Source organism: Brachybacterium sp. AOP42-C2-15 (assembly GCF_052377065.1).
GTDB lineage: Bacteria > Actinomycetota > Actinomycetes > Actinomycetales > Dermabacteraceae > Brachybacterium.
In genome coordinates this window covers 1-55,279 of record NZ_JBQSWK010000014.1, presented here as the reverse complement: position 1 = coordinate 55,279, position 55,279 = coordinate 1, and the positions used below count along the sequence as shown (strand labels likewise).

The window sequence follows — 55,279 nt, the reverse complement described above, 5'->3', positions numbered from 1 at the left end:
GTCGTGGGCACCGACGGTGGTGCGGGGCTGCGCGGTGGGCGCCTGGAACAGGAGCGAGGCGAAGTCCATCTGGACCTGCTCACGGCGACGGGCGCGGTCGTCATCCGCCGCCGCGGCGGAGTCGTCCTCACCGGCGCCACGGGCCGAGGCGAGGGCACGCAGATCGCCGAGGACAGGGCTGTCGTCCGTCGCCGCTGCGGGTGCTTCCGGTGCGGTTGCTTCCGGTGCAACGGCTTCTGGAACGACCGCTTCCGAAGCCTCCTCCTCGACCTGGGGCTCCACGGTCTGGGACGGCGCGGTCTGAGTCGGCGCGGCCTGGGGCTCCTCGACCGCATCCGCGGCCGGGATCACCGGGGCTCCGGCCGGGGCGCCAGCGCGCCGACGGGGGCGCTTCGTCCGCACCGGAGCGGGCTCAGCCGCGGCCGCCTCCTGCGCGGCCACCACGGTGCGCGGGGCGGAGGTCTCCGGCTGCGGGACCGCAGGCGGGGTGAAAGCAGGGGCTCCGACGGGGGCGCCGGCGCGCCGGCGACGACGAGCGGGAGCAGCGGGCTGCGTCTCGTCCGACGAATCGTTCTCGGGAATGTGGGTGCTGTCAGCCATGAGGCCGTCTCCTTCTGGAGGACCAGCGCACCCTGGTCCCTTCTGGTCATCGTCGCTGGGACGGAAGTCTCAAGCCCTCGCCGTCGCGCAGCTCCCCGATGGAAGCGCTGCGATGCCGACCGAGGGAACACAGCGGTCGCGGTCGTCCGCGTAGCCGGTGCTCCGACGTCACGACGCCGGGAGGTTCCCCCACCCGGTACGGAGCAGGAGAGTGCCTCGATCAGTATGGCACAGGGGTCGCTTCCGCCGGAGGCGACATGCTCGGACTGCCTCTGACCGTTCCCGCGGGTCTACGCTCGAGAGCGGGACCATCGTCCTTCGCCGCGCCGGTGACCGCCCCGTAGGTTTTATGACGGCGTGTCGTCCACTCGGGAGGAATCATGGAAGCCTTCGACCTGGCACGGTGGCAGTTCGGCATCACCACCGTGTACCACTTCATCTTCGTCCCGCTCACCATCGGACTGTCCCTGCTGGTCGCGATCATGCAGACCCGGGCGGTCTTCTCGAAGGATCCTGCGCGCAAGGATGCCTGGACGCGGATGACGAAGTTCTTCGGCTCGATGCTGATCGTGAACTTCGGCATCGGTATCGCCACCGGCATCGTCCAGGAGTTCCAGTTCGGCATGAACTGGTCCGAGTACGCACGCTATGTGGGCGACGTCTTCGGCGCACCGCTGGCGCTCGAGGGCCTGGCGGCCTTCTTCCTCGAATCCGTGTTCCTGGGACTGTGGATCTTCGGCTGGGGCAAGATGCCCGAGAAGATCCACCTGCTGACGATCTGGGCCGTGGCACTGGGCACCACCCTCTCGGCGTATTTCATCATCGCCGCGAACTCCTTCATGCAGCATCCTGTCGGCGCGATGCTGAACCCTGAGACCGGGCGTGCGGAGCTCGACCCCTCGCAGGGCTCGATCCTCGCGGTGCTCACGAACGTCACCGCGATGGCGGCCTTCCCGCATGTGGTCTCCGGGGCCTGGCTGGTGGCTGGAGCGTTCCTCACCGGGGTCGCCGTCTGGCACATGGTGCGCCACCACAACCGGGCGCGAGCATTCGGCCTGGACACCGAGGAGGGGCAGGAGCACCATCTCGCCGCCCGCGATCTGTTCCGGCCCACCGTGCGCTTCGGGGTGATCGCCATGGTGGTGTCCGCCGTGGTGCTCGTCATCTCCGGGGACTTCCAGGCCAAGCTCATGTTCGAGCAGCAGCCGATGAAGATGGCCTCGGCCGAGGCACTGTGCGAGACGCAGTCGGACGTACCGTTCTCGATCCTCACCGTCGGAGGGCCGGATGCCTTCAGCGAGGACTGCTCGGGGGTCACCCACATCATCGAGATCCCTTATGTGACGGGGATCCTCGCCACCAACGACCCGCACGCCACCCTGCAGGGCGTGGACGATCTCAACGCCCAGTACAAGGAGCAGTTCGGCGAGACCGCCCTGGACATCCGCGGCAACGAGGTCGCCGTCGACTACCGGCCGAACCTCTTCGTCACCTACTGGTCCTTCCGGCTGATGATGGGGCTCGCCGCCTTCAGCGGAATTCTCGCCCTCTGGGCCCTGTGGGTCACCCGCGGCAAGGGGGAGAACGCCCGCACCTCCGGATCGAAGCTCCTCCAGTGGTTCGCCGTGCTCGCGATCCCGATGCCCTTCTTCGCGAACTCCGCGGGCTGGGTCTTCACCGAGATCGGACGGCAGCCCTGGGTGGTCCACCCCAACCCCCTGGATCCGACGGTCCGGCTGATGACCATGCAGGGCGTCTCCGCGAACCCCGGCTGGATGGTGCTCACCTCGCTGGTCGCCTTCACCCTCGTCTACGGAGTCCTCGCCGTGCTCTGGTTCCAGATGATGCGCAAGGCAGCGCTCAAGGGCGTGCCGCTGGCCCGGCGCGACCCCGAGACCGACGAGCTCGACACCCCCACCCTGTCTTTCGACTACTGAGAAGGGACCAGATCAGATCATGGATGCCATGCTCGACCCCACGGTCCTCCAGACCCTGTGGTTCGCCCTCATCGCCTTCTTCTTCCTGGGCTACTTCGTGCTCGAGGGCTTCGACTTCGGGGTGCAGATGAACGTCGCCACCTTCTGGCGACGAGGCGTGCAGACTCGCGGCACGGTGCTGAAGACCATCGGGCCCGTCTGGGACGGCAACGAGGTCTGGCTGATCACCGGCGGCGCGCTGCTGTTCGCGGCCTTCCCGGAGTGGTATGCCACGCTGTTCTCCGGCTTCTATCTCGCCCTGCTGCTCCTGCTGCTGGTGCTGATCGTGCGGGTGTGCGCCTTCAAATGGCGTGACAAGGTGGACAGCGACCGCTGGAAGAACTCCTGGGACGTGGTCCATGTGATCGGCGGCTTCGCGCCCGCCCTCCTGTGGGGTGTGGCCTTCGGGAATATCGTCTCCGGAGTCTCCATTGATGAGAACCACTGGGTGACCACCTCCCTGCTGGGACTGCTGAACCCCTTCGCGCTGCTGGCCGGGGTGGTGTTCGTGCTGCTGTTCTGGCTGCACGGCACCCACTACCTCGCGCTCAAGGTCCAGGGCAGGCTGCGGGAGGACGCGAACCGGCTGGCCGGGATCCTGGTGTGGCCGACGTTCGTGTCCGGTGCCGCCTTCCTGCTCTGGTTCCAGTTCTCCCACTCGAACACCTGGCTCACCCTGATCCCGGTGGCCGTGGCCGCGGTGGCCCTGCTCGCGGCGGTCCCGCTGAACCGGAAGCGCCGGGAGGGCCTCGCCTTCGGTGCGACCTCGACCGCCATCGCCGCGGCTGCGATCACCCTGTTCGGGGGCCTGTTCCCCTATGTCATGCCGGCCAGCAACGATCCGGCGAACTCGCTGACGGTCGCGAACGCCTCCTCGACCGAGCACACGCTCACGGTGATGCTGGTGGCACTCGGCGTGCTGATGCCCATCGTGATCGCCTACACCGTCTGGACCTATCGGGTGTTCCGCCACCGGGTGGCCGATGAGGACTCCCCCGCCCCCGGCGCCGAGCTGCTCGAGAAGGCGAAGAAGGGCTACCGGGAAGCCTTCGAGCAGGGCTGACAGACTGATCCGATGACCACCGCGACCGCAGAGCCCACCAAGGCCGACCCCGCCGCCGAGCCGGCGCCGAGGCGGAGCCGGGCCCCGCTGGACCCCCGCCTGGTGCGGGAGGTCAGGGCCGCCCGGCACCACCTCGTCAGGAGCGTGGTGCTGGGGCTCGTGCAGTCCGCCTGCATCATCGTCACCGCCCTGGTCATCGCACGCCTCGGCGCGCATCTCCTGGTCCAGCGTGAGATCCCCCAGGAGGCGCCGACCCTGCTGCTGGTGCTTGTCACGGCGCTCGCGGTGCGTGCCGGCGCCGTGCTCGTCGAGGAGGCCACCGCCCACCGTGCGGCGACCGCCGCGATCAGCGAGCTGCGCGGCCGGATCGTCGGCCATGCGGCGGCGCTCGGCCCGCGTGCCGGTGCCGGTCGCGGCGCGGACCTGACGGCGCTGGCCACCACCGGCATCGAGAACCTGCGCCCCTATCTGGTGGGATACGTCCCGCAGCTGCTGCTCTCGCTCACGGTGACCCCGCTGTGCCTGCTGACCATCGGTGTGCTGGATCCGCTCAGCGCGGTGATCGCCCTCATCACTCTGCCGCTGATTCCAATCTTCATGGTGCTGGTCGGCAAGCTGACCGTGGGACGGTCCGAGAAGCTGATCGCGGACATGCGCTCCCTGTGGGCCCAGCTGCTGGACCTGGTGGACGGGCTGCCCACGCTGCGGGCGCTGGGCCGCGAGCGCGGGCCCGAGAGGACGGTGCGGGAGCTCGGCGACCGTCACCGCGCCTCGGCGATGGGCTCGCTGAGATTCGCCTTCCTCTCCTCGATGGTGCTCGAGCTGCTGGCCACGCTGTGCGTCGCACTGATCGCCGTGAGCATCGGGATGCGACTGGTCTACGGGGAGATGGAGCTGGCTCCCGCGCTCGCGGTGCTGGTGCTCGCCCCGGAGATCTACCAGCCGCTGCGCAACGTCGGTTCGCAGTACCACGCCTCCACCGACGGTCTGGCGGCGGTGGGCGCGGCCTTCGAGGTGCTCGATGAGCAGCCGTCGGCCGACGGCGCTCTGCCCGCCCCGGATCTGCGCACCTCCTCCCTCGCCCTGCACGGGGTCTCGGTGCGCTCCCGCGACGGCTGGGCACCGCGCAGCGCTGAGCTCACGGTGAGGCCCGGCCGGGTGCTCGCACTGACCGGGCCCTCGGGCGCCGGAAAGACGACCGCGGTCCAGGTGCTGCTGGGGCTGGTGGATCCCGACCGGGGCCATGCGGAGGTGATCGCCGCCGACGGCACCGCGACCGACGTCCGCGAGATCACGCGGCGCAGCCTGTGGGACCAGGTCGCCTGGCTGCCGCAGCGTCCTGTGCTGCCCCCGGGGACGATCCGTTCCGTGCTCGTCAGCTCCCAGCCCGGCGCCGACCAGGCCGAGCTGGAGGCGGCGGCCGCCGCGACCGGTCTCGACGCGGTCATCGCCGAGCGGGGCTGGGAGGCGGATCTCGGCCGCGCGGGGCATGGGATCTCGCTCGGTGAGCGGCAGCGTCTCGCTCTGGCCAGGGCGGTCCTCTCCCCCGCACCGCTGGTGGTCCTGGACGAGCCCACCGCGCATCTCGACGGCGCTGCCGAGCAGGTGGTGCTGGACCTGATCGCGGATCTCCGTGAGCGGGGACGGACCGTCGTGGTGATCGCCCACCGCTCACGGCTGGTGGACGTCGCCGATGACGTCGCACGCGTGGAGGCAGGCCGATGACCCCCGCCCCGACAGCCCTCAACGATCCCGCCCGCTCCGACCTGCGCCGGGCGGTGCGGGCGCTCGAGATCCCCCGCGCGCGGCTGCTCGCCGCGGTGCTCGCCGCCTGCGCGACCCTCGGCTCCGCCTTCGCCCTCGCCGCGGTGTCCGCATATCTGGTCACCCGTGCCTGGACGATGCCGCCGGTGCTGGACCTCACCGTCGCCGTGGTGATGGTCCGGGCGCTCGGCGTCTCGCGAGGGGTGTTCCGGTGGCTCGAGCGGATGCTCACCCACGATGTGGCGCTGCGCGGCGTGGTCTCCCTGCGCACGAACCTGTTCTCAGCGCTCGCAGCGCGCACCGACGACACCCTCACCCGGCTGCGGCGCGGGGACCTTCTGAGCCGACTGGGCGACGATGCGCAGGAGCTCGGCGACCATGTCATCACCGCGCTCGTGCCCGGGCTGGTCGCCGCTGTGATGGGGGTGGTCGTGCTCGCGACCTTCGCGCCGCTGTCCCCGGCGGCGACCGCAGCGATGCTCGCGGCACTGCTGCTGGCGAGCGTGCTCGCACCGCTGGCCTCCCACCGCGCCGCCCGCCTCTCCGAGCAGGCCGTGCTCACCACCCGGGCCGAGGTCAGCGCCCAGTCGCTCGAGATCCTCGATGACGCGACCTCGCTCCGGGTCGACGGTCGGCTCGAGGCGGCGCTGACGCAGCTGCATGCCCGGCAGGCCGCCCATGACGCCGCGATCGACCGCGCCGCCCTGCCTGCGGCGGTCGCTGCGGCAGCGGTGCCGTTGACGCTCATCCTCGCCGTGACCGGCTCGCTGCTCGCAGCCGGTGCGGTCTGGCTGGACGGCAGCGCGTCGGCCGGACAGGTCGGCATCCTGCTGCTGCTGCCGCTGTCCTCCTTCGAGGCCGCGACCGCGCTGCCTGCCGCCGCCGCCCAGCACGCGCGCTCCCAGGCCGCTGCGCAGCGCCTGGGACAGCTGGTGGGCCGGGCGCCCACCAGTCCGGCGCCCACCGACCCGGCACCCGTCGGCCCCACCCGCACCGACCCGGTACCGCAGCGCCCGCTGACCGCCGCCCTCCGCGTGGTGGGGCTCACGGCCGGGTGGACCGCTGAGGCGCCGCGGGTGCGGTCGCTGGACCTCGAGCTGCCTCCCGGTGCTCGGCTCGCGGTGGTCGGCCCCTCAGGCAGCGGGAAGTCCACGCTGCTGGCGACGCTCGCCGGGCTGCTCGACCCGCTCGCCGGCACGGTCGAGCTAGATGCCCAGGACGTCGCCGCCCTCGCCCCGCAGGACGTGCGCTCCCGGGTGACGATGTTCGCGGAGGACGGTCATGTCTTCGCCACCACGCTGCGGGAGAACCTGCGGGTGGTGCGGGGGGATCTCGAGGACTCCGAGGCGGAGGATGCGCTGCGGGCCGTCGGCCTCGACGACTGGATCGCGACCCTCCCCCACGGGCTCGACACGATGCTCGGTCCGGATGGGACCACCATCTCCGGCGGTGAACGGCGGCGGCTGCTGCTGGCGCGCGCGGTGGTGCGCCGCGGACCGGTGCTGCTGCTGGACGAGCCCACCGAGCATCTCGACACCGGACGGGGCGATGCGCTGCTGCGCGCGCTGCTCGATCCTCGCGAGAGCACCCTCGTCCCTGCGACCACCACCGTCGTGGTGGTCACCCACCGTGTCGAGGCGATTCCCTCCGGCACCCCGATCCTCCGTCTCGAGGAGCACCGATGAGCTCACACACCCCATCACCCACGCGCCCGCCATCGACCGCTCCCGCCCGTCCGGATCGTCCGCGCATCCAGGATCTCGCCGGCGCCATCCTCGCCGGGGGCGAGACCGAGGACCTGCTGGACCTGCTGCTCCACTCCGCCCGCACCGACCTCGCCGCCCGCAACGCCGCCCTCGTGATGCCGCTGGGCCCCTCCCGCTGGGGGATAGAGATGGTGGACGGCCCGGATGCCGCCTCGCTGCATGGTGCGGAGATCCCCGCGGACTCAGCCATCGGCGAGGCCCTGCTGTGCGCGGATCCCGATGTGCTCGAGGCCATCGACAGCCTCAACGTGGACACCGCCGGCACCGGGCAGGAGGACTGCCGGGCGCTGCTGGGCGTGATCGACGCGGCAGAGCACGGAACGGGGCTGCTCGCGGTGCTGCGCGCCGCGGATGCCGAGCCGTTCACGGCCGCGGATCGCGAGCGGCTGGACTCGCTCGCGGGTCTGATCGCCCTCACCCTGCGCTCCCCGTTCCTGCACTCGGACAGCGGGATCGACGACGAGCGCGGTCGCATCGCCCGCGACCTCCACGATCTCGCGATCCAGGAGCTCTTCGCCGTCGGGATGGAGCTCGAGAGCCTGGTGCAGTCCCTCGAGGCGCCGGGCATGACCCCGTCGAACGCCCGGATCCGCAGCTCCGTGGCCACTTCGGTGCAGGGAGTCGAGAACGCCGTCGCCCAGATCCGGCAGATCGTGCAGTCACTGCGACGCGAGCGCGCCGTGGCCAGCCTCTCCGAGCAGCTTCGGCACGAGGTGGGGCTGGCCACCGCCGGGCTGGGCTTCGTCCCCTCGATGCGGCTGCCCCCGCACCCCGCGGAGATGGATGCCGAGCTGCCACCGGAGATCGCCGAGGACGTGGTGGCGGTGGTGCGGGAGTGCCTGGCCAATGCGGCCCGGCACGCGCACGCGAGCGCGGTCGCGGTCTCGGTGAGCGTGTTCTCCGAGGGGGTCGACCGGGTGGTGCAGGTCAATGTCTCCGACAACGGCCGCGGGATCGATCCCTCGGTGCGCCGTCGCAGCGGGTTGGCGAACATGTCTGCCCGTGCGCGGCGTCATTCCGGCTGGGTGGACGCGATCAACCTCGAGCCGGGGACGATGATCTCCTGGCGGGTGACGCTGCCGAGCTGAGGCCTGCTCTGCCGGCGCTGCTACTGCTGCTTCCACCCGGCGCGACGGCGGGCGGCGACCAGCGCCGCCACCTGGGTGCGACGCTGCATCCCGAGCGCCTGCAGGATCACCGTGACCCGGTTCTTGACTGTCTTCTCGGCGATGCCGAGCGCTTCGGCGATCTCACGGTTGGAGTGTCCATCGCCGATCAGCTCCACGATCCGCTGATCGGACTGCGAGAGGTCCGGTCCTTCATCCCCGTGGTCGGCGGGCCAGATCGACTTCCCTGCATGCACCGCGATGATCGCCTCGACGATCTCCTGCGAGCGCGCGGACTTCAGCATCAGGCCGGCCGCCCCCACGGCTTTCGATTCACGCAGCGCGGCGTCGTCGTCGAAGCTGGTGAGCACCAGCATCAGCTGCTCGGGGTTCAGCTCCCGGGCCTTCTTCATGACGTCGATGCCGGTGCCGTCCGGAAGCTGGAGGTCCACGACCAGCACCTCGGGACGGATCGCGGGCAGGCGACGATTCGCCTCGAGCACGGAGGAGGCCTCTCCGATCACGCTCAGCTGCTCGCTCGCATCGATCACGGTGACGATGCCGCGACGGACCACCTCATGGTCATCGACCAGCATCACGCGGATCGGTGTGGGGGAAGAGCTCGACGTCACAGGAATTCTCACCTCGCGGATCATCTGCTCGCTGTGCTGTCCTCGAAAGTCGGCACAGTCACCCGGAGCAGGCTTCGGTTCCTCCGCCCTTCGTGACGGAGCCGGGCTCAATCTATCGCATCGGGCAGTCCCTGCCCTGGTCGGAAACGACGTCACCGAATGCGGGATCACTCTCGCGCAGCGCTCCGAGCCAGCAGGCCATGCATGGTCATCCAGCTGATGAAAGCCTCGAACCAGCCGGTGCTCGTCGTCTCCTTCGGATACATGCCGAAGCCGTGGCCGCCGCGTTCGTAGTAGTGGAACTCGACGGGGCGTCCGGCAGCGTGCCAGCTCTCGACGAGTCCGAATCCGCTGGAGGCGAACAGGGGGTCATCGGCGGCGAGCGCGATGAACAGCGGCGGCGCGTCCGCCGGGACGTCGAACGAGCTCATCGGGCCATAGACGCTACCGATGAAGGCGGGCTCGGCGTCCTCGCCCGCGAGGGCGGTGGCGAGTGTGAGCATAGCGCCGGCGGAGAAGCCGACCATGCCGACCCGGGCCGGATCCAGGCCCCACTGGGTCGCGTGGCTGCGCACCCATGCAAAGGCGGCGCGGGCGTCGGTGATCTGCGCATCAAGACCCGCGAACGATCCGACCGGGTCCTTCCGGTGGGCCGGGGGCGGTCCGGAGAGCATCTCGCGGATCTCCGTCGCGAAATCCTCGAGTTCAGGGGCGGTCTGTCGGAGGCGATACTTCACCACGAATGCGGCGACGCCGCGGTCGGCGAGCGCCCGCGCGACGTCCCAGCCCTCGTTCTCCATGGAGAGTGACCGGAAGCCACCGCCGGGAGCCACGATCACGGCGGTGCCCGTGGCATCGGCCGGATCGGGCAGCACGGGCGTGAGTGTGGCGACGGTGACGTTCCGGGCGAACACGCTCCCGTATTCGCGGTGCCAGGATTCCGGGGTCGTCGCCCCGGGCAGCACGCCGGTGCCCAGCTCCACGGTGCCCGGCTGCTCGGGCGTCACGATCGGCGTCATCCCCTCATCCACTGTGCTCGGGGCCATGTGTGTCTCCATTCGGGAGGTCAGCGGGAGAGCATGGCCTCAGTGCCACGCCCCGCACAGAGTCTATGCCCGGCCATACCTCCTGCCTATGACGTGATGTGTGCCCTCGGCCGCTGGCAGCGCGGGCAGAAGTGCGAGGAACGGTTCTGGATCATCTCGCGACGGATCGTCGCGCCGCAGCGGGGGCATGCCTGCCCGGTGCGCCCATAGGCGTTCAGCGAGCGGGCGAAATAGCCGCTGCGACCATCGACGTTCACGTACAGCGCGTCGAAGCTGGTGCCGCCCACTTCCAGTGCCCGCTCCATCACGTCCTGGGCGGCACGGAGGATCGCGAGCGCCCGGCGCTGGCTGAGCGCGATGCCGGGGGTGTCGAAGCGGGTCCGTGCCATCCACAGCGCCTCGTCGGCGTAGATGTTCCCGATCCCCGAGACCAGCTGCTGGTTGAGCAGCAGCGACTTCACACCGCTGCGTCGGGCGCGCAGGGCACGGGCGATCCCGGGGAGGTCGACTGCCGGGTCGAGCAGATCGCGGGCCACGTGGGCAGCGTCGGTCGGAAGCAGTCCATCCGGACTGCCCATCGCGGCGAGCGCGCCGTCGGCCGCCTCCACCAGCGGGCTGGTCCACAGGCCGCCGAAGAGACGCTGATCGATGAGGTCCACGCGGGTTCCGCCGTCGAGGTGCAGCGACAGGCGTCGGTGGCGCAGCGGATCCGAGGCGGGACCCTCCGAGGGTGCACGGGGCGCCAGTGCGGTCCCGTCGGCGGTCGCGATCCGCAGCTGCCCGCTCATTCCCAGGTGTCCCATCAGCGCCTCGCCGGTGTCGGCGCCGTCGGCGTCGGCGAGCCGCCACCACAGGAACTTGCCGCGCCGCACCACCGCCGTGAGGGTGGTGCCGAGGAGGGCGGCGCGCAGCCGGTCCACTCCCCCGGCCTGGCGGCGGATGATCCGGGCGTCGAGCAGCTCGACGGCCTCCACGGTGCGGCCGACGGTGCGGGGCTCGAGGCCGCGCCGGACGACCTCGACCTCGGGCAGCTCGGGCATGAGCTCAGCCTCCGTTCAGCCTCGCGGGATCAGGGTCTCGCCGCGCTCGGCGAGGATCCCTCGCACCGCGTTCTGGGCCGCGGCGAGCTCGGAGTCCTTCTTCGAGGCGCCGTCGCCGCGGGCGGTGACGATCCCTTCGACGGTGACCGTGGCGGTGAAGGTCTTCTGGTGCTCGAGACCGGATTCGATGATCTCGTAGGAGACGCTCTGCCCTTCGGCCGCGGCGATCTCCTGGAGACGGGACTTGAAGTCGTATCCGGTCTCGAGGAACTCGTCGGAGTCCAGCAGGGGGCGCAGCAGCTCGAGCACGAAGTGGCGGGAGACGTCCTGGCCGAGCGCCAGGTGGGCGGCCCCGATCACGGCCTCGGTGGTGTCCGCGAGGATCGATGCCTTGGCACGGCCGCCGGTGAGGTCCTCACCGCGCCCCAGCCGCACATACGCGCCGAGGTCGAGCTTCGAGGCGATCACGGCGAGCGCGCGCGTGCTCACGGTCGCCGCGCGGCGACGTGCCAGATCACCTTCGGGAAGCGTCGGGTGGGTGGCGTAGAGGTGCTCGGTCACGGCGAGCTGCAGCACCGCATCGCCGAGGAACTCGAGCCGTTCGTTGTGCGGCAGGCCGTCATTCTCGTACGAATAGGAGCGGTGGGTCAGCGCGAGCTCGAGGAGCCCGGACTCGCTGAGGTCGGCCGCCTGCCCGGCGTCCAACGGCAGTCGGTCCAGCAGGCCCTTCGGAGCGGCGGCCTCGGTGGCGCGGCGCCTGCGCGCCATCAGGCCTCCTCGTTCTTCGACTCGTCCTCGAATAGGCCCTGCAGAGCGGCGAAGCGATCGTCGATGACGTCGTGGTGGTGGTCCGGATCGTCCTCCATGCGGAAGCCGCACTGGCCGCACAGGCCGGGGCAGTCCTCACGGCACAGGGGGCGCTCATCGGCCGCCATCGCGAGCGCGTCACGCACCAGCGGGCCGAGGTTGACGGCCTCGTCCTCGAGGAGGGTCGAGTCCTCCTTCTCGTCCGCCTTCACCTTCTCGGGGAACATGAACAGCTCGTCGAGTCGGGCGGTGACGTCCTGCTCGACCGGGTCGAGGCAGCGGGAGCACTCCCCATCGAGGTGGGCGACCACGGTGCCGTGGACGTAGATCCCCTCGACCACGGACTCGAGCTCCGCCTCGACGGCGATGTCCTGCCCTTCGGGGACCTGCATCGCGATGCCGCCGGCCTCACGTGCCGGGGCGGGGACGGTGCGCTCCACGTGACGGTGCGATCCGGTGCGGCTGATGAGGTCGACCGCATCGAAGATCAGGGCGGTGTCCAGCGATGTGGTGGAGGCGTGGTCGGAAGACATCGGTGATGGTCCTGTTCGTGTCGTGGGGATCAATCAGGATACGGCGGCGGCGTCGCGCAGTGCGTCCATGGAGGGGGCGGGGAGCATGTCGGAGACATCACCTCCGAGCGCGTGGACCTCCCGCACGAGGGACGAGGAGATGTGGGAGAGAGTCGCATCGGTGAGCAGGAAGAGCGTGTCGACGCCCGCGAGGTGGTGGTTCATCCGCGCCATCGGCTCCTCATAGGCGAGGTCGAGCTGGGAGCGCAGTCCGCGCACCACGGCGCCGGCGCCGAGCTCCCGGCAGAAGTCGACCAGCAGTCCCATGGGGAGCGTGCGGACCTCGACGTCCCGGGAGAGGTCCGACTCCTCGAGCGTCTGCGTGATCGCGCTCTTGCGGGCCTCGAGGTCGAGCGTCCCCTGCTTCGAGGGGTTGTGGGAGACGGCGATGATCACGTGATGGCCGAGGGCGGCGGTCCGACGGGTGAGGTCCAGGTGTCCCAGGGTGAAGGGATCGAACGAGCCGGGCAGGACGACAGTGCTCATGTCGCCACTCTAATGCGGAACGTCGCTGGCGCTGATCATGCTGGCGCTGCTCAGTCGAGCTCGATGTTGACCTGGTGCACGCCCGCCTCATCGATCGCGCCGATCGTGAGCACGCCGGTGAGACCCGCGAGGTCACCGGTGCCGGAGCCGGGGGCGATGAGATATCGGAGGTCCGGGTCGCCTCCCGCCATGGTGCCGAGCTGCTGGAAGGTGAGGGTGCCCCGGCGGCCGTCGAGGGTGCCCTCGAAGAGCTCCGTGGCGATGTACGAGGCGCTGCCGCTCGCGGGGTCCCCAGCGGTGAGCATGACCCCGCGAGAGGTGCCTTCGAGGTCGCCGACCCAGGTCTTGGCCAGGTCGAAGCGGTCAGCGGCGCCGGGGAGGATCTCGGCGGGGGTCAGGTCGACGGTGAAGGTGGCGCTGAGGATGGTCATGGCTCAAGTATCTCCGTTGCGGGCGTAGGCCGACGGAGTCATCCCGGTGATGCTCCGGAAGTCCCGGACGAAGTGGGACTGGTCGTACCAGCCGAGGTCCTGGGCGAGGTCCGCGATCGGTCGGTGGTCTCCGCGGTCGATCGCGGAGACGGCGTCCATCACGCGTGAGCGCAGGATCATGCGTTTCGGGCCGACGCCGACGAAGCGGCGGAAGGTCCGCTGCAGGTTCCGGATGCCGAGGCCCGAGCGTCGCTCGAGCTCTGCAGTGCCGGTCACCGCGGGATCGGCGAGCAGCTCGAGGATGAAGCAGAAATCCGCATATCCGGGGGCGTCCTGCGGGCGTTGCGCGAGCAGCCAGGCGTCGAGAGCGGGCGCGGCGCCGGTCGCAGCGTTCGCCGTGCTCGCCGTGCTCGACGTGCTCGACGTGCTCGACGTATTGGGATGTGCTGCGGGTGGGACGTCGGTGTCGAACCACTCTGCGGCGGGGACCGTGCGGTCCCGCACCGAGGCCGGCGGGGCTGTGGTGAAGGCGGTGGTGCCGCCGAGACGGAAGCGCACCCCGATGACGCCCCCGGTGCCGGACTGGGTCACCTCGAAGCGTCCGCGGGTGATCGGGCCCGTGATCCAGGCGCCGGCGCGGGTGCCACCGGTGCCTGCACGCCGCACCCCGCCCCATTCGCGGGTCAGATGGATGGCGGGATCATCGAGGGTGGTCACCACATGCTGCTGTCCGGGTGGGAGCTGCCAGGTCACCGACCAATACCGATCCACCCAGCGGCGCAGAGGCGCAGCCGGCTGTGCGTGGTCGTAGTGGGCGTGAAGGAGGAACTCCGCAGGATTCAGCACATGCCCGAGCATGTGGCCAGGCGGCCCCTGGCCCGGTATCGGCTGTCCCGGTGCGGTCTGGCCCGGTGCGGCCTGGCCCGGTGGCAGGTGACCGGCGGGCGTCCCACGGAAGGACCGCGACCCTGTCGCGTTCGTCCAATCCTCCGCGCTGCGCATGGAGGCAGTCTGGCAGGCATGACAGATATCCCCGTCGCCCGCCTTGCCATGATCACGCTCGATGCCACCGATCCGGAGCCGCTCGCCCAGTTCTGGTCGGCTGTGCTGGGCTGGCCGATCACCGTTCTCACCGAGCAGTACGCGATGCTCTCCGGTCCCAGCCACGCGCTGGGCATCGGCGCGATCCCCGATCATCAGGCCCCGTCCTGGCCGGATGACGGGCGCAAACAGTTCCACTTCGATCTGGCCGTCGAGGATCTCGAGGCGGCGGCGGCTCGCTGTGTGGAGCTCGGTGCCGAGCGGGTGGAGCCCCAGCCCGGCGAGACCTGGGTGGTGCTGCGCGATCCTGCTGGCCACCCCTTCTGCCTGACCGACGCTGCGGCGTGGGGATGACAGGACGGGAGACCCGTCCCCGTCAGCCGTTTCGCTCGCTCGCCAGCAGCGCGTAGGACATCCCGTCCAGCCAGCGCCCGCTGCGGTGGAGGGACTCCTCGTGGAAGGTGCCCTCGAGCCGCAGTCCGATCTTCTCCATCACCCGCCGCGAGGCGAGGTTCTCCGCGAAGCACGACGCTTCGACGCGACGCACACCGAGGCCGTCGATCGCGAGGTCGAGCAGGGCCCCGGCGAACTCGGTACCGAACCCGCGGCCGTGGATCGCCGGGTCCAGGACCCAGCCGATCTCAGCCTGCTGCCCAGCGGCCTGGTCCTTCATGTCCGCCTGGGACCACGCGTCCTGCCGCTCGAGCTTGCCGGAGGCGATGATCCTGCCGTCGAGCAGGCCCACCACGCAGCTGCCGAGAGTCTTGTCCCACCACTCCTGATGGTCCTCGAGAGACGTGTTCAGCGTGGTGGTCCATTCCTGCACCTCGGGCAGGCGGAACCATGGCCACACCGTCTCGGCGTCCTCGGAGAGGCCAGGACGCAGGATGAGGCGGCGCGTGTGCAGCGGCCAGTCGAGGTCGGCAAGGCCAGTGAGGGCGGTGGGCGAGCGCGTCATCGGGACAGGATAGCGGTGCGCTCAGAAGGGTGGCGGACGGTGCTCCGGCAGCGACGCCAGCGGCGGCGGCCCGGGATCGGTGAGCTCGTCGTACTCGGGCCGGGAGTAGTACTCGGTGAGATGGAGCCCCCACCGATAGGCCTCCTCGCGGTCCGCGCTCTCGGCGGGACTCTCGTCGAGGATTCCGAGGCGGGTCACGGCTTCGAACTCGAGATCGCTGCGGTACTGCTCCCATGCACGGTGCAGCTTCTCGGAGAGTTCCCTGGTGACGAGGTCGGTGTTCTTGGCGACGTCGCTGACCGCAGCGCCGCCGATCCTCCAGCGAGTGACGCCGGTGACTTCGTTCCGATCGGGATCGAGAAGTCCGGCGGTCTTCATCCGGTGGTGGGTCCTGCACAGCCGGTGGAGGTTCTCGATCGTGGTGGGGCCGCCTCGGGAAGGTTCCTCGAGGTCGAACTCCTCGATGTGGTCCATCTCGCCGATGGTCATCACAGAGCGGGCGCAGCCGGGCACCGCGCAGACGGGGTCGATCAGGCGGAGGTTCTCGGCCATCGCCGCGGAAGGGCGGTAAGTCTGGGACGCGCTGGGCAGGTAGTCCCCCGAGATCGGGTCGGTGAGCACCCGTTCGACGGCAGGCGCCTTGGCGACCATCTGCCGTGCCATGCGTGGTGGGATCGGGATCGTGCCGTCGAGCATGGCAGGTGCATTCGAGAGGCCGAGCAGCGTGAGCACGGGCACGACGAGCGAGATCCGGAAGGCTGGCGCGGGGACCTCTACCGTCCCGGTCTCGAGCATCGAACGGACCGCCACCGCATACTGCAGCGCCGCGAGGGACAGGTGCCGGCCCTCGCGCGCGGCGTCCCCATCGAGGTCGAAGGGGATCGGCGCACCGGTCTCGAGAGCGTGTCGTTGGGCGTCCTGGACGGCGCGTGCGGAGGCATCGAGCCGTTGACCGAAGGCGGTGATCTCTGGGATCGGACCGCGGATCATGATGCAGGCAGTGCCATCACCGTCGGGTGAGGGCTGGATGAACACGCCGCGCTGCTCCTGCGGAGTCTCCTGCACCGCCGCGCGGCCGAACCATTCGATGAGCGTGCGCAGCTCGCGGTAGAAGCGCTCGACGTCGATCGCCTCGAGCTGCCAGACCGCAACCCGCTCGTCGACCTGACGCCGCTGGACGTGCGTCAGCCGCAATACGCTGCGGATCAGCCACTCGAACCAGTCCACGGGCAGCGCGCCCTCCTCCACCCGTGCGAAGCATGCGGGCAGGTCGGTGACCGCGACGTGCGCATCCCGGAGGCGGTCTTCGCCACGGGACAGCTTCATGCGCAGACCTGCAGAGGCCGCCAACGCGTGGAGGGCCTTCTCGTCTCCCTCATCGCTCTCGGACCAGAGGGAAGCGAGGTCACGTATCTCGGCGACATAGAGGGCGGCGTGCTCCTGCCGTCGGCGGCGGAAGATCCGCAGCACAGTCTCAGCCTCCGGGGAGCTGGGAAGGACATCGGCGCGCTCCACGAGGGCTTTCGAGGTGAGGAGCTTGCGCGCCCGCACCGGGGCGCGGGGAGGCTCCGCAGCGCGGGAAGGCTCCGCATTGGTCTGCTTCATGGCAATCCCCTCCTCTGCACCCTTGCTCGTGCCCTGTCGTGATCTGCGGCGCCGACGACCGATCCCCACACCGGATGTTCGATCGAATGTTCGACCGAGCGTGCGACCAGGTGCCGACATCTCTCATTTTAGAACACATGCTCGACAAGCGCCAGAGAAACATCCGCTCCTCGCGAATTTGTGGATAACCCACGGCGGTGGAGGAACGGTCGCGATATCCACAAATCGTGCACCAATTGGGGATACTCGCAGGTCACCAGTGCGCGCGCTCGGCATGACGACCGCCCCCGCGCCAGCCGCGCGAATTGCGTCCACGCCATATCCGCAGGCCACAAAGCTACCGCGCGATAATGCACATTCGCCGCCGCACTGCAAGCACTTCTTGAAAATGTGGATAGAGCGGCATCACGACGAGCCACCGAACATCACGCCGAGCCACCGAACGTCAGGCCGGGCCACCGAACTGCAGCGCGGTCTCCCCGTACTCCTTGCTGCCGTCGTCCGCCCAGCCCTCGGGCCAGTCGACGGGACGAGTGCGTGAGGAGCGCTCGATGACGACCAGCGCATCCTCCGCCAGGGCGGGGCGGAGGGTGAGCAGAAGCTGCTCGAGCGCCTCGGTGGTCACGTCATACGGCGGGTCGAGGAAGACCAGGGTGGCGGCGTGGCCGGAGGGCTGCGATGCCGGCTGCGCGGCGAGCTGGGCCGCCACGGCAGCGGCCCTGCCGACTCGGATGTCCGTGCGCTCGGTGAGGCCGAGGTCGGCGGCGGTGCGGCGCAGCTGCTTGGCGGTCGGGCCGTGCAGCTCGACCAGCAGGGCATGCTCTGCGCCCCGGGACAGCGCCTCGAAGGCGAGTCCGCCGGTGCCCGCGTAGAGATCGAGCACGCGGGCGCCGACCAGGGCGTCCCAGCCCTCGAGCCGGTTGAACAGGGCTTCGCGCACCTTGTCGGTGGTCGGGCGGGTTCCCTTGCCAGGAGGGCCGGGGATGGTGCGGCCGCCGAGGGTGCCGGAGACGATGCGCGGCATATCAGCTCCTCTCCACGTCGGGGTCGGCATCCCGCAGCCGGTCCGCGACGGCACCGGCGAGAGCGGGGTGGGTGGTGAGCTCGGGGTCGGCGGCGACCACGGCGAAGGCGTCCTCGCGGGCCTGCTCGATGGCGCGGGCGTCACGGATGACATCGAGGTGCTTGAGGGTGCGCTGCAGGCCGGACTGCTCCTCCCCCACCAGATCGCCGGCGCCTCGGCGACGCAGGTCGAGCTCGGCGAGCTCGAAGCCGTCGGTCGTCTCCGCGATGGCGTGCAGGTGCGTGGAGTGCTGCTGCCCGGGCTCGCCGGAGGTGTCGAAGAAGGCGATTCCGGCGTGCTCCCCGCGACCCACGCGGCCGCGCAGCTGGTGGAGCTGGGAGACGCCGAAGCGTTCGGCGTCCAGGATGATCATCACCGAGGCGTTGGGGACGTCGACCCCCACCTCGATGACGGTGGTGGAGACCAGCACGTCGATCTCGCCGCGCAGCATCTGTCCCATCACCTCCTGCTTCTCCTCCACGGACAGGCGGCCGTGGAGGATGCCGAGGCGGGCCCCGGCGAGCTCGGGACGCTCGGCGAGCCGCTCTGCGGTCTGGGTGACGCCGCGGGCGGGCTCGAGCATCGGCGGCCCCTCCTTGCCGTTCTCGTCGAGGATCAGCGGGGCGGGCGCGTCGGCCTCGTCCTCATCGATGCGGGCGCAGACCACGAAGACCTGACGGCCCGCGGCGATCTCCTCCGCGGCGCGCTGCCACATCCGCCGCTCCCACTTCGGGAGCTTCTCGTGGACCACGAAGCTGGTGACGCCGGCGCGCTGCCCCGGGCTCTCGCTGAGGGTGAGCACGTCGAGGTCGCCGACGGTCGCGAGCGCAGCGGTGCGCGGGATCGGGGTCGCGGTCATCACGATCACATGAGGGCTCTTCCCGGCGGCACCCTTGGCGCGCAGCCGGCGGCGATGGTCGACCCCGAAACGGTGCTGCTCGTCGATCACCACGAGGCCGAGCGAGGCGAACTCGACCTTCTCGGCCAGCAGCGCATGGGTGCCCACGACGATCCCGGCCTGCCCGGAGGTGACGTCGAGCAACGTCTCTCGACGGCCAGCGGTGCGCTGGGAGCCGGTGAGCAGGCGCACGCGGGTCGCGGCGGCATGCCCATCGAGCTGACCGGCGCGGGCGAGGTCCCCCAGCAGGGTGATCAGGGTGCGGTGATGCTGCTCGGCGAGCACCTCGGTGGGGGCGAGCAGCGCGGCCTGGTGGCCAGAGTCCACGGCGCGCAGCATGGCCCGCAGCGCGACGACGGTCTTGCCCGAGCCGACGTCCCCCTGCAGCAGCACGCTGGTGGGATGCCCCTTGCCGATGCGCTCCTGGATCATCGTGCCGATCTCTCGCTGCCCCTGCGTGAGGGTGAACGGCAGGCGCTCATCGAGCAGAGGCTGCAGCGGCCCTTCAGCGGAGAGGACGGGGGCGGGGGTGCGTTCGTCCTGGGCGCGGCGCTGAGCGAAGATCGCCTGCAGGATGAAGGCCTCCTCGTAGCGGAGGTGGGCCATACCGCGGCGGGTGTCCTCGACAGTCAGCGGGATATGGACCAGGCGGGACGCCTCGGCAAGCGGGGGCAGGCCGCGGCGGGCGATCACCTCGTCCGGCACCGGGCGGGTGAGGGAGTCGGCGAACTCGAGACCCTTCTCAGTGGCCGAGCGCATGGTGGCCTGGGAGATGTTCTGGCGCAGCGGGTAGATGGGGCGGGGCCGCTGGGCCCAGGCGCGGCCCTCGTCGGTGTCCTCGATCGTCTCGTAGTCCGGGTGGGTGATCTGGAGCGAGTCGCGGTAGTCGTCGAATCCAACGGTGCCGTGCACGATGATCAGCGCGCCGACGGGCAGTCGGCCGCGGTGCCACTGGACCTGATGGGGCTTGGTGAGGAAGAAGGTGAGCGGCATGTCGTCGATGCCGTCGGAGACGGTCACCTCGAGGATGAAGCCGCGACGGCTGCGCATCGCGCGATCGCGCACCGAGACCACCGAGACCACGGCGCTGACGGCCTCGCCCTCGTTGACCTCGTGGAGGGAGCGCAGCGGAGCGGGCACGACATAGCGGCGCGGCGCGAAGCGCATCATCGTGTCCAGGTCCCGCACCCCGAAGGACGCCATAGCCTTGGACTCCTTGGAGATCAGCAGCTCCGTGAGCGGCATCGAGCCCCGTGCGGACTCGTGCCTCCTGGCCATGCGGACGTCTCCTCGTGCTCGATGTGCGCCGCCCGGTGGAGTGCGGCGCGCCAGGCCCTATCGTGCCACCATCCGGCAGTGCCGTGATGGAGTCCACATGGGGAGGAAGCGTCCCCCGCTTCTGACCCGCGAGCATCTGGGCTATGATTCCGTGGTTGCCCTGACCTCCGGGGGGTCGCACCTCCGTGCTCACCCAGGTCACCGACCCCGCCGTTCCGGCGCGGGGGTGGAGCGGGCACCGCGATCAGAACATCGACGTACCAGGAGACGACAGTGGCTGCTTCCACGTGTGACATCTGCGCCAAGGCCCCGAGCTTCGGCAAGACCGTGTCTCACTCGCACCGCCGCACCTCGCGTCGCTGGAACCCGAACATCCAGTCCGTCCGCACTGTGATCAACGGCACCAGCAAGCGCGTGAACGTGTGCACCTCCTGCCTCAAGGCAGGCAAGGTCAGCACGCTCGGTGCCTGAGCGAGACCGCACAGCATTCATCCACGAGAGCCCTCACCCGATCGGGTGAGGGCTCTCGTGCATTCCGGGCGCGCTGCACCAGCCCACCGAGGAGACTCCATGCCCGCGTCAGCACCCACCATCCTGGCCACCAGCGCCGGCTACCGGCCACATCCCCGGCTGCGCTTCGGCTTCGGGCCGATGATGGCCTTCGCGATCGAGCTCGGGCAGGAACGCGGGCCTCGCACCGACGGGCCCCCGCGGATCTGCAACATCGGCACCGCGAGCGGTGATGACAAGGGCTTCCAGCGAGATATGGAAGAAGCGGCAAGGGACGCGGGATACGTCCTGCACCATCTGAGCCTGTTCACCCAGCCGAACGTCGAGGACATCGAGTCCTATCTGCGCGGGTTCGACGTCATCTGGGTGAACGGCGGCTCGGTCGTGAACCTGCTCGCGGTATGGCGCGCGCACGGCCTGCCCGAGATCCTCCACCGGCTCTGGCAGGACGGCGTGGTGCTGGCCGGGATCTCCGCGGGGTCGATCTGCTGGTTCGAGGGCGGGGCCACCGACTCCTTCGGCCCGGATCTGCAGCCGGTGACGAACGGCCTGGGCTTCCTGCCCGGCGCCAACGGCGTGCACATGGACTCCGAGGCCGGTCGCCGGCCGCTGCTGCGAGAGCTGGTGGCCGACGGGACACTGGGTGCCGCCCTCTGCACCGACGACGGCACGGGCCTGCTGTTCCGCGGCACCGAGCTGGTCGAGGCGGTCGCGGAAGTCGACGGGGTGCGGGTCACGCGGATCGAGCGCGGGGCCGACGGTGACGCCGTGGAGGCCGATCTGCCGGTACGACGCCTGCACTGAGGATCAGGGCACGTCGCGCAGCAGCGCGGTGAGGCCGTTCGGGATCTCGACAAGGTGCACCGGATCCACCTCGGTGCGCCGCAGGGTGGCCAGCAGCGGGGCGGCGTGCGGGTCGGTGGGATGGTTGTCGAAGTCGACGGTCTCCGTGCCCAGCTCCCGCAGGCCCTCGAGCAGAGCGGCGAGGCAGAGGGCGACATCGGCACGGGCCGTCGGGGCCGACGCATCGATCGCCTCGAGGGCTCCTTCTCGGTGCCGGCCGACTCTCGCGCCCTCGTCCTCGTCCCTGCCCTCGTCTTCGTCCTCGCCCTCGTCCGCGCGGTAGAGGTCGGCCAGCGCCGTGATCTCGCCGCCGCGGATCACAGCCCAGGAGTGCTCGTGCACGGACTCCTCATAGAACTCCTCCCCCACCTCGGGACGGAGCACCTCACGGGAGGCGGTGGGCGACCAGCTGGCGTGCTGCCAGGTGTAGCGGTCGGTGAGGGCGTCGACGAGCTGCTCGCGCGGGAGCTCGGTCCAGGGGACGGCGCGAGCGGTGCCGTCGTGGGACGCGCTGACCGCGGCGCACCAGCGGGCGGTGCGATCCGCTGAGACATCGACTCTCAGCAACGGGACCTCGAGGTAGGCCACCGCCCCCTGTGCGCGCAGGAAGCCGTCACGCTCCGAGCCGGGCACCACCTTGCTGGACAATGGATTATCACTGTAACTGCCGAGTTCGTGGAGAAGCGCTGTTCCGTGGCCAAGGCGGCGGTACCCCTCCTCGATCTCGAGCTCGACCAGATCGCGGTCGGGATGGACGACGTTGCGGCCGATACGGCCCACCCCGATCACGCGCGACTCCCCGGAGATGGGGTCGTCGACGTCGAGCACGAGCGCACGGAAGCCCTCGCGCCAGCCATCCGGCTTCAGCCACTCGAAACGGTTCCCGTCGCGGTCGACGTCGGCCGGCGTGGCGGGACGGAATCGTCGCGCCACGCCGGCCGCGCCCCCGTCGTTCACTCCGCTGCGGCGTCCGCGAAGGTGGAGGTGTCGATCACGGCACGGAAGTGCACATCGCCGGCGACCACGCGGTCGTAGGCGGCGTCCGCCTCCCCGACCCCGATGACCTCGATCTTCGCGGCGAGGCCGTGCTCGGCGCAGAAGTCGAGCATCTCCTGGGTCTCGGCGATGCCGCCGATGTTGGAGCCGGCGAGCACCTTGTTGCCGCCGATCAGTGAGCCGAAGCCGACGGGCTGCTTCGCCGGCGGGAGGCCCACGACCGCCATCACGCCGCGCGGCGTGAGCAGGCGCAGGTACTTGTCCACGGGGATGTCGGCGCTGATGGTGTTCAGGATCAGGTCGAACTCGCCGCGGTGGTCGCTGAAGAAGTTCTCGTCGGTGGTGGCGAGGACCCGCTGCGCGCCGAGCTCGAGGGCATCCTGCTCCTTCTTCAGGGAGCGGGAGAGCACGGTGACCTCGGCGCCCATCGCTGCCGCGAGCTGCACGCCCATGTGTCCGAGCCCGCCGAGGCCCAGCACCGCGACGCGCTTGGCGCGGCCGTCGACCTGCTCCCCGGCGCCCCAGCGGCGCAGCGGGGCGTAGGTGGTGATGCCGGCGCAGAGCAGCGGAGCGGCGGCGGCGAAGGAGAGCTCGTCAGGGATCCGGCACACGAAGCGCTCGTTGACCACGACCTTCTCGGCATAGCCGCCCTGGGTGACGGTGCCGTCGACGTCCTTCGCGTTGTAGGTGCCGACGTTGCCCTCCAGGCAGTTCTGCTCCTGGCCGGCGCGGCACTCCTCGCAGTTCCCGCAGGAGTTCACCATGCAGCCCACACCCACGCGGTCCCCGACCTTCCAGTCGGTGACAGACTCGCCGACCGCGGAGACGACGCCCGCGATCTCGTGACCGACGGTGAGCGGGAAGCTCGCCTCGCCCCATTCGTTGCGGATCGTGTGGATGTCGCTGTGGCAGATCCCGGCAGCCTCGATGGCGATGACCACGTCATCAGCGCGCGGGTCCCGGCGCTCGATGGTGGTGACGCGGAACGGCTGGTCGGGGCCGGTCTTCTGCAGGGCCTTGACGGTGATCGGCATGGAAATTCCTCCGGCGGGTCGTGTTCTTGGCGCGGAGAGCGCCGCCGACCAGCCTAACCGCGCTCAGGCGAAGTGATCGAAGCCCTCGCCCTGGATGGGCACGCCGTCCAGCAGCACTGTGGGACCTTGCGGCCCGGCGGGCAGGATCCTGCCGATCGGGCGGAACCCCTCCGGCACCTCCCCCGGGGCGAAAGCGGCGAGCATCGCATGCTCCTCCCCGCCGTGGAGCACCCAGCTCCAGGGGTCGGCACCGAGCTCCGCGGCGAGGCTTGCGAGCTGCGCGACGTCAGGGGCCAGCGCGTTGCGGTCGAGGTCGAGCGTGACGTCGGCGGCCCGGGCCAGCCTGCCTCCGTCGCGGACCAGCCCGTCGGACAGATCCATCATGGCGTGGGCCGTGCGGCCGCCGGTCCAGCCCAGCGAGAGATCCGGGTCCGGGGCGTCATGCCAGCGCACCAGCTCTGCCGCCGACGGGTCGGCGATGTCCCTGAGCATGATCGTGGGGTGGGTGCCGTCCGGGGCATGGACCAGCGCCCGCCGCCCCAGCACCAGGGCGAGGCCGGCGGCCGAGCGGCCCAGACGGGGAGACCCGATCGCGAGGACATCCCCCGCGCGGGAACCGGTGCGGCAGATGGCCGGCTGCGTCTCGGGCAGCGAGCCCATCGCGGTGACCGTGAGGACCAGCTGATCGGCGCGTCCCAGGTCGCCGCCGACGATGCTCGCCCCCTCTGCCTCCGCGCGTGCCGCCAGGCCGATCGTGAGGTCCTCGAAGACCGCCCCCGGAGTGTCGGCAGGGGCGGAGATCGCGACCACGAGGGCCAGTGGCCGAGCACCCATGGCGGCGACATCGGCAAGGTTCTGGACTGCCGCCTTGTGCCCGATCCATCGGGCGGTGGTGGCGTGCGTCAGGAAATCATGCCCCTCGACCAGGGAGTCGGTGGTGACCACCAGGCGCGGGGAGGGCAGGTGCACCACTGCGGCATCATCTCCGGGCCCCACCTGCACCTCGGCGCCGTGGCTCAGGTGCGGGAGCATGCGGGCCAGGAGCGCGGCCTCGCCGCGGGGGGTGCTGTGGGGAGTGCTGCGGGGGGCTCCGTCATGTGGAGTGTCCTCGTGGGGGGTGTCGCCTGCCATGCTCCCAGTGTGCCCGACCGGTAGGCTCTCCGAGTGCTCCGATCCCGCCTGCTCGCCCTTCCCGCCGCCGGCCTGATGGCCCTGGGCCTGGTCTCCTGCGGCACCGTCACAGTGCCCGCGGGGGCCGATGCCGCGAACCCGGTCTGCGCCGACATCGTGCTCGGCGCCCCGCCCGAGGTGCTGGGCATGGAGCGCGCGGAGACCTCGAGCCAGGGCACCGTCGCCTGGGGCAGCGGCGAGGACACGATCGTGATGCGCTGCGGCGTGACTCCGCCCGGTCCCACCACCGACCTCTGCACCACCCTCGCCGATGGCGACGGGGTGGAGGTGGACTGGATCGTCCGCGAGCTCGAGGACGAGGTGTTCCTGTACACGACCTACGGCCGGGAGCCTGCGGTCGACGTCTCGGTGCCGAGGTCGGCCGCGCCGGATCAGCCGTCGGGCGCCGCTCTGGCCCTCTCCCAGGTGATCAGCCGGAACATCGTGGCGACGGACTTCTGCATCGGCCCGGGCGACCAGCCCGCGCAGTAGCGCCCAGCGGGTCAGGGCTCAGTGCTCAGGGCTCAGCGGGGGCCCAGGCGGCGCTTCCGCGCCTGCTCGATCAGCTCGGCGATGAGGTCCGCATAGCTCAGCCCCATGTGCTCCCAGAGCACCGGGAACATCGAGTACGGGGTGAAGCCCGGCATCGTGTTGACCTCGTTGATCAGCACCCGACGGTCGCGGGTGACGAACATGTCCACGCGCGCCAGCCCCTCCAGGCCCAGCGCCGTGAAGGCGCGGGAGGCGATCTCGCGAGCCTCCTCGAGCATGTCATCGGGCAGGCCGGCGGGCACGTCGATGCTCACGGTGCCCTTGCCGAAGTACTTCGCCTCGTAGTCGTAGAACTCGAGGTCGTCGCCGACCTTCACCTCCCCGGGCAGCGTGGTGCTGGGCTCTCCGCCGTCGCGGCCCTGCAGCACACCGCACTCGACCTCGCGGGCGTCGAGCCCCTCCTCCACCAGCACCTTGGGGTCCTCGGCGAAGGCGGTCTTGATCGCGATCTCGAGCTCGGCGGGATCGGTCACCTTGGTGACGCCCAGGCTCGAGCCGGCACGGGCGGGCTTGACGAACCAGGGCAGCGGGTGGTTCTTGCGCAGATAGGTGAGGACGCGGTGCGATTCGCTGGCCCAGCGGTCCTCGTGGACGACGATCCCAGGGGCGCATTCGAGGCCGACGGCACGCAGCACGAGCTTCGTCGCGGCCTTGTCCATCGCGGCGGCGGAGGCGAGCACCCCGCTGCCCACGTAGGGGATGTCCAGCATCTCGAGCATGCCCTGGACGGTGCCGTCCTCGCCGTAGGCCCCGTGCAGGAGCGGCCACACGACATCGATGTCCGCAAGCTCGTGGACCGTGCCGTCGCGGAGGGTGCGCAGGGTGATCGGCTCCCCCGGGCGGTGGCGGGTGCTGGGAAGCAGCACCTCGTGCCCGGAGGCGTCGACCTCGGGGGCGCGTCCGTCGACCAGGGTCCAGTCGCTCGGGTCGTCGGAGACATGGATCCAGCGGCCTTCGCGCGTGATGCCGATGGCGATCACGGCGAAGCGCTCGCGATCGATCGCGGCCAGGATGCCGCCGGCGGTCACGCACGAGATGCCGTGCTCCCCGCTGCGGCCGCCGAACAGGAGGGCGACGGTGGTTCTCATGGGCCAAGGATATTCACTGTTGGTCACTCCGGGCGCACCGAGCGTGCCAGCAGTGCCGTGGTGACCTCTTCCATACGGGCGCCGTGATCCACGACCGCGACCACGGCGCGGGTGATGGGCATGTCCACGTCGAGGCGGGCGGCGAGCTCGGCGACGGCGCGAGCGGTGGCGACCCCCTCGGCGGTCTGCCCGACCTCGGCGGCGGCCGCAGCGACGTCGAGGCCGCGGCCGAGAGCGAGGCCCAGGCGATGGTTACGGCTCAGCGGCGACGAGCAGGTGGCCACCAGGTCCCCCATCCCGGCGAGGCCGGAGAAGGTCTCTCGCCGACCGCCGAGGGCGACGCCGAGCCGGGTGATCTCTGCGAGCCCGCGGGTGATCAGGGAGGCGGTGGTGTTGTGTCCGTGGCCGAGCCCGACCGCCGCACCGACCGCGATCGCGATCACGTTCTTCACCGCTCCGGCGATCTCCACGCCGATGACGTCGGTGGAAGTGTAGGCGCGGAGGTACGGCGCCTCGCTCCAGGCGGCCAGGACGTCCGCGAGCGCCTGGGAGGGGGCGGCGACGACCGACGCGCAGGGGCGGCGCTCGGCGATCTCCGCCGAGAGGTTCGGACCCGAGAGCACCCCGATGCGCTCCGGGTCGACTCCCCCGGCCTCGGCGATGATCTGGCTGATGCGAGCATCAGTACCGCGCTCGATGCCCTTGGTCAGCGACAGCACCGGCACCTCTGGCAGCTCTGGCCACGGGGCGAGGGTGGCCCGCATCGACTGGGCGGGGATCGCGACCACCAGCCCGTGGACTCCCTCGAGCGCCTCCTCGAGGCGAGAGGTGCTGTGGATCGACTCGGGAAGTCGATGCTCGCGGAGGTAGGTGCTGTTGCGATGCTGTTCGCGGATCTCGCGGGCGACCTCCTCACGGCGGGCCCACAGCGTGACCTCGGCGCCGCCGTCGGCGAGCACCTGGGCGAAGGTGGTGCCCCAGCTTCCGGCGCCGAGCACGGCGAGACGGGTGGTCGATGTCATGTGATCTGCTTCCAGGCTCGAAATCCGTGCTGGGGCCTGCCTACCTCAGGACGATGGGCATCCGTGCGGCCGTCGTGCAGCTCCTGTGGGGGCTGCTGACCTCGCAGCTGTCCCAGCAGCTCCGCGATCTTCATCATCAGCTCCTCGGTGACGCGCAGGGCGGCCTGCTGGGTGGTCTCGCCATCCAGCTGCGACACCGTGAAGGGCTCTCCGACCAGCATCTGCACATGACGGCCGGGTCTCGGTCGCGGCAGCGGGGAGCCGACGGGCCACAGGGCCCGCCCGCCCCAGGTCGCGATCGGCAGCAGCGGGGCCCCGGTGTCCAGGGCCAGCCGCGCGGCACCGACCCGGCCCCGCATCGGCCACAGCTCGCGGTCGCGGGTGTACGTGCCCTCGGGGAAGAGCATGATCAGCTCGCCGCGCGCGAGGGCGGCGCGGGCATCGGCCAGGGCATCGCTGCTGCGAGAGGTGCCGCGCCGCACCGGGATCTGGCGCGCGGCGCGCAGCAGGGCGCCGAGCACCGGGACCCGGAACAGGGTCTCCTTGGCTAGGAAGCGCGGAGCGATCCCGTGGGCCTGGAGGAGATGCCCGTAGCCGAAGGCGTCGAAGGCGCTCAGATGGTTCCCGCAGGCGATCACCGCTCCCGCTTCCTGGGGCAGGCGCTCGACTCCCTGCCAGCGTGGGCGGGACAGCAGGGCGATCAGGGGGCGCAGCGGGAGCTGCGCGAGGCCGATCACGAGTCCTGCCTGTCGCTCGGGCCTCCGGGCGGTGCCGATGTCCCAGCTGCGCAGCAGGGACGTCATCGTGCTGCCGAGGGGCCTCGGCCCAGAGCCTTCCGCGAGACCTGTCCGGTCAGCGAGGCGGCTGCGGGGTTGCCCGCCAGCGCGCGTCGGCGCAGGGTAGTGGGAGCCCGCCGCGCCAGGGTGTTGACCGCAGCGGCGTGCATCAGCCGACGGGGCGCGAAGGCCAGGCGGCCACGCACTGATCGGAACTTCACCGCGGTGGTGACCTGCAGCAGCTCGCCGCCGGGGAGCAGTGCGACCCCGATCCGCACGGTCAGCTTCTCGTCGTCGTCGATGATCAGCGCCTCGGAGCCGAGCACCTCGTCCGCGACGAACTCCTTCTGCGGCGGCGGGACCATGTCGAACAGCCGGATGGCCTCGTCGCGCAGGGCCCGCAGGCCTCGGGAGGTCAGCGGGGTGTTCTCGTGGGAGAAGATCGCGTCCGCCCAGACCCGGGGGTCCGGCTCATCGACCCCGGCGGTGGGCACGATCACGACATCGCAGTAGTCGGGGATCGGGATGTCCCGCAGTGCGAGGGAGCCTGCCGCTCCGGCCACCGGGCCGGTGATCTGGCTGGCAGGCAGCTCCTCCGCCGCCATCAGCCCTCCTCCCAGAATTCGCCGCCGAGGGCTCCGAGCTTGTCGCGGAAGGATTCGTACCCGCGGTCGATGAGGTCGATGCCGCGGATGGTCGAGACCCCTTCGGCACCCAGCGCCGCGATCAGGTACGAGAAGCCGCCGCGCAGATCGGGGACGGTGATGTCCGCGCCGTGCAGCGAGTTGGGGCCGGAGACCACTGCGGAGTGGTTGTAGTTGGAGCGGCCGAAGCGGCAGCTCGACCCGCCCAGGCATTCGCGGTAGACCTGGATGCGGGCTCCCATGTCGTTCAGCGCGGAGGTGAACCCCAGACGGTTCTCGTACACCGTCTCGTGGAGGATCGAGATGCCGTCGGCCTGGGTGAGGGCGACCACCAGCGGCTGCTGCCAGTCGGTCATGAAGCCGGGATGGACATCGGTCTCCAGGGCGATCGCCTTGAGCGGGGTGCCGGGATGGAAGAAGCGGATCCCGTCCTCGCGGATCTCCATCCCGCCGCCGATCTTGCGGAAGATGTTCAGGAAGGTCGCCATCGGCTTCTGCTGGGCGCCGCGCACGAAGACGGACCCCTTGGTGACCAGTGCCGCGCAGGCCCACGAGCCCGCCTCGATGCGGTCGGTCAGTGCCGTGTGCTGGTATCCGCCCAGACGGTCGACGCCCTCGATCGTGATGGTGCGGTCGGTCTGCAGGGAGATCAGGGCACCCATCTTCTGCAGCACCGCGATCAGGTCCTCGATCTCGGGCTCGACCGCGGCGTTCGTGAGCTCCGTGATGCCCCTGGCGCGGACCGCTGTCAGCAGGACCTGCTCGGTCGCGCCGACGCTCGGATACTCGAGATGGATCTTCGTGCCGGTGAGCCCGTTCGGCGCGGTGATGTAGATGCCCATCTCGCGCTTGTCCACGACCGCGCCGAAGCTGCGCAGCACATCGAGGTGGTAGTTGATGGGGCGGTCACCGATCCGGCAGCCGCCGAGATCGGGGATGATCGCCTCGCCGAGCCGATGCAGCAGCGGGCCGCAGAACAGGATCGGGATCCGCGAGCTGCCCGCATGGGCGTCGATATCGGCGACGTGCGCTTGCTCGACGTTCGAGGGATCCAGCCGCAGCGTGCCCTCGGCGACGTCGTGCTCGATCTTGACGCCGTGGATCGAGAGCAGGTTCGAGACGATCCGCACGTCGGAGATGTCGGGAACCGAGCGCAGGATGCTCGGCTCCTCCCCCAGCAGCGCCGCGACCATCGCCTTCGAGACCAGGTTCTTCGCCCCGCGCACAGTGATCTCACCGTCGAGGGGCCGTCCTCCGCGCACATGGAATGTCGAACTCATGGTGTCCTTGCCTTGACGGTCGGACGCCCGTGGACGCCGCTCTCTGACCGGGTCACCATACCGGAGGGACCTCGGCGGGAGCCGGAACCCGGCTCCCGGCCCGAGAGGTGGTCAGACAGAGGCTCTCAGTCCGAGTCGGCGGTGCGGGCCGGCAGGGTCTTCGGCATCCAGGACGGGCGCGTCGCCTCGAAGTCGGTGATGTCCTGCTCGTGGCGCATGGTCAGGCCGATGTCGTCCAGGCCCTCCATGAGGCGCCAGCGGGTGTAGTCGTCGACCTCGAAGCGGAAGGTGCTGTCCCCGGCGTGGGCCTGACGGTTCTCCAGGTCCACGGTCACCTCGGTGCCGGGGTTCTCCTCGAGGATCTTCCACAACTGCTCGAGATCGTCCTGCGACAGGATCCCGGCGACCAGGCCCTGCTTGCCGGCGTTGCCGCGGAAGATCTCCGCGAAGCGGGTGGACAGCACGGCTTTGAAACCGTAGTCGCGCAGCGCCCAGACCGCATGCTCGCGGGAGGAGCCGGTGCCGAAGTCGGGGCCGGCCACCAGCACCGAGCCCTTCGCGTAGGCGGGCTGGTTCAGCACGAACTCGGGGTCGTTGGTGCGCCAGGCGTTGAACAGTCCGTCGTCGAAGCCGGTCTTGGTGACGCGCTTGAGGTAGACGGCGGGGATGATCTGGTCGGTGTCGACGTTGCTGCGACGCAGCGGGACACCGATGCCGGTGTGGGTCGTGAAGGCTTCCATGGAGATGCTCCTGGTCAGGCGACGGGCTGGAGGTCGGAGGGCGCGGAGTCCGCACCGAGGTCCGACGGCGAGGACAGGGTGCCGCGCACGGCGGTGGCGGCAGCCACCACCGGGGAGACCAGGTGGGTGCGGCCACCCTTGCCCTGGCGGCCCTCGAAGTTGCGGTTCGAGGTGGAGGCGGCGCGCTCGCCCGGTGCCAGCTGGTCCGGATTCATGCCCAGGCACATCGAGCAGCCGGCCTGGCGCCATTCAGCACCGAAGTCCAGGAAGATGCGGTCCAGCCCCTCCTTCTCGGCCTGCAGGCGCACCCGGGCCGAGCCGGGGACGACCAGCACCCGCACATCGGGGTGCTTGCTCCGGCCCTCGAGCACCGAGGCGAACGCCCGCAGGTCCTCGATGCGGCCGTTGGTGCACGAGCCCATGAAGACGGTGTCGACCTTGATGTCCTTCAGCGGGGTGCCGGGGACCAGGTCCATGTACTCCAACGCGCGCTCGGCGGCGTTGCGGGCACTGTCGTCGGTGAAGTCCTCGGGCGCGGGGACCGAGGCGGACAGGGGCAGGCCCTGGCCCGGGTTCGTGCCCCAGGTGACGAAGGGCTCGAGCGTGTCCGCGTCGATGAACACCTCGGTGTCGAAGGTGGCGTCATCGTCGCTCCGCAGCGTCTTCCAATAGGCGACGGCCTCGTCCCAGTCCTTCCCCCGCGGCGCGTGGGGACGACCCTGGACGTACTCGAAGGTGGTCTCGTCGGGGGCGATCATGCCCGCACGCGCTCCCGCCTCGATGGACATGTTGCAGACGGTCATGCGGCCCTCCATGGAGAGCTGACGGATCGCCTCGCCGCGGTACTCGAGCACGTAGCCCGCGCCGCCGCCGGTGCCGATCTTCGCGATGACCGCGAGGATGATGTCCTTCGCGGTCACGCCCGGCTTCAGTGCGCCGTTCACGGTGATCGCCATGGTCTTGAAGGGGGTCAGCGGCAGCGTCTGGGTGGCGAGCACGTGCTCGACCTCGCTGGTGCCGATCCCGAAGGCCAGAGCCCCGAAGGCGCCGTGCGTCGAGGTGTGGGAGTCGCCGCACACCACGGTGATGCCGGGCATGGTCAGGCCCAGCTGCGGGCCGACCACGTGGACGATCCCCTGGTCGACGTCCCCGAGCGAGTGGATGCGCACGCCGAACTCCTCGGCGTTGCGGCGCAGCGTATCGATCTGGGTGCGCGAGGTGAGGTCCGCGATCGGCTTGTCGATGTCGATCGTGGGGGTGTTGTGATCCTCGGTCGCGATCGTCTGGTCGATCCGGCGCGGGCCACGGCCCTCCTGGCGGAGGCCGTCGAAGGCCTGCGGGCTGGTCACCTCGTGCAGGAGCTGGAGGTCGATGTACAGCAGGTCCGGTTCGCCGTTCTCTCCGCGACGGACCACGTGATCCGCCCAGACCTTCTCCGCGAGGGTCCCCGCCATATCGATCCTTCCCTGCGCCCCGGATGAGGGCGCGCTGCTGAATGCTGAGATGCACTCGGGGTGCGAGCGCTCGTCCCATGGTGGGCGGGTCCACGATGCGATGCACTTGCGTCTCACCAAATAAGACGGCAGTATCGGAGCATGGACAAGACCTCAGAGGAGAACGGCAGCGGCGTCGGCGTGCTGGACAAGGCGGCGATCGTCCTCGGCGCCCTCGAAGCCGGCCCCGCGACCCTCGCCCAGCTCGTGCAGTCGACGGGCCTCGCCCGGCCCACCGCGCACCGCCTCGCCGTCGCGCTCGAGTTCCACCATCTCGTCGCCCGCGACATGCAGGGACGCTTCGTCCTGGGCCCGCGCCTGGGCGAGCTCGCCGCCGCCGCCGGGGAGGACCGCCTGCTGGCCTCGGCCGGTCCCGTGCTGGCCGCGCTGCGTGACCACACCGGCGAATCCGCGCAGCTCTACCGTCGCCAGGGCGATCACCGCATCTGCGTGGCAGCGGCGGAGCGACCGATCGGGCTGCGGGACTCGGTGCCGCTGGGCGCCGCGCTCACCATGCGGGCAGGTTCCGCCGCCCAGATCCTGCTGGCCTGGGAGGAGCCCGACCGCCTGCATCGTGGGCTGCTCGGCGCCCGGTTCACCGCGACCCAGCTCTCCGCTGTGCGGCGGCGCGGATGGGCGCAGTCTATCGGCGAGCGCGAGCCCGGCGTGGGATCCGTCTCCTCCCCCGTGCGCGGTCCGAACGGGCGCGTGGTCGCGGCCCTGAGCATCTCCGGACCGATCGAGCGCATCACCCGTCAGCCGGGCCGCCTCCATGCGGCATCGGTCATGAGCTCGGCGAACCATCTCACCGAGCTGCTGCGCCGCGCAGGCTCCTGAGCACGCACGCCCGCAGCGTCAGTCCCGTCCCGCAGCGTCAGTCCCGCTCGATCCAGACCGGGGTGTTGGCGAAGCGCAGCACGTTGACCAGCTGACGAGGTGCGCCGACCTTGCCTCCCGCACCCGATGAACGCTCCCCTGCGACCACCATCAGGCAGGCGTCCTCGCTGGCCTGGACCAGCTGCTTCGGGCTGTCGGACGCGGCGATCGTCACGTCCCGCACGAATACTCCCGGATGCGTCAACGAGATCCGCTGGGCGACGCCGGCGAGGATCTCCTGCGCCTGTTCCGGGGTGGTCTCCGGGCGCACGACCAGGTGGAAGTCCCGCCCGTAGGCCTCTGCGAGGTCCGCGGCCCGGGTGACCACCTCCGTCGCGATCTCGTGATGCACCAGGCCGATCGGCCCCGTGCCGTCGACCCGTCCGCGGACCACCACCACGGGGCAGTAGGAGCGCGCCGCCAGCGCAAGGCTCTTGGACCCGACGATGAGGGTCATCAGACGCCCCATGCCGCGACCTCCGAGCACCAGCAGATCTGATTCCCTGCTGACCCCGACCAGTACCGGCACCGCATTGCCGTCGACGATCTCCGAGGTCACGGGAAGATCCGGATGCTCTTCGCGGATGATCCGGGTGGCATCGAGGATCAGGCTGTGCGCGGCATTGCGGAAGCCGGAGCCTGCCATCCCCGAGATCGGGTCGATGTTGACGTCGAGCTCGGTCCAGACGAAGGCGTGGACGAGATGGACGGTGCCGCCGACTGCGGCGGCATGGAGGGCGGCCCAGCGGACCGCCTGATCGGACTCGTCGGCATCGAAGACGCCGACCGTGATTCGGGGACCAGTGCTGTGCGTCATGTCACGACGATACTCTGCCCGCCCGGTGCAGGTCCGGAAATGACGAAGGAGCCGACACTGGGAAGTGTCGACTCCTGCTCGTACCCCGTACCGGATTTGAACCGGTGTTACCGCCGTGAGAGGGCGGCGTCCTAGGCCTCTAGACGAACGGGGCTGAAACGAGATCCGAAAATCTCGGTCGTACCCCGTACCGGATTTGAACCGGTGTTACCGCCGTGAGAGGGCGGCGTCCTAGGCCGCTAGACGAACGGGGCGCGGGCCATGCGGCAATGAAATGCCGCGTAGCGCTGGGGTACCAGGACTCGAACCTAGAACGACGGTACCAGAAACCGCTGTGTTGCCAATTACACCATACCCCATGGTGAGAAGTACTTTCTGCAGTCATTTCCGTTCTGTTCCCCGGTGGTTTCCGTGGAATTTCCGAACTGTTCTGCATGCCGTACCGAGGTAAGACTCTACCGGGTTCTCGGGCGGAGCACAAAGCGAGAAGGCCCCTGGACGCTGTGAGGCTCGGCACCCTGCCCCACAGCGTCCCCGGACTCAGCCCTCTGCAGCCAATCGGCCCTCTGCAGTCAATCGGCTGTGCAGCGAGCGCAGCCGGGCGAGGCTCGAGGGCTTGCCCAGCAGCTCCATCGACTCGAACAGGGGCGGAGAGATCCTGCGCCCGGAGATCGCGCTGCGCAGCGGCCCGAAGGCCAGGCGGGGCTTGACCCCCATGTCGTCGACGATCGCCCCGCGCAGTGCGGGCTCGAGTGCCTCAGCGGTGAAGGCGCCCTCGTCGATCGCCTCGACCTCACGGATCGCGCGCTCGAGCACTGCTGCGGGGTCATCGCCGAGCTTCTTCAGCGCATCGTCCTGGACCACGAGGTCCTCGTCGGCGGTGAACAGGAAGCCCATCAGCTCCGGCGCCTCGCCGAGAAGGTTCATCCGGGTCTGGACCAGCGGGACGGCCGCGGCGACCAGGGCGCGCTGCTGCTCGGTCACGTCCTCGCCCAGCACCCCGCCGGCCTGGAGGTACGGCAGCAGGCGCTCGGCGAGATCCGCCTCGGGCAGCAGACGGATGTGGTCCGCATTGATGGCGGTGGCCTTCTTGAGGTCGACGCGAGCCGGGTTGGGGTTCACGGCGGAGGCGTCGAAGCGCTCGACCAGCTGCGCACGGCTGAAGATGTCCTCGTCGGCGCTGTAGCCCCAGCCCAGCAGGGACAGGTAGTTCACCATGCCCTCCGGGATGAAGCCCTGCTTCCGATAGAGGAAGAGATCCGCCTGCGGATCGCGCTTCGAGAGCTTCTTGTTGCCCTCCCCCATCACGTAGGGCAGGTGCCCGAACTCGGGGATCCGCTCCGCGACCCCGATCTCGATCAGTGCCCGGTACAGCGCGATCTGGCGGGGAGTGGAGGAGAGGATGTCCTCGCCGCGCAGCACATGGGTGATCCGCATCAGCGCATCATCGATCGGGTTGACCAGCGTGTAGAGCGGCTTCCCGTTGGCGCGCACGACCACGAAGTCAGGAGTGGTGCCGGCCTTGAAGGTGATCTCGCCGCGCACCATGTCGGTGAAGGTGACGTCCTCCGCGGGCATCCGCAGGCGCCAGGTGGGCTCGCGACCCTCCGCGCGGAAGCCAGCCTTCTGCTCGTCGGTGAGGTCGCGGTCGTAGCCGTCGTACCCCAGCTGCGGATCCCGGCCCGCCGCCTTGTGGCGCTCCACGATCTCCTCCGCGGTGGAGAAGGACTCATAGATGTGTCCGGACGCCTTCAGCTTCTCGATGACGTCCTGGTAGATCTCTCCTCGCTGCGACTGACGATAGGGGCCGTCCGGCCCGCCCACCTCGACGCCCTCGTCCCAGTCGATGCCGAGCCAGCGCATCGCGTCGAGCAGCTGGTGGTAGGACTCCTCGCTGTCACGCGCGGCGTCGGTGTCCTCGATGCGGAAGATCAGCTTCCCGCCGTGATGGCGGGCATGGGCCCAGTTGAACAGGGCGGTGCGCACCATCCCCACATGAGGGGTGCCCGTGGGGCTGGGGCAGAAACGGACGCGGACCTCGTCGGCAGCGCCGGTCGGGGTCGAGGTCGGGGCGGGGGCGGTGGTCACGCGGGGTGCTCCTGAGGAGTTGTCGAGGATGAGGGGCGAGGCCGTGCTGCTCAACGGCGCACGATCGGATTGGTCAGGGTGCCGATGCCCTCGATGGTGATGTCGACCGAGACGCCGGCGGGGACGCTCCGCACACCGGCGGGTGTACCGGTCAGGACGAGATCGCCGGGCAGCAGGGTGACCACGGAGGAGATCTCCGCGATCAGCTCAGCGACGGAGCGGACCATGTCCGCAGTACTGCCCTGCTGTGCGATCTCGCCGTCGACGGCGCTGGAGATGGCGAGCCCCGCACCGGCTGCGGGATCCAGGTCGGTCTCGATCCACGGCCCGATGGGGCACGAGGTGTCGAAGGCCTTGGCCCGGAACCACTGATCCTCCTCCCGCTGCGCATCGCGTGCGGTGAGGTCATTGGCGCAGGTGTATCCGAGCACATGGTCGGCGACCTGCTCGGGGGTGAGGTTCTTGGCCATCCGCTTGATGACCACGGCGAGCTCGGCCTCGAGGCTCACCTCCTGGCTGTAGGAGGGCAGCACCACGGGATCGCCGGGGCCGACGACTGCGGTGTTGGGCTTGAGGAAGTAGAGCGCCTGCTCCGGCACCTCGTTGCCCATCTCTGCGGCGTGCGCCGCGTAGTTGCGGCCGACGCACACCACCTTCGAGCGAGGGATGACGGGGGCCAGCAGGCGCACGTCCTCGAGCGGCACGACGGTGCCGGTGGGTCGGATCTCTGTGTACAGGGGGTCACCGGTGATCCCATAGACCATGTCCCGGCCATCCTTCTCCTGGACGATGCCGTACATGGGGTCTTCACCGGTGGTGAATCGGGCGATACGCATGCCCGCCAGTCTAGAGCGTCACTCGTCGGCCCCTTCAGCGACCTCGGCGCCGGCGATCTCGGCACCAGATCTCGGCATCAGATATCTCGGCATCAGATCTCGCCGCGTCCTCCTCGACGGAGGTGATGGCGATCATGGCCCGGGTGGTCTCGCCGGCGCCGAGCGTGCAGGTCATCCCCACGCTGTCCGGCGGTCCAGGTCTCGACGCCCTTTCCAGCACGTACTACGCTATACTTGAATCATCAACGACTCTTGGCGCAGGTGCCTGCGTCGCAGAATGGAGCTCCTCCGTGACTGACCCGACCACGACCGCATCCGACCTCTCACGGCTGACCTTCGGCCTGGACACCTTCGGCGACGTCACCGTCGACGCACACGGGGCCCCGGTGCCGGCCTCGCAGGTGATCCGTGACGTGATCGCGCAGGGCGAGCTCGCGGACAGCGTGGGCATCGATCACTTCTCGGTCGGCGAGCATCACCGTCCCGACTTCGCCATCAGCGCGCCCGACATGGTGCTCGCCGCCCTCGCCACCCGGACCGAGCGGATCACCCTCGGCACCGCCGTGATCGTGCTCAGCTCCGACGACCCGCTGCGCGTGGTCGAGCGGTTCTCGACTCTGGATGCGCTGTCGCAGGGCCGCGCGGAGCTGACGGTGGGGCGTGGTTCGTTCACGGAGTCGTTCCCGCTGTTCGGGTTCGCGCTGCAGGACTACGAGACGCTCTTCGAGGAGAAGCTGGATCTGCTCTCCGCCGCGATCACCGGGGAGCCGATCACCTGGTCCGGCACCACCCGTGCCCCGCTGAAGGCGCAGTCTCTCTATCCGCCGCTCGAGCGCGCGCTGCCCACCTGGGTCGCCGTGGGCGGCAGCCCGAACTCGGTGGTGCGGGCGGCCCGCCACCGCCTGCCCCTGATGCTCGCGATCATCGGCGGCGCCGCCGACCGCTTCGCCCCGTACGTCCGGCTGTTCCACGAGGCGAACGAGAAGCTGGGCAACGGCCGACTCCCCGTCGGGGTCCACTCCCCCGGCCACATCGCCGCCGACGACGCGACCGCGCGGGAGCAGCTGGCCCCGCACTGGATCCACAACCGCAACGAGATCGGGCGGGAGCGTGGCTGGGGTCCCTCGGGCATCGCCGAGTTCGATGCCGAGATGCAGCATGGGGCGCTGTACGTCGGTTCTCCGGAGACGGTGGCGCACAGGATCGCGACGACGATCCGCACCCTCGGCGTGGACCGCTTCGATCTGAAGTACGCGAGCGGGCCGATGCCGCACGAGCAGCTGATGGAGTCGATCCGGCTGTACGGCACCGAGGTCATCCCGCGCGTGCGCGAGCTGCTCGCGGCGCGGCCCGACACCGAAATGGACTCGCCCTTCGACGAGGCGTGATGAGGGCTCACGTCACCGCGGTGCCTCCCGCAGCAGGAACGAGCGGATCCTCAGCTCCGTCTCCTCGCTGCTGATCCCGTCCAGGACGTCACGGCACCAGCGGATGAGCGAAGCGCTGGCTCCAGGGCGGGTTCTCTGGTCCGTGAGGAAGCGTGCCGGAGCGGCCACCGTAGGCTGACCCCATGAACGATCGGGAGATCACCACGAACGAGAGCACCGGCACCTCGCGCGAGCGCCGCATCGCGACCGCGGCCGCCGCTCTGGCCCGGCACGCGGACCCCGGGCCCACCGCTCTGGGCAGCCTGACCGACGAGCAGCTCGTGGTGCTCCACGGGACGAGCGAGGCCCCCGCACTGCTCACGCCGTGGCTCGACCGCTCGACGGCTACGGACGCGCAGCGCGAACTGCTGCTGTCCTCGGCGGCGCGCGGACAGCTCGCCGCGGGTGCCATCGCGCCTGAGGGCACTCTGGCGAAGGTTGAGGGGCGCGAACCCGTCGGCGACCCGGAAGACCTCCTCCCGACCGCGCTGCCGGCCGGGATCGTGGGGCGCCGCGTGTATTCCAGTCGGCGTGTCACGGCGACTGACCTCGACGATCCTGCGCGCGGCGCGATCCAGGCCTTCGCCGATCTCGACGGCACCGTGATGCAGGAGCAGATCTCCGCCAACGGGATCCACCACTTCACCATGAGCAGCGTCGATAGCGCGGCGCGGGTCCAGGTCCTCTGGCTGCTGGGCGCCCCCGATCCCGAGAGCGCCCCGACCGAGGAGCAGGCCGCGGAGGTCCGCTCCGGGACGCTCGAGGAGCTCACGGCTGATCCGGAGATCGGTGTCCTCCTCTCCTCCGCCACCCGACGGGTACGGATCCTCGCCGAGGATCGCGCCGAGGGCGTCGAGCAGGTGCTCTGGGTGCTCCACGACGGAGAATCCACCGTCGCGCTCCAGCCCTCGGAACATGGCACCGGAGCGCCCTCCCTCGAGGCCTCCGTGCTCGAGGCCGTGCGCGTGGGTCCGGACGGACTGCGCGCTCAGCTCGCGGAGTTCATGACCGCCGGCTGAGGGCCGGGTTCAGCCGAAGACCAGGTCGCCGACGCCCTCGACGATGCGCTGGGGACCGTCGATGATCGGGTCGAGGATCGGGACAGCGTCCCGGATCCCCTCGCTGCTGTCCTGGAAGAGGTCCTGGGCACCGTCGAGCACGGTGTCCGTCCCCTCGCGCAGCCCGCTCCATCCCGTGAGCATCTCGACCACGTCCCCGGGCGCCTCCAGCAGCGCACGCGAGGGCGACCCCCCGCCGACCGAATCCGGGTTGTGCGCGGTCGCGACCGTCAGGCCGTTCCACGCGATGTCCAGGGCACCGGTCGCGATGCCTCCGATGCCACCGATGAGCTTCGTCACGGGGTGGGGGATCATGCCGACCGTCGTGAACGCCAGGTCCAGGCCGTTGATGTTGTAGGTGATGGCCGCATCGAGCACACCGAACAGGTCCCCGTCCTGGAAGGCCTGCAACCCGTCATAGACCGCGATGCCCATCGTGGATGCATCGCCGACGATGTTGAGGACGTCCCCCCAGGTGCCGACGTCGAACATTCCGACGACGTCGATGGCCGAGGTGACCCCGGCGAAGATGTCGAGCCCCAGCAGACCGTCCTCGCCGAGGAGATCGCCCCAGAAGCCATCGCTCTGGAGCGGCTCGTAGTCCTCGAGCCACTGGGTGATGGTGTCCCAGAGCGAGCCGCCGCCGTCCCCGTCGCTCGCCGCGTCCTGCTCCTCCGCCTCGCGCCGGAGCCCCTCGAGGCGGCGCCGCAGATCCTCGAGCGCCTCCTCGATGCGTTCGAGCACCCGGGACTCGAAGTCCTCGCGGAAGCGCTCGGCGTCCGGCCCGATCCAGGTCGCCGTGCGCACCGCGATGCCGAGTCGCAGGGAGAGCCCATCGAGCTGGCGCGCGCGGGTGTCGGTCAGCTCGGCCTGTGCGCGCAGCGCCTCGGTGTCAGCCCCCAGGAATGTCATCGGTCCCCACCTCGTCCTCGCGTCGTCGTCTCTGCTCGAAGAGTAGACAGCGGCCTGCGTCCGCGCGATGGGGAGCACTCCCCATCACCGCGCTCTCCCGGAGCGGTGCGGCATCATGGGGACGTGCCATCGACTCATTCCGGCAGCCCGGTCATCCTCTTCCGCGCCCCCACCCGTCCCTGGGCACTCGTCGTCGCCACCGCTCTCTCCGTGGTGGTGCTGCTGCCCCTGGCCATCCTGCTCGCCGTGCTGGGCGTGGTCGCCGACTCCGCCTCCGGCATCGTGCTCGGACTGGTCGCGGGCGTCCTCGTCCTGCTTCTCGGCTGCCTGCTGGTGGTCTCCGCACGCCAGCGCTTCACCGTGACGACGGCGGGGATCGATGTCGCCTCGTATCTCCGTACCCGCCACCTCCCCTGGTCGAGCATCCGACTGGTGCGCGTGGGACCGCCGACGGTCTTCTCGCCGCGGGCCACCGAGCTCGTCCTCGCCGACGGCTCGACGGTGCGGCCCTTCGCCACCTCGATGAACTTCGCCCTGTGGCGCGGAGAGACCCCGCTCTCCCACGGCGCCGACGGAACCGCACCCACCCGCTGCACCCTCGCCGCGATCGACGCGCACCGCCGCTACCTGGCCGGGGAGTTCGGGCGGTGAGAGTGCTCTCCGTCGTCGAGGCGCGGCAGCAGCCGCAGCCTGCGGCGCGGCCGGTATCCTGCGGATTGGTGCCGAGCGGCACCGCCCGAGCCGGAGGCCACCAGGATGATCAGTCCACCCCGCCCAGCAGATGACGGCACGCCGCTGTATGTCGCGCCGACCCGGGGATACCGCTGGCTGATGCTCGTGCTCCTGGGCGTGCTGGCGGTGCTCGCACTGGTGGTCCTCGCCCTCGCAATCTTCATCGCCTGGCAGATTGCTGCGAAGCTCTCGACCGCCGCAGCGGTGGTGATCCTGGTGGTGTTCGGGTTCCTGATCGTGCTGCTGCTGGCGCTGATTGTGGTCAACGCGGTGCTGCAGTCCTCGATGGTGTTCGCCGTGACCACGCAGGGCCTCACCTTCGCCCCTCCCTACCGCAGGGCACGGTTCGTGCCCTGGGCGCAGGTGGCGGCGATCGAGCCCTCTCGCGGGATGTTGATGCGAGGCGCGGTCGCGGTGGTGCTCGAGGACGGCGCTCGCCTGACCGCTTCCCTCACCAACGCCTCCGCCGGCTACGCGCATCCTCCGGCCCCGTCCCATCTGAGCCCCGACAACGGTGCCCCGGCGCCGTTGCGCGCGGCGCTCGACGGGCTCGCCCGGTATCGGCGTGGCGAGTTCGCCGAGCCGCGGCTCAGGCCTCCGGGTCCTCCAGCAGCATCGAACGGATTCGCAGCTCGGCCTCCTGCCGGCTGATGCCCTCCTGTTCCTCCCGCACCAGAGAGTGCCCGGAGAACTCCTCCGGCACGATCAGGGGCGGCATCCGGCCGGGGACGATCACCCGGACAGGAACGGACAGCGATTCCTCGCACCCCGGCAGCTCGCTGGCGAGCGTGCCCAGGTAGCTCCCGCGGAATTGCGGTTGCTCCCAGTGCTCGACGACGTCGAGATAGTCGTTCTCGCTCACCTGGATCCACGGCATGAAGACCAGCATCGCCGCCTCCCCGCGGACCGGGAGGGACAGATATCCCGTGAGGTAGCAGTCGATCGAGCCGCCGTTCTCGATCAGGCACAGCTCATCGGTGGACCGGGCGCGCATCAGCTGCTCCCGGGGGCTCAGGCGCAGGTATGCCTCCGGGCGCGTGAACTCAATCAGCGGCCAGGGGTTCGCCACAGTGCCGTCGGCCCCCTCGTGGCGGTGACCGCAGCCGGCGCAGTCATAGTCGATACCTGGCATCTCGGACGCTCCTTCTCCTGCGACGCCCTGCCGCGGGATGGGCACCACCGTAGGAATCCTCGATGCCTCGAGGCCATGGCGATCGCCTCGCTGTGGACGGGGGTCCGCTGGGGAGGAACCGTGGGGTGCTCGTAGGATGGATCGGTCATCGACCCACCCGCTCCCGGAGGCCCCGTGAACTTCCCGCCCCTCGCCGCCCCGGCGCACACGCTGTCGGCCGAGGACGCCGCGGCGGCCCGCCGCGCGCACGAGGACCGGGCCGACGCGCTGACCGCAGCCCATCGCGCACGGCGCCTCCGCGGCGAGAAGCACGCGGTCGAGGACTTCCTGTTCACCTACTACCCGTTCTCCCCCGCCAGGCTGAGGCGCTGGCACCCGGGATGGGAGGTCGCCTACGACGCGGCAGCGGACCTCGGGGCCGACGGCGAGCCCGCGATCGCAGACGTGGACGAGGCAGGACGCCGCTCCTGGTACGTCGACGGCCCCGGGCAGGTTCCAATGCGCCGCGCCGATGCCACGCGATACCTCGCCGAGCGCGGTGACGCACTCGGCTTCATGACGCGGCTGCTCTCGGCGTCCTCGCTCACGCGGCGGCGGCCGGAGTTCGGCTGCTTCGGCCTGCACGAGTGGGCGATGGTGCACCGCGTGCCCGAGGGCGAGCAGCGTCATGAGAATCTTCCGCTGCGGCTCTCTCCGGCGGAGACCGACGCGGTCGTCGAGCGGGAGAACCTGGTGTGCTCCCATATCGATGCCTTCCGCTTCTTCACCCCGTCGGCAGCGCCGCGCAACTCCCTGGAGCCCACTCGCGCCTCCCAGGTCCAGAACGACAACCCGGCCTGTCTCCATGTCGGCATGGACCTCTACAAGTGGGCGATGAAGCTCACCCCGCTGGTGCCGTCGGCTCTCGTGCTGGACTGCTTCGAGCACGCGCGCGAGACCCGGGTGCTGGACATGGAGGCGAGCCCGTACGACGTGCGTCCGCTGGGCTATGGGGTGGTCGCGATCGAGACGCCCGCAGGGAAGGGCGAGTACGTGCGGCGACAGCGTGCGCTGGCCGCACGGGCCGATTCCCTGCGAGAGCGGTTGCTGGCCGTGGTCTTCCCGCTGGCCGAGGCCATTGCGGTCTGAGAGGCACCGCGCGACGGACCGCTATCTCCGCGGAGAGTTCGGCGGTGTCCGAGCGCCCTGGCAGACTGGGACCATGCCCCTCCTGATGCCGTTCCTGCCCGACAGCTCCGCCGACGCCGGACAGGACGCGATCGTCGACGGGTTCATCGCGGCCCAGGAGTCCGTGGGCCGCACCCTGTACCCGCATCAGGAGGAGTCGCTGCTGGCGATCGCCGCCGGTGATCATGTCATCGCCGCGACGCCGACCGGCTCCGGCAAGACCACGATCGCGTACGCCGCGATCTTCGCCGCCATGGCCCGAGGGGAGAAGTCGTACTACACCGCCCCGATCAAGGCACTGGTGAGCGAGAAGTTCTTCGACCTGGTCGCACAGTTCGGTGCGGAGAACGTGGGCATGATGACCGGCGACTCGGCCGTCAACCACGACGCACCGATCATCGTGTGCACCGCGGAGATCTTCGCCAACCACGCACTGAGTGAAGGGCCCGGCAGCGACGTGGGCCTGGCGGTGATGGACGAGTTCCACTACTACGGCGACTCCCAGCGCGGATGGGCCTGGCAGGTGCCCCTGGTCGAGCTGCCCGACTGCCAGTTCGTGCTCATGAGCGCGACCCTCGGGGACGTGACGCGCTTCGTCGAGGACCTCAGCGAGCGGACCGAGCGGGACGTGACCGTCATCGATGATGCCCCGCGCCCGGTGCCACTGGACTTCCGGTGGTCGCTCGAGCCGCTGCCGGAGACGATCACCACGATCCTCACCGACCGTGATGCCCCCGTCTACATCGTCCACTTCACCCAGAAGGATGCCCTCGAACAGGCGCAGGCGCTCCAGGGCCAGAAGATCCTCTCCGCGGAGGAGAAGGTCCAGATCCGCGAGATCATCGGGGACTTCCGCTTCTCGAAGGGCTTCGGGCAGATCCTGTCCAGGCTCGTGCGCGAGGGCATCGGCGTGCACCACGCAGGGATGCTGCCGAAGTACCGGCGACTGGTGGAGAAGCTCGCCCAGTCCGGGCTGCTGAAGATCATCTGCGGCACCGACACCCTCGGGGTCGGCATCAACGTGCCGATCCGCACCGTGCTGCTGACGGGCCTGGCGAAGTTCGACGGCAAGCGCATGCGGCTGCTGAACGCGCGTGAGTTCCACCAGATCGCGGGCCGTGCCGGCCGCGCCGGCTACGACACGATCGGCCACGTGGTGGTGCAGGCACCGGTCTGGACGATCGAGTTCGAGAAGGAGCGGGCCAAGCATCGTGCCCGCGAGGAGGCGGGCAAGGTCTCCAACAATGCCAAGAAGCGCAAGAAGGAGCCCAAGCCGCGGATCCCCGAGGGTGCGATCTCCTGGTCCGAGGCGACCATGACCAAGCTGGTCGAGAACGCCCCGGAGCCGCTGCGGCCGCATCTGAAGATCACCGCGGGCATGGTGCTCGCGCTGATCTCCCGGCCGGGCGATGCGATCTCCGCGGGCCGGCACCTGATCATGACCAGCCATCAGACCACCGGGCAGAAGCTGAAACTGGTCAAAGACGGTGTGGAGATCTTCCGCGGGCTCAAGGACGCCGAGATCATCGAGGTGCTCGACGCACCCGACCATCTCGGCCGACGCTTCGCCCTGGTGGAGGACCTGCAGCTGGACTTCACCATGAACCAGCCGCTGGCGCCCTTCGCCATCGCGATGATCGACTCTCTCGACGAGGAGTCCGAGTCCCTCACCCTGGACACCGTCTCGATCATCGAGGCCGTCCTCGAGGACCCGCGTCAGATCCTGCTCGCGCAGCAGAACTCCGCGAAGGGCGAGCTGCTCGGAGAGCTCAAGGCCGATGGCGTCGAGTACACCGAGCGGATGGCCCGGCTCGATCAGGTCACCTGGCCGAAGCCGCTCGAGGAGGACCTCGAGGCGGCGCTCGAGATCTATGCGCGCTCCCGCCCATGGGTGCGCTCCGACGAGCTGTCCCCCAAATCCGTGGTCCGCGAGATCTACGAGACCGGGCAGACCTTCAGCGAGTTCGTGCAGCGCTATGGGCTGCAGCGCTCCGAGGGCATCGTGCTGCGCTATCTCTCCGACGCCTACCAGGCGATGCGCCGCACCATTCCGCAGGACCTGCGCACCGAGGATCTCGAGGACCTGATCGAATGGCTCGGCGTGCTGGTGCGCGGCATCGATTCATCGCTGCTGGATGAATGGGAGGCGCTCACCCACCCGGAGGATGCCGACCCCGACGGCGCCTCGGAGATCCGACCCACCACCCCGCGTGGGCTCTCCGCGCAGACTAAAGTGCTGCGCACGATGGTGCGCGCCGCCATGTGGCAGCGCGTCGAGCATTTCGCCTTCGAGCGCGAGGCGCGCCTGGCGGAGCTCGACGGCGGATCCGGCTGGGACCGGTCGCGCTGGGCGGCGACGATGGACGAGTACTACGACACCTACGACGACGTCGGCATCGACGGTCCCGCGCGCTCGCCGCAGCTGCTGCAGATCACGGAGGAGTCGAAGCTCTGGCGGATCCGGCAGGTGCTCGCGGATCCCGATCGGAACCACGACTGGGCGATCGAGGCGGAGCTCGACCTCGAAGCGACCGACGAGGCGGGCGAGCCGGTGCTCGCGATCACGCACGTCGGAGATGCCTCGACCCGTCCCTGAACATCGGCGCCAGCACGGAGCCGGGGCCCGGAGGCGCGGGCCGGAATCGCTGGCCGGAATCGGGGTCCGGGCGCAGAGAAGGCCGCCGTCCACAGGGACGACGGCCTTGCTCCCTTCGATCGCGCCACTGGCGCGATCCGTTGCTACTGAGGGGTCGCCTGCCCCCACGGGTTGACCTCAACCCAGGGGTTCACCTCGACCCAGGGATTCACTTCGACGGCAGGCGTCTTGGCCTTCCAAGGATTCACCTCGACCCACGGGTTCACTTCGACCGCAGGCTTGGTCACCTTCCACGGGTTCACCTCGACCGCAGATGCGGCACCGGCCCCCGCGACGCCGAGCGCGAGCCCGAGAGCGACGCCTCCGGCCAGCGTGGCGGTACGCGCCCATCGGCGGCGCGGCCGCAGCATTCCGTCCTTCTGTGCACTCACCATGTTCATCCTCTCGAGGTAAGCATCAGCGGCTCAGGAGGAAGCCCGCTCGCCCCAGGATACCTGTTGTGAGAGCGATCACAAGCGCTTCGCCTCGGCACGAGACGGGGAGAGACGGGACGGGGTCGATCACCTTCGGTGAGGTCAGACGGGGGCCCGCTCGAGGGTCACGGCCTCGACCGCGGCGCACGCCTCCTCGAGGCTCGCCCCGCGCGCCACTGCCGCGCCGACGAGGAAAGCGGAGATCGGGGCCATCGAGCGCTGGACGCCCTCGGCGACCACGCCCGTCATGAGATGGACACGATCCACGTCCAGATCCACGCCGGAGACCTCGAGCCGCTCCGCCACTCGGTCCAACCAGGGCAGCAGGGTGCTCTCCCAGTCATCCTGCCGTGTCACCGGAGGCTTCGCCGCCATCAGAACTTCACCTTCTCCCAGCCGCGCCGCTCGGCTTCCTTACGGGGGTCCTTGCTGCGGTAGACGATGTACGGCCGGGTCAGGTAGCCCAACGGAGCGGCGAAGACGTGCACCAGGCGGGTGAAGGGCCAGATAGCGAACAGCGAGAGAGCGCTGAGCACGTGCAGCTGGAAGAAGATCGGCGCCTGGCTCATCAGCTCCGTAGAAGGCTGCAGGGTCCAGAACTGGCGGAACCAGATCGAGACGCCCTCCCGGTAGTCGTAGGTGCCCACCGCAGTGTGCACCACGGTCGCCAGCACCCCGCAGAGGATGGTCATCGCCAGCAGCAGGTACATGAGCTTGTCCCCGGCGGTGGTCGCGCCGAAGACGCGACGGTTCGTGCGCCGGCGGTAGAGCAGGATCAGCAGCCCGCCCACGCATGCCACTGCCGCGGCCAGACCGATGATGATGGCCATCAGGTGGTACATGTGATCGGAGATCCCGACGAACTGGGTCCAGGACTTCGGGATGCCCAGACCCACGACATGCCCGAAGAAGATCCCGATGATCCCGTAGTGGAACATCGGCGAGCCGATCGAGAGCAGCTTGGACTCATAGATCTGGCTGGACCGGGTGGTCCAGCCGAAACGGTCCTGGCGGAACCGCCAGACGTGCCCGAGCACGAACACGGCGAGCACCATGTAGGGGAACACCACCCACAGCAGCAGCTGGAGCGTCGTCGGGTCGTTCATGAGGGTCGTCCTCTCAACAGGTCCACGGGGACAGGTCCAGGGGCCTTGGCATCGGAGCTGCAGGAGCTGGCGGCGAAGGTCCTCCCGGCGAGATCTCCGGCATCGCCGTCGAGACCGTAGCCGTCCAGCCCCACGGTCTCTTCCTCAGGACCCTCCTGCGCGAGCTGCATGACCGCGGAGCGGTCATCGGCGTCCAGCGGAGGCAGGGTCGAGCACAGCGCCAGCAGCGCACCGTGCCAGGGAGAGGAGATATCGGCCAGGTGCAGGCGCAGCAGCTCCACGCCGGGCCGGTTGGAGCGCAGGATCTTCGCACCCCGTTCGGCGTCATGAGCTGCACCGAACTCGAGCACCACCGGCAGGTGGTCCGGCAGCTCCTCGCTGCCGATCTCGAGGCCCGCGGTGCGGAAATCCTGCTTGATGCGCAGCAGCGCCATGCCGCGGCGGCGGGTGTCGCCGTGGCTGAAATAGGTCAGGTGCAGGCAGCCGCGTCGGCGCGTGTCGAAGGTGTCGACGTACTCCTCCTGCACCGAGATCTCGTCACGCTCGTCGAGGATGTCCACGGTGCGCAGCAGCGCCGAGCGGGTCGGCTCCGGGAGCCCGGACGCCAGCTCGCGCACCGCGGGATAGCGCGCGATGGTGTCCCGGTCCGGGTAGGTCAGCAACCACGAGACCGCGATCCAGGTGATGCGCAGCTGCTCGGTGGTCATCCCGGAGGCATGCAGCAGGTCCTTCGGCGTCCGCCCCCGTGGGGGCAGGGTCGCGACGGCTCCTGCGCCAGGATCGCTGCGTCGGCTCAGCAGCCGTGCCAGGGCGCCCATCAGGCGCTCCCGGTGGCAGGGGCCGGGAACAGGCCGTCGGGCCGTCCGTTGCCGTCCCAGTTCAACAGGTTGATCCGCACACCCTCGGGGCGATCGACGGCGTTCTCCCGACGCTTGCTCGAGAACCCGGGGCCGGACATCCCCATCGACTCCTCGGGCAGGGACATGCCCATGCCGGGACCGCCGGGCACGTTCAGCGAGCAGTCCGTGCCGGTGCCTTCGAGGTCGTGGGCCGATTCGGCGTGGCCGACGGGGATCACGTACCGGTCCTCGTACTTCGCGATCGCGAGCAGACGGTACATGTCCTGCATCGTCTCGCCGTCCATGCCGACGGCATTCGCGATCCCCTCCCGTGGCTCCTTGCCGAGGTTGATGTCGCGCATGTACGAGCGCATCGCGGCCATGCGGTACAGCACCCGCTCCACCGTGGGGACGTCCCCCGCGGTGAACAGGTTCGCGAGGTACTCCACCGGGATCCGCAGCGCATCGATCGCGGCGAACAGGTTCTCCGCGTCCTCGGCGTCGTAACCGGTGTCCCTGACCACGTCCACGACCGGCGACAGCGGCGGGATGTACCAGACCATCGGCATCGTGCGGTACTCGGGGTGCAGCGGGAGCGCGACCTCGTAGTCCTTGATCAGCTTGTAGGTCGGCGACTTCTGGGCGGCGAGGATCCAGTCGTGATGGATCCCGGCGGCCTCAGCCCCCCGGATGACCTCGGGGTCGTGCGGGTCCAGGATGATGTCCATCTGGGCCCGGTAGAGCTCCTGCTCGTCCGTGATCGACGCGGCCTGGGTGACCCGGTCCGCGTCGTAGAGCACCAGCCCGATGTACCGCAGCCGGCCCACGCAGGTCTCGGCGCAGACCGTGGGCTCCCCCTGCTCGATGCGGGGGTAGCAGAAGGTGCACTTCTCGGCCTTGCCGGTCTGGTGGTTGAAGTAGATCTTCTTGTACGGGCAACCGGTGATGCACATGCGCCAGCCTCGGCAGTCATCCTGATCGACCAGGACGATGCCGTCCTCCTCGCGCTTGTAGATGGCGCCGGAAGGGCAGGAGGCCACGCAGGTGGGGTTCAGGCAGTGCTCGCAGATGCGCGGCAGGTAGAACATGAAGGTCTGGTCGAACTCGAACTGGACCTTGTCCTCGATGCCCTTGAGCATCGGGTCCTTGTCCTTGTGCAGGTAGGTCCCGCCCAGGTCATCGTCCCAGTTGCCGGACCACTGGATATCCAGCCGTTCACCGGTGATCAGCGATTTCGGGGGCGCGGTGGGGATGTTCGGCGAGTTCGCGGGGGCGTTGAGCAGGTTGTCGTACTCGTAGGTCCACGGCTCGTAGTAGTCCTCGATGCTCGGCAGCTTCGGATTCGAGAACAGCTGCATCAGCTTGGTGATGCGGCCGCCGGCCTTGAGCTTCAGGCGCCCGTTCTTCCCCAGCTCCCAGCCGCCCTTCCACTTCTCCTGGTCCTCGTAGCCACGGGGGTACCCCTGGCCGGGACGAGTCTCGACGTTGTTGAACCACATGTACTCCGTGCCGGAACGGTTGGTCCATGCCTGCTTGCAGGTCACCGAGCAGGTGTGGCAGCCGATGCACTTGTCGAGGTTCATCACCATCGACATCTGGGCCATGACTCTCATCGCGGCTCTCCTTCGCTCTGCGTTGTAGGGGGGCTCAGTACTCGACCGGGGTGGTGCGCTTGCGGATCATCGTGACCTCATCGCGCTGGTTCCCCGTCGGCCCGTAGTAGTTGAAGGCATAGGACAGCTGGCCGTACCCACCGATCAGGTGCGAGGGCTTGAGCATGATGCGGGTCAGAGAGTTCGTGACACCACCGCGCTTGCCGTCCCGCTCGGTCAGCGGCACGTTGACAGTGCGCTCCTGGCCATGATGCATGAACGCGGTGCCCTTGGGCATGCGGTGGCTGACCACGGCGCGGGCGGCGACCACGCCGTTGCGGTTGACGGCCTCGACCCAGTCGTTGTCCGTGATCCCGACGGCCTCGGCGTCCTCGACGCTCATCCAGATGTTCTGACCACCACGGGAGAGGTTCATCATGTAGAAGTTCTCCTGGTACATGGAGTGGATCGCCCACTTGTTGTGCGGGGTCAGATACCGCACGGAGATCGAGGTCCCCGCCTCGTCCTTGTCGCCCAGCGGCCGCTCTCCGAACAGGGCGGTCATATCCAGCGGGGGCCGGAACACCGGCAGCGCCTCCCCCATCTCCAGCATCCAGTCGTGGTCGAGGTAGTAGTGCTGCCGACCGGTGAGGGTGTGCCAGGGCTTCTTGCGCTCGACGTTGATCGTGAAGGGGCTGTAGCGGCGTCCCCCGGTCTCCGAACCAGACCACTCCGGGCTCGTGATCACCGGGACCGGCGCGGCCTTGGTGTCCGCGAAGTGGATCCGCTTGCCCTCATGCTCCGCGGCGAGGTCGTGGAGCTTCGTGCCGGTGCGCTTCTCGAGAGTCTTGAATCCCGCAGTGGCCATGTGCCCGTTGGTGGTTCCGGACAGCCCCAGGATGAACTCGCAGGCCTGCAGGTCCGTCTCGAGCTTGGGACGGCCCGCGGCAGGGCCGGTGCGGTGACGGCCGTTGAGCTCCCCGAGCTCGTTCACGTACTGCTTCACGTCGAAGGTCACGCCCTTGGCGGTCATCCCGAGCGTCTCCAGCAGCGGCCCGATCGAGGTGTACTTCGCGTGGATCTGGGTGTAGTCCCGCTCCACCTCCACCAGGGTGGGCATCGTGCGCCCCGGGATCGGTTCGCACTCACCGAACTTCCAGTCCTTGACCCGACCGTGCGGGGTGGCCAGCTCCCCGGGGGTGTCGTGCTGCAGCGGGAAGGCGACGACGTCCTGGCGGGTTCCCAGATGAGTCTCGGCCAGCTCGCTGAACTTCTCCGCGATCGTCGCCCAGGTCTCCCAGTCGGTGCGGGATTCCCAGGGGTTGGAGATCGCGGGGTTGAAGGAGTGGATGAAGGGGTGCATGTCCGTGGTGGAGAGGTCGTGCTTCTCGTACCAGGTCGCAGCTGGCAGCACCACATCGGAGTGCAGGGTCTGACTCGTCATCCGGAAGTCGAGGGTGAGCATCAGGTCGATCTTGCCGATGGGCGCCTCGTCCCTCCACTTCACATCGCGCGGGCGCAGGTGCTCCGGGGTCTCCTCCTCGGTGGCGGCGCTGTCCACCCCCAGCAGGTGCCGGAAGAAGTACTGGTCGCCCTTGGCGGAGGAACCCAGGGTGTTCGCCCGCCAGACGGACCAGATCTTGGGGTGGTTCTGCGGAGCGTCGGGGTCCTCGGCAGCGAAGTTGATCCCGCCGCTCTTGAGCTGGTCCACCAGATACGGGATCGTCTCCTCGCCCGCTTCCGCAGCACGAACGGCGACGTCCAGGGAACTGATGTCGAACTGCGGGTAGAACGGTTGCCAGCCCAGCCGCTGGGACAGCGCCACGGCATCGGCCGTGGTGGTGTTCGCGAACTTCCCTGCTCCTGTGGTCGCGGCGAGGGTGTCCGCTCCGAAGCGGTCGTAGCGCCACTGGTCGGTGTGCATGTACCAGTAGGTGGTCTGAGTCATCTGCCGCGGCGGGCGGGACCAGTCCAGGGCGTTGGCGAGGTGCAGCCACCCGGTGAGGGGACGCACCTTCTCCTGGCCGACGTAATGGGCCCAGCCGCCGCCGTTGACGCCCTGGGTGCCGCAGAGGTTGGTCAGGGTGAGGAAGGAGCGGTAGATGGTGTCGGAGTGGAACCAGTGGTTGGTGCCGGCGCCCATGATGATCATCGAGCGGCCGCCGGAGTCGATCGCGTTCTGGGCGAACTCCCGAGCGATCCGGGCCGCCGCCTGCCCGGGCACACCGGTGATGGTCTCCTGCCAGGCCGGGGTGTACAGCGACTCGGCGTCATCGAGGCCGGCCGCCCACTGCCCGGGCAGTCCTTCCCTGCCCACGCCGTACTCGGCCAGCAGCAGATCGAAGACGGTGGTGACGGTGCGGCCGTCGACGGTGCGCACCGGGACGCCGCGGGGGACGTCGCCGCGGCCGCCCTGACCGACGGTGTCGAAGCGGGGCAGCAGCACCTCGGCCATTCCCTCGTGATGGCCCAGCAGGGACAGGGCGGGATCGAGGTCGCCCAGCTCGAGGTTCCACCGGCCTTCGCCGTCAGCCGAGTAGCGGTGGCCGAGGGTGCCGTTGGGCACCACCACCTCGCCGGTGACCGTATCGAACATCATCGGCTTGAAGTCCGCATGCTCGGTGGTCGCCTCGGCGGTGCGGTGCTCCCCCGCCTCGCTCGCGACCAGGAACTTGCCCGGCACCACCGAACCGTCCTCGCGGGTCTCGAGCTGCACCAGGAACGGCAGGTCGGTGTACTGCTTCGAGTACGACTCGAAGTAGGGGACCTGCTTGTCCACATAGAACTCGCGCAGGATGGTGTGCCCCATCGACATCGCGAGCGCCGCATCGGTGCCGGGATGCGGGGCGAGCCATTCGTCGGCGAACTTCACGGACTCGGCGTAGTCGGGGGCCACCGAGATGACCTTCTGGCCGCGGTACCGGGCCTCGACCATCCAGTGGGCGTCCGGGGTACGGGTCAGCGGAACGTTCGAGCCCCACATGATGAGGTAGGCGGCGTCCCACCAGTCACCGGACTCCGGCACGTCGGTCTGGTCGCCGAACACCTGCGGGGAGGCCGGCGGCAGATCGGCGTACCAGTCGTAGAAGGACAGCATCGAGGCGCCGATGAGCTGGTGGAAGCGGGCACCGGAGGAGAAGGACACCTGGCTCATCGCCGGGATCGGCGAGAAGCCGGTCGCACGGTCGGGCCCAAACTCCTTGATGGTGTGCACGTAGGCGGCGGAGACCATCTCCACGGCCTCGTCCCAGGAGGCGCGCACCAGCCCGCCCTTGCCACGGGCGCGCTTGTAGCGCATCGCCTTCTCCGGGTCCGAGACGATCGCCTTCCAGGCCAGGACCGGGTCGTGGCCCGGTGCCTTCGCCTTCTCCTCCCGATACATGCGCAGCAGCTCGGAACGCACGTAGGGGTAGCGCACACGGGTGGGTGAATAGGTGTACCAGGAGAAGGAGGCGCCGCGGGGGCAGCCGCGCGGCTCGTACTCGGGCTTGTCGGGGCCGGCCGAGGGGTAGTCCGTCTCCTGGGACTCCCAGGTGATCACGCCGTCCTTGACGTAGACCTTCCATGAGCAGGAGCCGGTGCAGTTCACGCCGTGGGTGGAGCGCACCACCTTGTCGTGACTCCAGCGTTCGCGGTAGAAGGAGTCGCCGCTGCGCCCGCCCACCTTGTGCGTCTCACGGTTGTCCTCGCTGATCTTCTCCGAGCGGCTGAACATCTTGCGCGCGCCGATGAGGGCGTCGAACAGCGGGGAGTCGACCGAAGCGGCCTTGGCCGGACGGTTCTTCGGTGCCTGACGGTCCTGGATGGTCATGGGTGCTCCTCCTGGGAACGAGGGGTGCGGCGACGAGGGGTGCGGCGACGTGGGGTGAAGGGCGACGAGGGTCAGGACACGGAGATCTTCTCCCGGGCGGTCGCGCGCGCGCCACGGGCGACGAACAGCGTCACCACGATGGCGCCGACGGTCGCCAGCAGCAGCAGGACGATGCCCAGTGAGTAGCTGCCGCTGTCGGTATGGATGGCTGCCATCACCAGCGGGGGCACGAAGCCGCCCAGACCGCCGGCGGCGCCGACGAAGCCCGTGACGGAGCCGACCACCGAGGGATCGCTGGTCTGCGCGACCAGCGCGAACACCGCACCGGAGCCGACGCCGAGGCCGGCGGCCATCACGATGAAGGCGACGGTGCCGATCGGCATCAGATCGGGCTGGAAGGCAAGGGTGAGAGCGGCCAGCGCGACCGCGATATAGGAGACCAGCAGCGTGTTCGCCGCTCCCAGACGGTCCGAGAGGGTGCCGCCGAGCGGGCGCATGATCACGGCGACGATCACGAAGCCCGCCATCCGGAAGGAGGCGTCGGTCGCCTCGAGGCCGTACCAGTTCTGCAGCATGGTGGGCAGGAAGACGGAGAAGGCGACGTAGCCGCCGAAGGACAGGGCGTACAGGTAGCACGCCTGCCAGGTCACCTTGAGCTTCATGACCGCGACCGACTGGGCGACGATGTTCTTGCGCGAGGGTTCCCAGGTGGGTGCGTTGTGCATGAACAGCCAGGCGATCACCGCGTAGAGCACCAGGGCGACCGCGGTCAGCACGAACGGGGCGGCGTTGCCGACCGAGTTCACCAGCGGCACGGTGGTGAAGGCGCTGATCGCGGTGCCGCCCATGCCCACGCCGTACAGGCCCGTGGCCATGCCGCGCTTGGCGGGCGGGAACCAGGAGTTCACATAGGGCACGCCGATCGCGAACGTGGTCCCGGCGATGCCGAGGAAGAATCCGCCGAGCAGCAACGTCGAGAAGGTGTACTGCCCGATGAGCCCGACGAAGAGCACCGGAATGACGGTGATCAGCGAGACCACCGGGAACATCAGATGGCCGCCGTGCCTGTCGGTCAGCCCGCCCATCACGATGCGGCCGAGGGAACCGACCAGCACCGGCAGCGCGACGATCAGGGACGCGTCGGTGGCGAGGCCCCGCTCGACGTAGACGGGGCCGAGGGGGCTCAGCAGCGCCCAGGCCCAGAAGTTCACGCCGAAACCGAGCGTGACCAGGGCAAGTGCGCGCCAGGCGCCGGGGGGCACCGTGGTGCTGGGGTCTGTGGGGGTACTGGGGGACGCGGTCATCGTCGATTCTCCACGCTCGAGGGCGAATACATGGGTCGAGGAGTTTCCGAGGACTCGCTGCTGGGGTTTCTCTGCACCGGTTCAGGGTCCTCGACCCTGAAGATCACATTAGGGGACTTCGGTCCCGGAAAGCAGTGATTCGGAGGATCATCTGCATTTTCCCGATGTTATGGGCGTGCGTCCTTCGTCGAACTCTTGAGAATAGAATTCAGCAATGCTGGCATCACGTAATT

At 69.6% G+C, this 55,279-nt stretch carries 52 protein-coding genes and 3 tRNA genes (1 of these 55 cut by a window edge); 16 read left to right on the top strand and 39 right to left on the bottom strand.

From position 1 onward, the window contains the following. Nucleotides 1–600 carry the 5' end (the start) of an Rne/Rng family ribonuclease gene (locus tag ACT3SQ_RS09680; RefSeq protein WP_444592333.1) on the bottom strand. It extends 2,391 nt beyond the left edge of the window, so 600 of the gene's 2,991 nt are visible here — the first part of the coding sequence; the start codon lies at nt 598–600; its stop codon lies off the left edge, out of view. Nucleotides 601–980: 380 nt separating this feature from the next. Here ACT3SQ_RS09680 and ACT3SQ_RS09675 point away from each other — a divergent pair, with 380 nt between their 5' ends. The 5 genes from ACT3SQ_RS09675 to ACT3SQ_RS09655 are packed head-to-tail and all read left to right on the top strand — an operon-like array spanning nt 981 to nt 8,257. Then, entirely contained in the window at nt 981–2,537 is a 1,557-nt protein-coding gene (locus ACT3SQ_RS09675) for a cytochrome ubiquinol oxidase subunit I (RefSeq protein WP_441445488.1), read from the top strand. Nucleotides 2,538–2,556: 19 nt separating this feature from the next. Then, a complete protein-coding gene (gene cydB / locus ACT3SQ_RS09670; RefSeq protein WP_441445489.1) occupies nt 2,557–3,639 on the top strand; it encodes a cytochrome d ubiquinol oxidase subunit II in 1,083 nt (360 codons plus the stop codon). Nucleotides 3,640–3,651: 12 nt separating this feature from the next. Continuing rightward, entirely contained in the window at nt 3,652–5,364 is a 1,713-nt protein-coding gene (gene cydD, locus ACT3SQ_RS09665; protein WP_444502267.1) for a thiol reductant ABC exporter subunit CydD, read from the top strand. Continuing rightward, on the top strand, nt 5,361–7,088 hold the full coding sequence (cydC, locus tag ACT3SQ_RS09660) for a thiol reductant ABC exporter subunit CydC (RefSeq protein WP_441445491.1): 1,728 nt from the start codon (nt 5,361–5,363) through the stop codon (nt 7,086–7,088). Before cydD ends, cydC begins: the two co-directional genes overlap by 4 nt. Continuing rightward, the gene (locus ACT3SQ_RS09655; protein ID WP_441445492.1) at nt 7,085–8,257 is read left to right on the top strand and encodes a sensor histidine kinase; all 1,173 of its coding nucleotides are present in this window, start codon (nt 7,085–7,087) and stop codon (nt 8,255–8,257) included. The genes cydC and ACT3SQ_RS09655 overlap by 4 nt, the downstream gene beginning before the upstream one ends. Nucleotides 8,258–8,277: 20 nt before the next feature. Here the strand turns inward: ACT3SQ_RS09655 and ACT3SQ_RS09650 are convergent, their stop codons facing one another. From ACT3SQ_RS09650 to ACT3SQ_RS09615, 8 genes are all read right to left on the bottom strand, one after another. Further along, on the bottom strand, nt 8,278–8,931 hold the full coding sequence (locus tag ACT3SQ_RS09650) for a response regulator transcription factor (RefSeq protein ID WP_441445493.1): 654 nt from the start codon (nt 8,929–8,931) through the stop codon (nt 8,278–8,280). Nucleotides 8,932–9,074: 143 nt separating this feature from the next. Then, a complete protein-coding gene (locus tag ACT3SQ_RS09645; protein WP_444601078.1) occupies nt 9,075–9,953 on the bottom strand; it encodes an alpha/beta hydrolase in 879 nt (292 codons plus the stop codon). An 86-nt stretch (nt 9,954–10,039) separates the two neighbouring features. Next, on the bottom strand, nt 10,040–10,993 hold the full coding sequence (mutM, locus tag ACT3SQ_RS09640) for a bifunctional DNA-formamidopyrimidine glycosylase/DNA-(apurinic or apyrimidinic site) lyase (protein ID WP_444601077.1): 954 nt from the start codon (nt 10,991–10,993) through the stop codon (nt 10,040–10,042). 15 nt (nt 10,994–11,008) lie between these two features. Continuing rightward, on the bottom strand, nt 11,009–11,761 hold the full coding sequence (gene rnc, locus ACT3SQ_RS09635; RefSeq protein WP_442332645.1) for a ribonuclease III: 753 nt from the start codon (nt 11,759–11,761) through the stop codon (nt 11,009–11,011). Further along, on the bottom strand, nt 11,761–12,333 hold the full coding sequence (locus tag ACT3SQ_RS09630) for a YceD family protein (RefSeq protein WP_441445497.1): 573 nt from the start codon (nt 12,331–12,333) through the stop codon (nt 11,761–11,763). Before ACT3SQ_RS09630 ends, rnc begins: the two co-directional genes overlap by 1 nt. Nucleotides 12,334–12,366: 33 nt before the next feature. Beyond that, nucleotides 12,367–12,858 (bottom strand): pantetheine-phosphate adenylyltransferase, encoded by a 492-nt coding sequence (gene coaD, locus ACT3SQ_RS09625; RefSeq protein ID WP_442332646.1) that lies wholly within the window; start codon nt 12,856–12,858, stop codon nt 12,367–12,369. A gap of 50 nt (nt 12,859–12,908) precedes the next feature. Further along, the gene (locus tag ACT3SQ_RS09620) at nt 12,909–13,289 is read right to left on the bottom strand and encodes a DUF3224 domain-containing protein (protein WP_442332647.1); all 381 of its coding nucleotides are present in this window, start codon (nt 13,287–13,289) and stop codon (nt 12,909–12,911) included. Nucleotides 13,290–13,292: 3 nt separating this feature from the next. Next, nucleotides 13,293–14,147: a helix-turn-helix domain-containing protein gene (locus ACT3SQ_RS09615; RefSeq protein WP_441445500.1), complete on the bottom strand. Its 855-nt coding sequence runs from the start codon at nt 14,145–14,147 to the stop codon at nt 13,293–13,295. Nucleotides 14,148–14,309: 162 nt separating this feature from the next. Here ACT3SQ_RS09615 and ACT3SQ_RS09610 point away from each other — a divergent pair, with 162 nt between their 5' ends. Next, the gene (locus ACT3SQ_RS09610; protein ID WP_441445501.1) at nt 14,310–14,684 is read left to right on the top strand and encodes a VOC family protein; all 375 of its coding nucleotides are present in this window, start codon (nt 14,310–14,312) and stop codon (nt 14,682–14,684) included. A gap of 22 nt (nt 14,685–14,706) precedes the next feature. On the opposite strand, the gene ACT3SQ_RS09605 is transcribed toward ACT3SQ_RS09610, so the two are convergent. From ACT3SQ_RS09605 to ACT3SQ_RS09590, 4 genes are all read right to left on the bottom strand, one after another. Further along, complete coding sequence (locus ACT3SQ_RS09605; protein WP_441445502.1) at nt 14,707–15,288, bottom strand: GNAT family N-acetyltransferase; 582 nt, start codon at nt 15,286–15,288, stop codon at nt 14,707–14,709. A 21-nt stretch (nt 15,289–15,309) separates the two neighbouring features. Next, nucleotides 15,310–16,893, bottom strand: a complete 1,584-nt coding sequence (locus ACT3SQ_RS09600) for an HNH endonuclease signature motif containing protein (RefSeq protein ID WP_444592331.1) — start codon at nt 16,891–16,893, stop codon at nt 15,310–15,312. Between the two features lie 445 nt (nt 16,894–17,338). Continuing rightward, nucleotides 17,339–17,917 carry a 16S rRNA (guanine(966)-N(2))-methyltransferase RsmD gene (gene rsmD, locus ACT3SQ_RS09595; RefSeq protein ID WP_441445504.1) on the bottom strand — a complete coding sequence of 193 codons (579 nt, stop codon included), beginning with the start codon at nt 17,915–17,917 and terminating at the stop codon, nt 17,339–17,341. 1 nt (nt 17,918) lies between these two features. Further along, nucleotides 17,919–20,132, bottom strand: a complete 2,214-nt coding sequence (locus tag ACT3SQ_RS09590) for an ATP-dependent DNA helicase RecG (protein ID WP_444502272.1) — start codon at nt 20,130–20,132, stop codon at nt 17,919–17,921. Between the two features lie 273 nt (nt 20,133–20,405). Here ACT3SQ_RS09590 and rpmB point away from each other — a divergent pair, with 273 nt between their 5' ends. Continuing rightward, nucleotides 20,406–20,603 (top strand): 50S ribosomal protein L28, encoded by a 198-nt coding sequence (rpmB, locus tag ACT3SQ_RS09585; RefSeq protein WP_441445506.1) that lies wholly within the window; start codon nt 20,406–20,408, stop codon nt 20,601–20,603. 99 nt (nt 20,604–20,702) lie between these two features. Further along, the gene (locus ACT3SQ_RS09580; RefSeq protein ID WP_442332103.1) at nt 20,703–21,446 is read left to right on the top strand and encodes a Type 1 glutamine amidotransferase-like domain-containing protein; all 744 of its coding nucleotides are present in this window, start codon (nt 20,703–20,705) and stop codon (nt 21,444–21,446) included. A 3-nt stretch (nt 21,447–21,449) separates the two neighbouring features. Here the strand turns inward: ACT3SQ_RS09580 and ACT3SQ_RS09575 are convergent, their stop codons facing one another. From ACT3SQ_RS09575 to thiL, 3 genes are all read right to left on the bottom strand, one after another. Continuing rightward, nucleotides 21,450–22,418 (bottom strand): GNAT family N-acetyltransferase, encoded by a 969-nt coding sequence (locus ACT3SQ_RS09575; protein ID WP_441445508.1) that lies wholly within the window; start codon nt 22,416–22,418, stop codon nt 21,450–21,452. A 20-nt stretch (nt 22,419–22,438) separates the two neighbouring features. Beyond that, nucleotides 22,439–23,515, bottom strand: a complete 1,077-nt coding sequence (locus ACT3SQ_RS09570; RefSeq protein ID WP_442332104.1) for an NAD(P)-dependent alcohol dehydrogenase — start codon at nt 23,513–23,515, stop codon at nt 22,439–22,441. 63 nt (nt 23,516–23,578) lie between these two features. Further along, complete coding sequence (gene thiL, locus ACT3SQ_RS09565) at nt 23,579–24,646, bottom strand: thiamine-phosphate kinase (protein ID WP_442332105.1); 1,068 nt, start codon at nt 24,644–24,646, stop codon at nt 23,579–23,581. A gap of 33 nt (nt 24,647–24,679) precedes the next feature. Here thiL and ACT3SQ_RS09560 point away from each other — a divergent pair, with 33 nt between their 5' ends. Beyond that, the gene (locus tag ACT3SQ_RS09560; RefSeq protein WP_444502273.1) at nt 24,680–25,177 is read left to right on the top strand and encodes a DUF3515 family protein; all 498 of its coding nucleotides are present in this window, start codon (nt 24,680–24,682) and stop codon (nt 25,175–25,177) included. Nucleotides 25,178–25,209: 32 nt separating this feature from the next. Here ACT3SQ_RS09560 and ACT3SQ_RS09555 read toward each other — a convergent pair whose 3' ends face one another. The 7 genes from ACT3SQ_RS09555 to leuC form a co-directional block, all read right to left on the bottom strand. Beyond that, entirely contained in the window at nt 25,210–26,325 is a 1,116-nt protein-coding gene (locus tag ACT3SQ_RS09555; protein WP_441445512.1) for a D-alanine--D-alanine ligase family protein, read from the bottom strand. 23 nt (nt 26,326–26,348) lie between these two features. After that, nucleotides 26,349–27,347: an NAD(P)H-dependent glycerol-3-phosphate dehydrogenase gene (locus ACT3SQ_RS09550; protein WP_441445513.1), complete on the bottom strand. Its 999-nt coding sequence runs from the start codon at nt 27,345–27,347 to the stop codon at nt 26,349–26,351. Continuing rightward, complete coding sequence (locus ACT3SQ_RS09545) at nt 27,344–28,150, bottom strand: lysophospholipid acyltransferase family protein (RefSeq protein ID WP_442332107.1); 807 nt, start codon at nt 28,148–28,150, stop codon at nt 27,344–27,346. The genes ACT3SQ_RS09550 and ACT3SQ_RS09545 overlap by 4 nt, the downstream gene beginning before the upstream one ends. Further along, nucleotides 28,147–28,728, bottom strand: a complete 582-nt coding sequence (locus tag ACT3SQ_RS09540) for a hypothetical protein (protein WP_441445515.1) — start codon at nt 28,726–28,728, stop codon at nt 28,147–28,149. Before ACT3SQ_RS09540 ends, ACT3SQ_RS09545 begins: the two co-directional genes overlap by 4 nt. Then, complete coding sequence (murA, locus tag ACT3SQ_RS09535) at nt 28,728–30,047, bottom strand: UDP-N-acetylglucosamine 1-carboxyvinyltransferase (RefSeq protein WP_441445516.1); 1,320 nt, start codon at nt 30,045–30,047, stop codon at nt 28,728–28,730. The genes ACT3SQ_RS09540 and murA overlap by 1 nt, the downstream gene beginning before the upstream one ends. A gap of 125 nt (nt 30,048–30,172) precedes the next feature. Next, nucleotides 30,173–30,787: a 3-isopropylmalate dehydratase small subunit gene (leuD, locus tag ACT3SQ_RS09530; protein ID WP_441445517.1), complete on the bottom strand. Its 615-nt coding sequence runs from the start codon at nt 30,785–30,787 to the stop codon at nt 30,173–30,175. A 14-nt stretch (nt 30,788–30,801) separates the two neighbouring features. Beyond that, nucleotides 30,802–32,241 carry a 3-isopropylmalate dehydratase large subunit gene (leuC, locus tag ACT3SQ_RS09525; protein WP_441445518.1) on the bottom strand — a complete coding sequence of 480 codons (1,440 nt, stop codon included), beginning with the start codon at nt 32,239–32,241 and terminating at the stop codon, nt 30,802–30,804. Nucleotides 32,242–32,382: 141 nt separating this feature from the next. Here leuC and ACT3SQ_RS09520 point away from each other — a divergent pair, with 141 nt between their 5' ends. Continuing rightward, on the top strand, nt 32,383–33,117 hold the full coding sequence (locus ACT3SQ_RS09520; protein ID WP_444592510.1) for an IclR family transcriptional regulator: 735 nt from the start codon (nt 32,383–32,385) through the stop codon (nt 33,115–33,117). Between the two features lie 37 nt (nt 33,118–33,154). Here the strand turns inward: ACT3SQ_RS09520 and ACT3SQ_RS09515 are convergent, their stop codons facing one another. The 7 genes from ACT3SQ_RS09515 to ACT3SQ_RS09485 all read right to left on the bottom strand — a co-directional run bounded on the left by ACT3SQ_RS09515 (nt 33,155) and on the right by ACT3SQ_RS09485 (nt 37,072). Further along, complete coding sequence (locus tag ACT3SQ_RS09515) at nt 33,155–33,973, bottom strand: universal stress protein (RefSeq protein WP_441445520.1); 819 nt, start codon at nt 33,971–33,973, stop codon at nt 33,155–33,157. 81 nt (nt 33,974–34,054) lie between these two features. Then, nucleotides 34,055–34,127: transfer RNA gene (locus ACT3SQ_RS09510), tRNA-Glu, on the bottom strand. Between the two features lie 27 nt (nt 34,128–34,154). Continuing rightward, a tRNA-Glu gene (locus ACT3SQ_RS09505) sits at nt 34,155–34,227 on the bottom strand. A gap of 33 nt (nt 34,228–34,260) precedes the next feature. Further along, nucleotides 34,261–34,332, bottom strand: a tRNA-Gln gene (locus tag ACT3SQ_RS09500). A 181-nt stretch (nt 34,333–34,513) separates the two neighbouring features. Next, on the bottom strand, nt 34,514–36,061 hold the full coding sequence (gltX, locus tag ACT3SQ_RS09495) for a glutamate--tRNA ligase (protein WP_444502275.1): 1,548 nt from the start codon (nt 36,059–36,061) through the stop codon (nt 34,514–34,516). A 50-nt stretch (nt 36,062–36,111) separates the two neighbouring features. After that, nucleotides 36,112–36,897, bottom strand: a complete 786-nt coding sequence (locus ACT3SQ_RS09490; protein WP_441445970.1) for a fumarylacetoacetate hydrolase family protein — start codon at nt 36,895–36,897, stop codon at nt 36,112–36,114. A gap of 34 nt (nt 36,898–36,931) precedes the next feature. Next, a complete protein-coding gene (locus ACT3SQ_RS09485; protein WP_441445971.1) occupies nt 36,932–37,072 on the bottom strand; it encodes a hypothetical protein in 141 nt (46 codons plus the stop codon). A gap of 115 nt (nt 37,073–37,187) precedes the next feature. On the opposite strand from ACT3SQ_RS09485, the gene ACT3SQ_RS09480 reads away from it, so the two are divergent. Together ACT3SQ_RS09480 and ACT3SQ_RS09475 are read left to right on the top strand one after the other, a co-directional pair. After that, on the top strand, nt 37,188–38,285 hold the full coding sequence (locus tag ACT3SQ_RS09480; RefSeq protein ID WP_442332108.1) for an LLM class flavin-dependent oxidoreductase: 1,098 nt from the start codon (nt 37,188–37,190) through the stop codon (nt 38,283–38,285). Nucleotides 38,286–38,467: 182 nt separating this feature from the next. Next, nucleotides 38,468–39,343 (top strand): hypothetical protein, encoded by an 876-nt coding sequence (locus tag ACT3SQ_RS09475; RefSeq protein WP_441445973.1) that lies wholly within the window; start codon nt 38,468–38,470, stop codon nt 39,341–39,343. Nucleotides 39,344–39,352: 9 nt separating this feature from the next. Here the strand turns inward: ACT3SQ_RS09475 and ACT3SQ_RS09470 are convergent, their stop codons facing one another. After that, nucleotides 39,353–40,294 (bottom strand): hypothetical protein, encoded by a 942-nt coding sequence (locus ACT3SQ_RS09470; RefSeq protein ID WP_441445974.1) that lies wholly within the window; start codon nt 40,292–40,294, stop codon nt 39,353–39,355. 123 nt (nt 40,295–40,417) lie between these two features. Here ACT3SQ_RS09470 and ACT3SQ_RS09465 point away from each other — a divergent pair, with 123 nt between their 5' ends. Beyond that, on the top strand, nt 40,418–40,945 hold the full coding sequence (locus tag ACT3SQ_RS09465) for a PH domain-containing protein (protein ID WP_441445975.1): 528 nt from the start codon (nt 40,418–40,420) through the stop codon (nt 40,943–40,945). Between the two features lie 105 nt (nt 40,946–41,050). Continuing rightward, nucleotides 41,051–41,677: a hypothetical protein gene (locus tag ACT3SQ_RS09460; RefSeq protein ID WP_442332109.1), complete on the top strand. Its 627-nt coding sequence runs from the start codon at nt 41,051–41,053 to the stop codon at nt 41,675–41,677. On the opposite strand, the gene ACT3SQ_RS09455 is transcribed toward ACT3SQ_RS09460, so the two are convergent. Beyond that, entirely contained in the window at nt 41,616–42,158 is a 543-nt protein-coding gene (locus tag ACT3SQ_RS09455; protein ID WP_441445977.1) for a DUF2199 domain-containing protein, read from the bottom strand. The two genes, ACT3SQ_RS09460 and ACT3SQ_RS09455, sit on opposite strands and share 62 nt — an antisense overlap. Before the next feature lie 174 nt (nt 42,159–42,332). Between ACT3SQ_RS09455 and ACT3SQ_RS09450 the strand changes: the two genes are divergently transcribed. Further along, entirely contained in the window at nt 42,333–43,286 is a 954-nt protein-coding gene (locus ACT3SQ_RS09450) for a 3-methyladenine DNA glycosylase (RefSeq protein WP_441445978.1), read from the top strand. Nucleotides 43,287–43,359: 73 nt separating this feature from the next. Next, nucleotides 43,360–45,921 (top strand): DEAD/DEAH box helicase, encoded by a 2,562-nt coding sequence (locus ACT3SQ_RS09445; RefSeq protein WP_444601076.1) that lies wholly within the window; start codon nt 43,360–43,362, stop codon nt 45,919–45,921. A 143-nt stretch (nt 45,922–46,064) separates the two neighbouring features. Here the strand turns inward: ACT3SQ_RS09445 and ACT3SQ_RS09440 are convergent, their stop codons facing one another. The 7 genes from ACT3SQ_RS09440 to ACT3SQ_RS09410 form a co-directional block, all read right to left on the bottom strand. Beyond that, nucleotides 46,065–46,355 (bottom strand): hypothetical protein, encoded by a 291-nt coding sequence (locus ACT3SQ_RS09440; protein ID WP_441445980.1) that lies wholly within the window; start codon nt 46,353–46,355, stop codon nt 46,065–46,067. Nucleotides 46,356–46,496: 141 nt separating this feature from the next. After that, complete coding sequence (locus ACT3SQ_RS09435) at nt 46,497–46,769, bottom strand: DUF6457 domain-containing protein (RefSeq protein WP_441445981.1); 273 nt, start codon at nt 46,767–46,769, stop codon at nt 46,497–46,499. After that, complete coding sequence (narI, locus tag ACT3SQ_RS09430) at nt 46,769–47,500, bottom strand: respiratory nitrate reductase subunit gamma (RefSeq protein ID WP_441445982.1); 732 nt, start codon at nt 47,498–47,500, stop codon at nt 46,769–46,771. The genes ACT3SQ_RS09435 and narI overlap by 1 nt, the downstream gene beginning before the upstream one ends. Beyond that, entirely contained in the window at nt 47,497–48,318 is an 822-nt protein-coding gene (narJ, locus tag ACT3SQ_RS09425; RefSeq protein ID WP_444601075.1) for a nitrate reductase molybdenum cofactor assembly chaperone, read from the bottom strand. Before narJ ends, narI begins: the two co-directional genes overlap by 4 nt. Next, complete coding sequence (gene narH, locus ACT3SQ_RS09420) at nt 48,318–49,952, bottom strand: nitrate reductase subunit beta (RefSeq protein ID WP_441445984.1); 1,635 nt, start codon at nt 49,950–49,952, stop codon at nt 48,318–48,320. The genes narJ and narH overlap by 1 nt, the downstream gene beginning before the upstream one ends. 34 nt (nt 49,953–49,986) lie before the next feature. Next, entirely contained in the window at nt 49,987–53,742 is a 3,756-nt protein-coding gene (locus ACT3SQ_RS09415) for a nitrate reductase subunit alpha (protein ID WP_441445985.1), read from the bottom strand. Between the two features lie 71 nt (nt 53,743–53,813). Continuing rightward, nucleotides 53,814–55,046, bottom strand: a complete 1,233-nt coding sequence (locus ACT3SQ_RS09410; RefSeq protein WP_444601074.1) for a nitrate/nitrite transporter — start codon at nt 55,044–55,046, stop codon at nt 53,814–53,816. Nucleotides 55,047–55,279: the final 233 nt, after the last annotated feature.

What these genes read in the sequence shown, in the direction of transcription:
- ACT3SQ_RS09675 (WP_441445488.1), top strand. Translation starts at nt 981, where the DNA reads ATGGAAGCCTTCGACCTGGCACGGTGGCAGTTCGGCATCACCACCGTG.
- cydB (WP_441445489.1), top strand. Translation starts at nt 2,557, where the DNA reads ATGGATGCCATGCTCGACCCCACGGTCCTCCAGACCCTGTGGTTCGCC.
- cydD (WP_444502267.1), top strand. Translation starts at nt 3,652, where the DNA reads ATGACCACCGCGACCGCAGAGCCCACCAAGGCCGACCCCGCCGCCGAG.
- cydC (WP_441445491.1), top strand. Translation starts at nt 5,361, where the DNA reads ATGACCCCCGCCCCGACAGCCCTCAACGATCCCGCCCGCTCCGACCTG.
- ACT3SQ_RS09655 (WP_441445492.1), top strand. Translation starts at nt 7,085, where the DNA reads ATGAGCTCACACACCCCATCACCCACGCGCCCGCCATCGACCGCTCCC.
- ACT3SQ_RS09650 (WP_441445493.1), bottom strand. Translation starts at nt 8,931, where the DNA reads ATGATCCGCGAGGTGAGAATTCCTGTGACGTCGAGCTCTTCCCCCACA.
- ACT3SQ_RS09645 (WP_444601078.1), bottom strand. Translation starts at nt 9,953, where the DNA reads ATGGCCCCGAGCACAGTGGATGAGGGGATGACGCCGATCGTGACGCCC.
- mutM (WP_444601077.1), bottom strand. Translation starts at nt 10,993, where the DNA reads ATGCCCGAGCTGCCCGAGGTCGAGGTCGTCCGGCGCGGCCTCGAGCCC.
- rnc (WP_442332645.1), bottom strand. Translation starts at nt 11,761, where the DNA reads ATGGCGCGCAGGCGCCGCGCCACCGAGGCCGCCGCTCCGAAGGGCCTG.
- ACT3SQ_RS09630 (WP_441445497.1), bottom strand. Translation starts at nt 12,333, where the DNA reads ATGTCTTCCGACCACGCCTCCACCACATCGCTGGACACCGCCCTGATC.
- coaD (WP_442332646.1), bottom strand. Translation starts at nt 12,858, where the DNA reads ATGAGCACTGTCGTCCTGCCCGGCTCGTTCGATCCCTTCACCCTGGGA.
- ACT3SQ_RS09620 (WP_442332647.1), bottom strand. Translation starts at nt 13,289, where the DNA reads ATGACCATCCTCAGCGCCACCTTCACCGTCGACCTGACCCCCGCCGAG.
- ACT3SQ_RS09615 (WP_441445500.1), bottom strand. Translation starts at nt 14,147, where the DNA reads ATGCTCGGGCATGTGCTGAATCCTGCGGAGTTCCTCCTTCACGCCCAC.
- ACT3SQ_RS09610 (WP_441445501.1), top strand. Translation starts at nt 14,310, where the DNA reads ATGACAGATATCCCCGTCGCCCGCCTTGCCATGATCACGCTCGATGCC.
- ACT3SQ_RS09605 (WP_441445502.1), bottom strand. Translation starts at nt 15,288, where the DNA reads ATGACGCGCTCGCCCACCGCCCTCACTGGCCTTGCCGACCTCGACTGG.
- ACT3SQ_RS09600 (WP_444592331.1), bottom strand. Translation starts at nt 16,893, where the DNA reads ATGAAGCAGACCAATGCGGAGCCTTCCCGCGCTGCGGAGCCTCCCCGC.
- rsmD (WP_441445504.1), bottom strand. Translation starts at nt 17,917, where the DNA reads ATGCCGCGCATCGTCTCCGGCACCCTCGGCGGCCGCACCATCCCCGGC.
- ACT3SQ_RS09590 (WP_444502272.1), bottom strand. Translation starts at nt 20,132, where the DNA reads ATGGCCAGGAGGCACGAGTCCGCACGGGGCTCGATGCCGCTCACGGAG.
- ACT3SQ_RS09580 (WP_442332103.1), top strand. Translation starts at nt 20,703, where the DNA reads ATGCCCGCGTCAGCACCCACCATCCTGGCCACCAGCGCCGGCTACCGG.
- ACT3SQ_RS09570 (WP_442332104.1), bottom strand. Translation starts at nt 23,515, where the DNA reads ATGCCGATCACCGTCAAGGCCCTGCAGAAGACCGGCCCCGACCAGCCG.
- thiL (WP_442332105.1), bottom strand. Translation starts at nt 24,646, where the DNA reads ATGGCAGGCGACACCCCCCACGAGGACACTCCACATGACGGAGCCCCC.
- ACT3SQ_RS09555 (WP_441445512.1), bottom strand. Translation starts at nt 26,325, where the DNA reads ATGAGAACCACCGTCGCCCTCCTGTTCGGCGGCCGCAGCGGGGAGCAC.
- ACT3SQ_RS09550 (WP_441445513.1), bottom strand. Translation starts at nt 27,347, where the DNA reads ATGACATCGACCACCCGTCTCGCCGTGCTCGGCGCCGGAAGCTGGGGC.
- ACT3SQ_RS09545 (WP_442332107.1), bottom strand. Translation starts at nt 28,150, where the DNA reads ATGACGTCCCTGCTGCGCAGCTGGGACATCGGCACCGCCCGGAGGCCC.
- ACT3SQ_RS09540 (WP_441445515.1), bottom strand. Translation starts at nt 28,728, where the DNA reads ATGGCGGCGGAGGAGCTGCCTGCCAGCCAGATCACCGGCCCGGTGGCC.
- murA (WP_441445516.1), bottom strand. Translation starts at nt 30,047, where the DNA reads ATGAGTTCGACATTCCATGTGCGCGGAGGACGGCCCCTCGACGGTGAG.
- leuD (WP_441445517.1), bottom strand. Translation starts at nt 30,787, where the DNA reads ATGGAAGCCTTCACGACCCACACCGGCATCGGTGTCCCGCTGCGTCGC.
- leuC (WP_441445518.1), bottom strand. Translation starts at nt 32,241, where the DNA reads ATGGCGGGGACCCTCGCGGAGAAGGTCTGGGCGGATCACGTGGTCCGT.
- ACT3SQ_RS09520 (WP_444592510.1), top strand. Translation starts at nt 32,383, where the DNA reads ATGGACAAGACCTCAGAGGAGAACGGCAGCGGCGTCGGCGTGCTGGAC.
- ACT3SQ_RS09515 (WP_441445520.1), bottom strand. Translation starts at nt 33,973, where the DNA reads ATGACGCACAGCACTGGTCCCCGAATCACGGTCGGCGTCTTCGATGCC.
- ACT3SQ_RS09490 (WP_441445970.1), bottom strand. Translation starts at nt 36,897, where the DNA reads ATGCGTATCGCCCGATTCACCACCGGTGAAGACCCCATGTACGGCATC.
- ACT3SQ_RS09485 (WP_441445971.1), bottom strand. Translation starts at nt 37,072, where the DNA reads ATGACCTGCACGCTCGGCGCCGGCGAGACCACCCGGGCCATGATCGCC.
- ACT3SQ_RS09475 (WP_441445973.1), top strand. Translation starts at nt 38,468, where the DNA reads ATGAACGATCGGGAGATCACCACGAACGAGAGCACCGGCACCTCGCGC.
- ACT3SQ_RS09470 (WP_441445974.1), bottom strand. Translation starts at nt 40,294, where the DNA reads ATGACATTCCTGGGGGCTGACACCGAGGCGCTGCGCGCACAGGCCGAG.
- ACT3SQ_RS09460 (WP_442332109.1), top strand. Translation starts at nt 41,051, where the DNA reads ATGATCAGTCCACCCCGCCCAGCAGATGACGGCACGCCGCTGTATGTC.
- ACT3SQ_RS09455 (WP_441445977.1), bottom strand. Translation starts at nt 42,158, where the DNA reads ATGCCAGGTATCGACTATGACTGCGCCGGCTGCGGTCACCGCCACGAG.
- ACT3SQ_RS09445 (WP_444601076.1), top strand. Translation starts at nt 43,360, where the DNA reads ATGCCCCTCCTGATGCCGTTCCTGCCCGACAGCTCCGCCGACGCCGGA.
- ACT3SQ_RS09440 (WP_441445980.1), bottom strand. Translation starts at nt 46,355, where the DNA reads ATGGTGAGTGCACAGAAGGACGGAATGCTGCGGCCGCGCCGCCGATGG.
- ACT3SQ_RS09435 (WP_441445981.1), bottom strand. Translation starts at nt 46,769, where the DNA reads ATGGCGGCGAAGCCTCCGGTGACACGGCAGGATGACTGGGAGAGCACC.
- narI (WP_441445982.1), bottom strand. Translation starts at nt 47,500, where the DNA reads ATGAACGACCCGACGACGCTCCAGCTGCTGCTGTGGGTGGTGTTCCCC.
- narJ (WP_444601075.1), bottom strand. Translation starts at nt 48,318, where the DNA reads ATGGGCGCCCTGGCACGGCTGCTGAGCCGACGCAGCGATCCTGGCGCA.
- narH (WP_441445984.1), bottom strand. Translation starts at nt 49,952, where the DNA reads ATGAGAGTCATGGCCCAGATGTCGATGGTGATGAACCTCGACAAGTGC.
- ACT3SQ_RS09415 (WP_441445985.1), bottom strand. Translation starts at nt 53,742, where the DNA reads ATGACCATCCAGGACCGTCAGGCACCGAAGAACCGTCCGGCCAAGGCC.
- ACT3SQ_RS09410 (WP_444601074.1), bottom strand. Translation starts at nt 55,046, where the DNA reads ATGACCGCGTCCCCCAGTACCCCCACAGACCCCAGCACCACGGTGCCC.